Raw genomic sequence first — 57,671 nt, 5'->3', positions numbered from 1 at the left:
CTCAGGAACGATATGCAGCCAAGGCATATTCATTCGCGGGTAGCCTTTGGGGAAGTCAAGAAACTCGTAACCGTATTTATTGTCAGCCGCACGAACATAAGTGCCAGTGTAAATATTGATACCGAGTGCGTCGAGGGGCTGGTGAATGATTTCTAAATCGCCCGACTGAATATCTGGGGCATCGGCTCCCAACTTCTCAAGCATTGCTGGACTATAGGCACCCGTCAGCGCTGGAAAAATAATCCCACCATTGAGCCAAGAAGTATGGAAAGCTTGCTGAGCCGCTGTTATATCAGCCGCTGATTCGGTGAGGGGAACGGTGACAGAAATATTGTCTACAAGTGCTACGGAACAGGTAACGGGCGAGGCGGCACGGATAGCTTGACAGCCCATTCCATGAGCGAGGAGGGCATGGTGAGAAGTCTGCCACACTTCTTTGCGAGTTTTGACGCGAGTGCCAGGGGCAAAGGGCGGGTCTTTATCCACATCGTAGGCGAAATCAGTGAAGCAGGGAATTTCGTTGATAGTCATCCAGTTGGTGATGCGATCGCCTAACCGACTGACCACAGCAGTAACATAGTCAGCAAAATCTGAAGCCATCTCGCGGCTGCGCCAAGAACCGTACAAGTCCTCTAGTGCTTGAGGGCTATCCCAATGAAACAAGGTGGCGTGGGGCGTAATCCCGTAGTCGAGGAGGCAATCAACCAGGCGTTTGTAGAAATCAATTCCCTTCTCATTGACGTTTCCCCGACCATCAGGAATGATCCTAGGCCAAGCGATACTAAAGCGATAGTGCTTGATGCCCAGTTGTGCCATCAGTTCTACGTCTGTTTCGTAGCGGTGGTAATGGTCGCAAGCAACAGCACCCGTATCGCCATTCTCAACCCGTCCGGGGGTAGCACTGAAGGCATCCCAGACGCTGGGTTTGCGATCGCCTTCTGTTGCCGCACCCTCTATTTGATATGCGGAGGTAGCCGCGCCCCAGATGAAATTTTCTGGAAATTCGTCGTTGGCTTTCATCTGGTTTACGGTTGTTGGTTTTGTTTATTGAGAGAAGATAGCTTCATGCGACGATTTTCACGAGAAATTGGCACTAAGGCTGGGGCGTTGCTTTGAATAGTGGTCTGCTGACAACTAGCGATCGCTTTCGATAATTCTGCAATCGTCGGTGCCTCAAAGACGCTCCGCAAAGGTAACTCCACCCCGAATGCGTCGCGCACTCTAGAAACAAGCTGAGTTCCTAATAATGAATGTCCTCCTAATTCAAAAAAGTTATCGTGAATACCTACCCGTTTAACTCCCAAAACCTCACCAAAAATTTTCACTAGCACTTCTTCAACCGGAGTTTGAGGTGCAACATAACTTCCTGCCAAGTCTAGTTTGACTGGTTCGGGTGCAGGTAAGGCACGGCGATCGACTTTGCCATTAGGCGTAAGCGGTAGAGATTCCAGCACCACAAAAGCCGATGGCACCATGTACTCAGGCAACTTTTGGGTGAGATAAGCCTGCAATTGAGGAATTAACTTCCGAGCTGCTTTTGCTTGTAGGGGATTATTCGCATAAGATTGTAGCGATCGCAATTTAGTGCTGAGTGGCGAAGTAGTTTTCTTGTCTATTCCTTTGCTTACAAACACTACATCGTAGCGTCCTTCAGTGCCGGAATCTGACCAGCTAATATCAACGTTGTAAGGGACATCTAGACTATGAAAATCTTCTGGATCTACTCCTAGATTTTGGAGCTTTTGCAAAGCTTCGCGCATCTGTCCCGCCGTTTTAAATTCTGCTGCGCCTGACAGCAATTCTGCTGTTTTAACTGCTGCTGTTATCCGCGCATTAGGCACATTGGTAATGCTTAATATTTCTGGTTGGTTATCAATTAATAGCTGATGTACATCGGAGACGGTTAAGTTATTTTCGTGCCAGTCTAGCGAGGAACCCCTCCCCAGCCCTCCCCGCAACAGGGAGGGAGCCGGAGTATTCTTACTTCCCGCCGCTTCGGGGGGATTGATGTAGGTGCTTTCAGAATCTATTTCAGCGCTAATATGCAGAATCGCGTTATAACGAAACTGCGTTAATTCATTGTGAGAACGACCCCGTATTAGTTGAATTTGTACGTCGCTAATCTGGGGAAATCGCTGCTTTAAAACCGTGAAGAAAGCTGGATCAATTACTAACTCAGTTTCTTGGAACATTTGCATTTCTACTCGTTGCTGCAACTGTTCGCGGGTGAGAGAGGGTTCGGCTTGAGCCAGTTGCACTGAGGCGTGGAAAGCTTGCAGCAGGGGAAGGCTACGCACATCGCCGATGAAGATGAAGCCACCGGGAGCGATCGCATTTATTGCACCCTCCAGTACGCGCACCAGATAATCAATACTGGGAAAATATTGCACAACCGAGTTGAGAATCACCATATCAAAGGCTTCTGACTCCACTCCCTCAAAGTCAGTCGCTAACTTCTGAAGCAATGTTACTTGAGGTAATTGTGCCAATTGCTGCTGGATATAGTTCAGTGAAGCCGAGGAAAAGTCTGTCCCACAATATTTATTGCAGTGAGGCGCAATTCTAAACAACAATAAACCTGTTCCACACCCTATTTCTAACACTCGACTCGGTTGCAAATCCAGAATTTCCGCGACTTGGTTATCTACCCATTCACGCATTTGTTCTGCTAGAATCGGTTGATTAGTATAACTGCTATTCCAACCCACAATATTGAATGTTGGATCGATATCAGCAGCAGATTGATTGTAAGTTTCGTTATAGAGCATTTGCCATTGCAAAATCTGCTCATCTTGCATCAGTGCTGAGTTTGAATCTTCATTCAATTGGAACTCAGTATTCAAAGCCACATAAGCTACCAAACGGTTTTCGCCTGCTGCATCCTCACGAGTCATTACTACCGTTTGCAACACTGCTGGATGCTGACTCAGGATCGCTTCAATTTCTCCTAACTCAATGCGGTAGCCGCGAATTTTTACCTGTTCGTCGAGGCGACCTAAAAATTCGATATTGCCATCTGGTTGATAACGAACTAAATCGCCTGTTTTATAAAGACGTGCTTCTGGCTGATTGCTAAAGGGATTAGAAATGAATTTTTCAGCAGTTAAATCGGGACGGTTTAAATAACCTCGCGCCAGTCCAGCACCGCCAATGTACAATTCACCAGCAACGCCAATCGGTACAGGTTGTAAATGACTATCCAGCACATAAACTTGAGTGTTAGCAATGGGACGACCAATTGCAGGCGCGATCGCATTTCCTAATACTGCTACATCTGTAATCCCTTCTTGCTCCCCTTTTAAAGCCCTATTGAAGGAATTTTCTTGCTCTCTAACAGCAACAATACCGGATGTTGTAACAACAGTATTCTCAGTTGGACCATAATTATTCACTACCTGGAAAGGATATTCAGCCAAAGGATACTGATGTAATTTATCGCCTCCTGTTAATAAGACTCGCAATGCTATATCTTTAGACCAATCTAATAACAAAGCTTTCTCAGCTAAAGGGGTCGGCAAGAAGCTAATAGTTATCGATTTTGATACTAAAAAATCTCGCAGCTTTTCAGGCGATCGCCTGATTTCATCATCGATCAAATAAATGCTAGATCCTGCACTCAAATAAGGCAAAATTTCCCATGTGCAAGCATCAAATGCACATCCCGCAACCTGCGTTACTCGGTCAAGCGGTGAAACTGCAAATGCTTGTTGATGCCAAAATACTAGATTTAGTAGTCCACTATGTTTAATTTGAACTCCTTTAGGCTTTCCAGTGGTGCCAGAAGTGTAAATAACATAAGCAAGGTTTTCTGCGGTAACGCTGCTGCTAGGATTATCTTCGCTTTCTTGGGAAATATTTTCCCAATCTTTGTCTAAACAAATTATTTTTGAATTTTGATTATTAAGGCGTTTGATATACTGTTCGCGTGTTAATAAAACTGGCACTTGAGCATCTTTAAGCATAAAACTTAAACGCTCAGTAGGGTAGCTGGGGTCTAAAGGTAGGTAGGCTCCACCTGCTTTCAGGATGGCTAACATCCCGATTATCATCTCAAGCGATCGCTCTACGCAAAGTCCTACTAAAATTTCCGCACCAACACCCAATCTTTGTAAATAACGTGCAAGTTTGTTGCTGCGTATGTTTAACTCTTGATAGGTGAGTTCTTTATCTTCAAATACCAGCGCGATCGCCTTTTTATTCTGCTCTACCTGTGCTTCAAATAGCTGATGAACACACAAAGTTTTGGGATAATCTACTTTAGTATTATTCCATTCCACTAACAGTTGATGTAGTTCAACTTCACTTAATATTGGTAATTCGGCAACTCGTTGCTCTGGATTCGCAACAATGCCCTCTAGCAATATTTGGAAATGCCCCAGCATCCGGTTAATGGTGGCTGCATCAAATAAATCGGTGCTGTATACGACAAAGCCGCTAATTCCTTCTGAACTATCTACCCCTAACCCATTATTTTCTTTTTGCTCCCACAAGTGGAACTCTAAATCAAATCGGGTTGTTTCTGTATCAACAAATTGCAACGGGCTTAAGGTTAAATCTGGTAGTTCTAGCGCCGACATTGGCGCATTTTGTAATGCAAACACCACCTGGAATAGGGGATTTTGATTCAAGTTGCGCTCTGGATGCAGTTCTTCCACCAGCTTTTCAAAAGGCAAATCTTGGTGAGCATACGCTCCCAGGGATACCTCCCGTACTCGGCTCAAAAGTGAGCGAAATGTTGGGTTTCCATCAAAGTTGGTACGCAACACCAAACTATTGACAAAAAAACCAATTAACCCTTCAATTTCACTACGGTTGCGGTTGGCAATTGGCGAACCTACGGCAATATCTTCTTGCTGCGTGTAGCGGTACAGCAACGTTTGAAATGCTGCCAGTAAAGTCATAAACAACGTTACGCCTTCTTGCTGGCTTAAGGCTTCTAACGCCTTGCTTAGGCTTTTCGGTAGTTGCAAAAGTTGCGTTGCACCCCGGTAGCTTTGAACTGCTGGTCGAGGTCTGTCAGTAGGCAAATTTAGGATAGAAATGCCGTCCAACTGCTGCCGCCAGTAAGCAAGTTGTGTTTCCAATACTTCCCCTTGCAGCCACTCGCGTTGCCAGTGGGCAAAGTCTGCATACTGGATGGGTAGTTCTGGTAAAGGTGTAGAGACGGAAAATTTATCGTCTTTACAAGAAGCAAAGGCTGTGTAAAGTGCCGCTAACTCCTGAATTAGTACCCCCATAGACCAGCCATCAGAGACAATGTGGTGCAGAACCAGCAGTAGCACATATTCTGACTCATCCAACCGCAGTAGCGTTACTCGCAGAAAGGGGTCTTGGGACAAATCGAAAGGACGTTGCGCTTCTTGGGAGGTGATGCGTCGCGCTTCGGTTTCTCTTTCGGTTGCAGGTAGCGATTCTCCTAGCCCTTTCAGGGCGGCTTCGCCAACAGAGACGCTTCGCGATTCTCCTTCGGAGACGCTTCGCGATCGCAAATCTATTACTGGTAGCGGTACAGTTAACGTGGATGCGATCGCTTGCACGGGTTGCCCTTCCACCGTTACAAAAGTGGTGCGTAAAGCTTCGTGACGACGCACAATTTCGTTAAAAGTCTTCTCCAGGGCTGCTAAATTTAACGAACCTACCAGACGCACCGCTGCCGGAACATTATAGAAAGCATTGTTAGGGACTAATTGATCCAGAAACCACAGCCGCTGTTGTGCAAAGGATAGCGACAGATTTCTGTCCCGCAAAATGGGTGTAAGGCTTATCGGAGTAGCGTTTGTGGTAACGTTAGCTGTCCTTAGAAATGAGAGAATTTCAGCTTTGCGTTCAGCTATCTCTGCACGTAGTTCTGCGGTGAGGCTTCCTTCTGGGGCGTTACAGCGCAGGCGTTCTCCATCAACAAAAACCTGAATATCTAAGCTACGGAGGTAAGATAAAAACTCAACTGTTTTCAAAATTAAACCTCTTCTAGGACACTACCCGCTAGAGGAGTTTACTTGCTATTGACCCGACTGTGGTCTAACCTCGGTATGACGTTGGAAGACAACGCAGTCAACATCCCACCCTGAAGGTTCCTGCTTATGGTGTTCATGCCCCTCAATTTCCTACTCGTATGGCTGGTTGGATTGCTGTCCATCGGGATACTGGGCGGAGGGATTTACATTCTGTATGAGTGGTATGAAGGGGAACTGGTGGGGACATCCTACTTGATAGGCGGACTGGCGATGGTTTTGTGGTCTCTTGGCGGTCGTTTTATCAGCTTGCCGCTGCTGCGTCGCCAAGGTGCTGACGAACCTAAATTGATGCGTACTGGAACTGTACAGCGCTTGCCACGACCGGATGGTAGCGTCCTGCACGTAGAGTTCTATGGGCCTGAAGATGGTCAACCGATTATCTTTTCACACGGTTGGGGACCAAACAGTGCGGTATGGTACTATGCCAAGCGACAACTGAGCGATCGCTTCCGAGTAATAGTATGGGATTTGCCAGGACTCGGAAAATCCACTAGACCCAAAAATAACGACTACTCCGTAGAAAAATATGCCCGTGACCTCGAAGCCGTTGTTGCGATCGCGGGAGACAAGCCGGTTATCCTGCTTGGACACAGCATGGGTGGCATGATTAACCTAACATTCTGTCGGCTGTTTCCAGAACATCTGGGGCGTCGCGTAGCAGGCTTAATCCTCGCAGATACAACCTACACCAATCCGCTGAAAACTTCTATCTTGAGCAGTGTGTTACCCAAATTGCAGAAACCGCTGCTTGAACCATTGCTGTACCTCACCATGCTCCTGTCACCCCTCTTTTGGCTGATGACTTGGCTAAGCTATCTCAACGGTTCGCTACACATCAGCGTAGAGATTTCTGGATTTAAGGGGACTGAAACCCGCGGTCAACTGGATTTCGCCGCTTTCTTATCGGCTTTAGGTTCGCCTGGTGTTCTCGCTCGCGGTACATTGGCAATGTTCAATTTCGAGGAAACAACAACACTCCCAACGATTAACGTTCCGGTGTTGGTCGTTTGCGGTGCAACAGATATCGCAACTAAACCTGTTGCAAGCGATCGCATGAAAGCCGAACTACCTCAAGCTGAACTCGTCACGATCAAGCCGGGCGGACACATGGTATTGATGGAGAAGAATCAGCTCTTTTCCGAAGTTGTCAGTGCGTTTTGTGCTAAATGCGGGTAACGCTCAGAACATTTTAGATTACTTGCGCTTGCTGACTCTTGAGTATTTGCAAATGAGATTGTAGAAAGACTTAAAATTCTATTTCTTCTCGCTCATTTTTCGTAGAATTCGTGTTATTCAAACCTTTAGCTGCCCAACACATCGTTTCAATGTGCCTAGCTAAACTAGCTACCGTTGGAGATTCAAACAAGTTGCGTACAGACAACTCTATTTGGAAAGCATCGCGGATGCGGGAAGTTAGCTGAGTTGCGAGTAGAGAATGACCGCCCAATTCAAAGAAATTGTCGTGGACACTTACCTGCTCTTTTCCCAAAACTTTAGCCCAAATTTCGGCTAGCGCTTCCTCAACGCGATCGCGTGGTGCGACATAATCTTCTTTGATATCAAAACTGAGCGTATCAACCGCAGGTAAGGCACGGCGATCTACTTTTCCATTCGGTGTCAGCGGTAGGAATTCTAGCATGACATAAGCTGAAGGCACCATGTATTCAGGTAACTTTTCTTTTAGGAATTGCCGCAGATTGATGCTTGCTGGTGCCTGTTTTTGGTTAGGAACAATATAAGCAACCAAGTGCTTATCACCAGGGATTTCTTCCCTAACAATTACCGCTGTCTCGCTCACTACTGGATGCTGATTGAGCGCCGCTTCAATTTCGCCTAATTCGATGCGGAAGCCGCGAATTTTTACCTGATTATCAATGCGACCTAAAAACTCAATATTGCCGTCTGGTAGATAGCGGGCTAAGTCACCCGTTTTATAAAGTCGTGCTTCTGTTTTCTTACTAAAAGGATTAGAAATAAAGCGTTCAGCAGTTAATTCAGGGCGATTCAGATATTCTCGCGCCAATCCATCACCGCCAATGTACAATTCGCCGACAACACCAATCGGTACAGGTTGTAAATGAGCATCCAGCAAATAAATCTGCGTATTCGTAATCGGGCGACCAATTGGGATAGATGTTGCTGATTCTGCTAAGTTCTCTACACAGTAATAAGAAGAAAATGTTGTACTCTCTGTTGGCCCATAGACATGAATGAATTGCTTTGGCACTCCATGTTTAAGAACCTTTCTGACCCACCGAATATCAACAGCCTCACCTCCAAATAGCAAATAGCGCAAGTCTGCGAAAGCTTGCGGAACCTCTCTAGCAATCTGTTGAAATAAAGCGGTTGTCAAAAATAAAATGCTAATATCTTTTTGTTGGAGTTGTAAGGCAAACTCGTGGGGCGAAAGGGTGACATCTCTGCTAATTCCCACAAGTTGAGCGCCATTGAGTAACGCGCCCCAAATCTCGAATGTTGCTGCATCGAAGGAAGTGTTTGAGGCTTGGGCAACTTTATCATTAGGTGACAATTTTACATAATTGGTGTTGCATACCAGCCGATTGACAGCTTTGTGAGGAACAGCAACTCCCTTAGGCTTTCCTGTAGAACCAGAAGTGTAGATTACATAAGCTAAGTTCTCGCTGGTTACGCTGCTATTCGGGTTTTCTTCACTTTCTTGGGCAATAATGTCCCAATCCCGATCGAGGGAGACAACTGGATTTGAGAAGCCCTCAAAATGCCCAACAAATTTTTCCTGTGTCAGCAATAGTACGGGCGTATCCGTGCCAATAATTTCTGGATTGAAGCCAAAGTTTTTCTGTAGAAATGCTTCGCCCTTACAAGCATCATCAAGCATAAACTTCAAACGTTCTTGAGGATAACTAGGATCTAAAGGCACATAAGCTCCCCCTGCTTTCAGAATGCCTAGTAATCCCACAATTAGGTCTACAGAACGCTCCATACAGATGCCGACTAAAACTTCCGAAACTACCCCCATTTTTTGTAAATAATGTGCTAATTGGTTGCTGCGTATGTTCAACTCCCGGTAGGTTAGAGACTCGATAACCCTTGTCTCTAAATTTTCAAATATTACTGCTATAGAATTAGGATTCTGCTTTACCTGATTTTCAAATAACTGATGGATACACTGATTTTGAGGATAATCCGCCTGGGTGTCGTTTACTTGTATTAATAACTGCTGTCGTTCAGCTTCACCCAATAGCGGTAAATTTGCAACTCGTTCTTCGGGATGATTAACAATCCCTTCAAGCAATGTTTTAAAATGTCCCAGCATTCTAGTAATCGTGGCTTCATCGAATAAATCCGTGTTGTAAACCACTACGCCTCTAATCCCCTCCGAATTCTCCCATTTACCGCCCCATAAGCTCCGGAAATCTTCGGAACACTTCCACAAATGCAACTCCAAATCGAATCGGGTTGTTTTAAAGTCAACATCCATAAAGCTAGGCACTAATCCAGGCAGTTCTAACGCTGACATTGGCGCATTCTCAAAGCCAAATACTACTTGGAATAGCGGATGAATATTTAAGTTGCGCTCTGGATGTAGCTCCTCAACAAGTTTCTCAAAAGGCAAATCTTGATGGCTGTATGCGCCTAGTGTTACCTGCCGAACTCTGCTTAAGAGTTCGCGGAAAGTTGGGTTTCCAGATAAGTCGGTACGTAATACCAAACTATTGACAAAAAAGCCAATCAATCCTTCAATTTCACTGCGGTTACGGTTAGCAATTGGCGAACCCACCGCAATATCTTCTTGATGCGTGTATCGATAAAGTAAAATCTGAAATGCTGCCAGCAAAGTCATAAATAGGGTGACACCTTCTTGCTGCGAAAGCGTCTGAAGCGCATCACTTAGCTTTTCCGGTAACTCTAAAGATTGCGTTGCGCCTCGATAGCTTGCAACAGCTGGTTTCGGTCGGTCAACGGGCAAATTGAGTACGGAAATACCGTTTAATTGTTGCCGCCAGTAAGCTAACTGGGTTTCCAGCACTTCCCCTTGCAGCCACTCGCGCTGCCAATGGGCAAAATCAGCGTATTGTAGGGGCAGTTCCGGCAGCGTAGAGACGGGATGCGTCGCGTCTTTACAAGTAAAGGCTGTGTAGAGGGTTCCCAGTTCCCGAATCAGCACCCCAATCGACCAATCATCACAGATAATGTGGTGCATATTCAGCAATAGAATATGTTCTGTTTCGGAAAGCTGTAGCAGCTTTACTCGCAGCAATGGAATAGAGGACAAATCAAAAGGACGCTCGATTTCTGCTGCTACCAACTGCTGGGCTTGGAGTTCGCGATCGCATTCTGGAAACTGCCGCAGGTCTACTACGGACAGAGGGATGGTTAAGCCGGAAGCCTTAGCGCAACTTTCCGCAGGAATCACTTGTACGGGTTGCCCCTCTAGCACCTTAAATGTAGTCCGTAAGGCTTCGTGGCGACGCACAATTTCGTTAAATGTCTGCTCTAATGCCGCGAAATTGAGCGCACCTTTTAGGCGAATGACTGTCGGCACATTATAGATCGCATTGCCAGGTATCAACTGGTCAAGGAACCATAGCCGCTGTTGGGCAAATGATGCAGGAAAGACAAAAACCTCTTGTTCAGACATATCGATTCTTTCTTTTGCAGCTATCGGGGCGTTGTCGGCATCCGGCGTCATCTATCTTTGCTTTCACCACAAGGGATAATAGCCTGTCCAGGTTGATTTAATGGGAAGAAGCGATCGCGTAAAGTCAATGCGATTTTTGGTGTAGGTATCAAGGGACAAAAGCTAACACGGATACAGGTGTCCCAGAACCACCCCGTAGACGTAAAATCCCAATGACTAATGTGGTGCCAGTGGGCGATAACCGATCGAGATTTGTCAGATTTTCCAATACAATTCCAGCCTTTTTTAGTACCAGGCGGTTGCTGCTAAAGGTTTCATCTTGGCCTGGATCGACGCCATGAGTATCAATTCCCACGCCAGCGATCGCGCGTTCTTCGACTAAGAATCGGCTAGTTTCAGCCCCAAACCCCGGAAAGTGAAATTTGCCCTTTTCGTCCTGATTTAAAAAAGCTCTTCGATCGCTCCACTCTTCTTGCCAACCCGTGTATAGAAGTACAACAGTGTTAGGGGAGATAGGATGGTATTGCTGTTCCCAGTCGAGGACATCGGCTGTTGTTAAACCATAGTCAAAATTAGCAATGGTTTTGTCGCGGATATCGATAACAATTGCTGGTACAACGAGCGACTGAGCTGGATAACTCTCAATCCCAACCCCATCTTCATAAAAGCTATTCGGTGCGTTGATATGAGTGCCGCTGTGTTCTCCCATCGAGAATCTTCGTAGATAGTAACCATCTTTTTCTAGCTCAGCGACTGGCTCAAATTCAACGAGTGGATCGTTTTGCCAAATAGGTATATTTGGATCGATGACATGACTCAGGTCTACAATTTGGGTGTAATTAATGGTTTTAAGATTATTTGAGTTAGGGTTCATGGCATCTGTTTAATAAACATATCCGACGCCTCAAGGAGTGTCTATAACAATCCTAGTTTAGTTGGGAACTAGCGGTTCAGATACCCGACTTTTCTAAGCATTTGGGTATCTTGCCTTCACAAATCATTTGGACTGCTATATACAAACAAACTTGCCTATTTAGATAGCACCTAATTTTAGTTAGAGCTACTTTTGGCTATTCCAGCAATTCTTGATAATATTGTTCTGTCTCATCGGGAAGAAAAACGGTCGTTCGCATCGCCTTATTTTGGATTTTAAAGGCTTTGGTTATCTGAATGCGACTGAGAAAGTCTAGGTCATGAGAAATTACCAAAATAGCACCTTGATACTCCTCTAACGCTTCCACAATTTGAGTAACGGTTTCCCAATCCAAATTGTTCGTTGGTTCATCCAATACCAGCAATTCAATTTCCGATACACTAATCATCGCCAGGGCAAGTCTTGCTAGCTCCCCTCCACTCAAAACATCGGCTTTTTTATTCACTTCATCATTAAAAAATAAAAAGTGTCCAAGCTGCTGTCTGACAAGTTGATACTCTAGGTTGGGATTAGCTACTTGCAAATTTCCTAAAATTGTATTTTCCCTATCGACAAACTCGTAAGTTTGGTCAAGACATACAACTTTTAAACGGGGAGCAACTGAAACTTTTCCCGATTCAAGAATTGCTGGAGAATTTTCTCGATGAATGCCCAAGACTGCCCTAATTAAGCTTGATTTTCCCGATCCATTAGCCCCAGAAATAGCAACTCGCTCACCGGATGCTATGTGCATCTGTATATTCTTGATGAGAAACTGACTTCCAATCTTCAGATTTGCTCCTTGAATGTCAATTAAGCTTCTCCCCTTTTTACTCCTTTCTTCTTCAAGGCGAACAATGGCAACTGGATTTGTCCTAATTCTGGCAGATTCCAAATTTTGTGTAGCTTTAGCGATAGCCACCTCATGTTTTTTTGAGGCGCTTCCAGCACTTGCTGATGCTCGATTCTCGAAGAATCTTCTTGCAGATTTTCCCATACTTCTATCGTGAGCTTGTTTACGCCCTTCTCTTCGGGATTTTCCTGCCCGTTTCTCTTCTTGCAAAGACGCATCAGTTGCCTGCTTAAGTTCTTTTTTGGCTATTTCTCGCGTCCTCAAAGCTACCTGAAATTCAATTTCTTTTTGTTCCTTGTAGCTGGAAAAGTTACCGCCATAAACCTTCACTCCTAATGGTGTTAACTCCCAGATGGTGTTGACGACTTGATCTAGGAAAAAAGGTTTGTGAGAGACAAGGACAAAAGGTTGTTTCAATTCTTGGAGGAAATGTTTTAGATTCTCCAAAGCTAAGAAATCAAGATGATTCGTGGGTTCATCTAGGAGTAGCACGCTTGGGTTTCTGTATAAACCAATTGCCAGAAGCAGTTTAGTAAGCTCACCGCCACTCAAACTGCTAACGGGTAGCGAAATATCTACTGAAGTTTTTAACTTCGCTTCTAACAGGTTACTAATTTCCCACCAATCCTCTGAAAAATAACTTAAAAAATCAAAAACAGTCGCGCCTTGGGTTGACTGGATAAGGGTGCTAATTTGTGGAAGGTAATAAACCGTACCTTCACGATTCACAGAACCCGAACTAGGCTGAATTTCACCAGCCAAGATTTTGAGCAAGGTTGATTTTCCTACCCCATTAGCACCGACAAGCGCAATTCTATCTCCCTCATTCACTGTGGCTTGAACATTGGTAAATAAGGTTTGGTCGGAAGCGAGTTCGTAGCTAATTTGTTCGGCGGTTAGAAATGATTTTTTTTGCATATATGCTGAATCCTGGGTAATTAGAGTACAGATGATGATTTTTTGTTAGGTTCTTCATGGCTATTTCCAAAATACTGAGTGTTGATAAAAAACGCTGGCAAGTCAACTCACGGCTACACGAATTCAACTGCCTATGCAGAATTGAGGCCTTGAAACTTCCAAGTTTAACTTGGAAGTTTCGAGACTCCACTTCCCAATCCTTACTGGCTGCTCCTAGAAGTTAACGCTTTTTTGCTGGCTAAGATAATGACTTAGCTGCTTAGCGTTTTGGATTGTTTCTTAGAGCTTTATGGATTTTTTTCCATTTTTCCTTCTCGGCTAAAGACGCTTTTTGATCTTGTTTCCGGTGATTGTATTCAAGCTCTTGTTGAAGTTTTCGGTAGTTCCGGAAACGTTGCTTATCTAGAATGCCATCAAGCAAAGCTTGTTGCACTGCACAACCGGGTTCTGCTTCATGTTGGCAATCGCGAAAGCGACACTCTGTAGCAAGCGTATTGATATCAGTAAAGGTTTCCTGAAAGCCTTCACTTCCATTCCACATCTGAATTTCTCGCATTCCCGGAGTGTCCATCAGCAAACCCCCAGAAGGCAAAATAATTAACTCTCGATGTGTTGTGGTGTGGCGGCCTCGATTATCTCCTTTGCGTACTGATTGAACTGCTTGAATGTCCTTTTTAGCTAATTGATTGGTAATCGTCGATTTCCCGACTCCCGAAGAACCAATTAGTGCTACGGTTTGCCCCGTACCGAGATAGGGACTCAAGGCATCGAGTCCTTGGTTCTCAATTGCACTCAAGCTAATAATGGGTACGCTAGGAGCGATCGCTTCTACTTCCGTTTTTCGTTGCTCAACTTCATCGCACAAGTCGGCTTTATTCAGAATGATGACTGGATTCGCTCCACTTTCCCAAACCAAAATTAGATACCGTTCGATTCTTCTAAGATTGAAGTCTAGATCCAATCCCGAAACCAAAAACACCGTATCAATGTTGGTGGCAATTATTTGCTCATCTGTTTGTGCGCCTACAGCTTTTCGAGAAAATTTGCTTTTTCTGGGCAAAATTTCATGGATTTTTGCTCTTTCTTCATCGTCAATAATGCTAACGACTACCCAATCTCCGACCGCTGGAAAATCTGTTCGGGTGTCGGCTTGGTAACGCATTTTCCCCGTTACTTCTGCCGACAATTCTCCTAACTCGGTGTAGAGAAGGTAGGTATTTTTTTGCTCAAGAGCAACTCGACCAACAGTATACCCTTGTTGAAAATAGCTGTCAAAGTTTTTCTCAAAAAAACGATTCCAGCCCAACAACTCTAAATTCATTGAAGTTTCCTCTATGGGTGCGGTTATAGACCGCCAAACTCACAGAGGAATCGCGTAAATTATTCGCGTACATCAGAATAATTAAATGAAAAGCTCTGTGAGGATGGGGTGTTGCGTCTGAATGGTTGTGGCGGTCTTAACGGCTACACGCTCTAACATCACTCTTCCTCCTGAGATACTTTTCAATAATTTCCCGGTCAAGGGAACTGTAGTATGATACTACAACCAGTTGCAATTGGCTGAAGGTAGTTTACAAAACTTACCAACGCACGCCAAACTGTTGTATTCCATCGCGTTGTTCGCTGAGCTTATCTTATTCGCGCTTGTTGTCCTGGGAAATCACCCGATCGGGTGAGTCGGGAGGATGATGATCCTGTTGAGATTTTAGTTCTGCCCTGAAATAAATTACCCTACCCTACCCTTAGGAAAGGCTAACGCAAACGGGAACGCTTACGGCGAACGGGCTAATCGCTAAAGGCTTAAATTTTCTACATATTTTATACATGATGATGAGAGTAGAAATTCTTGAAACGCTGATTAATACCTTACAGCCAATTGATTTTGTTTTTGCTTTCTGGCAAGGAGGTTCGGCTGCACATGGCTATACAGATGAGTGGTCTGACCTCGACATTCAGGTAACTGTTGAAGATGAGCGCGTTGAAGAAACGTTTTCTATTGTAGAAACTGCTCTAGAAACTATTTCTAAAATTCGATTTAAGTTACGAGTTCCCGAACCGACTTGGCATGGTCACTCACAATGCTTTTACCAATTAGAATCAGCAAGTCCGTTCTTAATGATTGATTTTGTGCTAATGAAGCGGAGTAATCCCAATCATTTCCTAGCGTTGGAGCGGCATGGAAATCTAGTCGTTGCATTTGATAAAGCTAATCTTCTTGTTCAGACGAATTTGAATCAAAGCGAACATTTAGAGGAAATGAAAGCAAGATTAGAGATTCTAAGAAGTAAATTTGATTTTCTGCAAGTTTTTGTAAAGAAAGAGATTAATCGTGAGCGGTTTGTGGAAGCGATCGCTAATTATCACAACTACACAATGCAACCTTTAATAGAAGTTTTGGGAATGGTATATCGACCGAACCGATACGATTTTAAAACAAAATACTTTAGCCGAGACTTTCCGCCAGATGTAATCGCTAACGTGTCATCCCTTTATGGCATAGAAAATCTTGCTGACCTTGCTGAAAAACAACAACTTGCCGAGAAGCTTTTTGCTGAAGCTACGCAGCAGGCTGAAACAAAATTATTCGCTCCGCTTTAACAAATGCAAGCTTAGCTGCTAACCGGATAGATGGGACATTCACAGAATTACTCCGCCTCAACCCCCAAATGATTCGTGAAGGTAAGATCCTTGACTTCTCTACGTCGGGGATCTCAAGCGCTGGTTATAACTCAAATAGGATTGCTATATCAGAGTGATGGCTCTCCTTGTGATGAAATTCGTTCGTGTAGAGAAAGCATCATGGAGATGCACCCGAAGCGATCGCCATTTGCCAACGCCTAGACAAGGCGAAAAAGACTTCACTATTTCCGCAAGGGATCGGCCAATTCTGCAACTGACCCCTTCTCAAGGCGCAGCGGCTACGAGAAAACTAGGTTTACAGCCACCAAGCAGGCGTACTTTTCAAAAACTGGTAAGCGATCGCTCCCCGTAAATCTGGATTCCCATAAAACTAAGGGTAATCGAGAACTTCACCCCCCAGGCATCTACCAATGATGGAAATCCTAGCTTACCTCCACACTGCGCTCGCCTACGAAACTGCAACCCGCAGACCCCTCAACCGCTTGGAACGCTACGAACCACTTCCTTTGCCTTTAGGGACAAGCGCGAGATCCAGTGATGTAGCAGCGAATGAGCAGTACGAAATGCAAGCGATAACGGTGCTTCCTTTTTAGATATAGCCATTAATTTTTCGACTCCTACACATAAGCTTCTTCTTAGCCCTCCTTTTTTAAGGGGGTTGGGGGGATCTGATGTGTAGCTTCACAAAAGCGAAATGGAATTAGCGATCGCGTCTTTATCATCACACGCTTACTCATGCCCTCAATAACATGAACAACTTAAATACAATCGAACACTCCCAACGCGATCGCCAAAAATATTCATCCTTGATTCTGCAATCTCTTCCCATTTCACTGGTCATTATCCGCCTCTGCCTAAGCCCTTTGCTATTATGGGATGCCCTTGACGGTACAACCAGTCCCTGGTTCATTTTTAGTTTTGTACTTGCCTTTCTTTCAGATATTTTTGATGGCGCGATCGCCCGTCGAATCGGTGTCAGTACCGCTGCTTTGCGACAAGCCGATAGTTTAGCTGATGTTTGTCTTTATCTATGTATCGGAATTAGTGCATGGTTAGTGCATCCTGATGTAGTTACTAAATTCTCGATACCATTGAGCCTCATAATCTTGATGCAATTAATCTGGTTGGTAGTAAACTTAGCGAAATATGGAAAACCTGCCAGCTATCACACTTATTCAGCCAAAGCTTGGGGAATAACGCTATTCATCACCACAATTGCCCTATTCGTTTTTAATTATGCTGGAGTTACGCTATTGATGATGATTGCTGTAGGTTGCATTCACACGCTAGAAGAAATTGCCATGACACTAATTCTTCCGGATTGGACACACGATGTCTTGAGTATTGTTCATGCGCGAAAGATAGTTTCTTATAAAAAATAGTGCTTTCAACTTAAGAAGATAGGTAGTTGATAAGACTTTTAGAATCCCTGTAGGCGGGTTTCCTGAATATAGCTGCGACTTTAGCCGCCTAGATAATATCAGTGGTTTCAGTTTTTGAAACCACCACTTTAGATGCCCTGATCACAATGTTATAAAAATAGTAGCAAATCTCCCGACAGTATTAAAAGTTGCGGTTATGGCAATCTGATTTTAGTTTTATTTTTATAAAGTGCTTTGAGTGCGTTCAAAATCTAGAAATGCACTCAAAGCCTTGTGCTAACGTGCCTGTAAAACCTAGAAAAAATTTAGTTTGGAACATAGGTTTTTCAGCCACGTCTCAAATGATGGTATGAACTTCAAGCAAACATCAAACTTCTAAACTTTAATTCGAGTGGCTTTGGAGTAGCCTTAATTGTGGAAAGAATGACTCAAATTAAAAATCCTAAAAAATGGCTAGTTGCTACTTTAATTTTATTGACTAGCAGCTTATCTTTATCTTTATGTACTGCTTTAACCTTAAAAGAAGCTGCTGTTGCCGATCCCGTCAAACAAGTATCTAAGAAAGAAAAGTTACCGTCTTCCGTTGCCAATGCCATTTTGCGAATAGCATCTCAACGCACGGGATTACAAGCGTCGCAACTACGCATCATTAAGTATGAACAGATTTACACCAACGGTTGTTTAAATCTGCCGCGTCCGGCTGAAGGCTGCACCAAAATTAATATGCCTGCGTGGGAAGTCACTGTAAAAGCTAGGCAACAAAGCTTAGTTTATCGAAGCGATCGCAACGGCTCCCGGATCAGATTAAATGAAGCTGCTAGCAGCATCGTTGATGCCAAATTGCCTAAATCTGTTGTCAGTGCCGTTTTGCAAGATGCCACCCAAAACTGGGGACTTCCGGCGAACACCGGACGCATTGTGAATGCGAAGCAGACAGGGTGGGCGTATGGTTGCGAAGTTTCGACTTTTCCCCATCCCTGCGATCCAGTTGTCGTGGAGGGCTGGCAAGTCACCGTAGAAAGCGGGCAAAAACGCTGGATTTATAATACTGACAAAGTGGGTTCCCAGGTTCAGCTTTATCAAAGGGAGAGCCAGCCAAACGAGGCGAAAAAATTACCTCCTGCGGTTGCTGAGCAAGTTTTAAAGTTAGCATCCGAGCATTTAACCTTACCAATCTCCCAACTTTTGATTACACAAACTCAACAGCAAACTTGGTCTAATGGCTGTTTAGATCTTCCAAGTCCTGTAGAGCGGTGCATGAGCGCTCAGACACCAGGTTGGCAGGTAACGGTGGAAGGCAAACCGAAGCAATATCAGGTCTATCGTACTGATAAATCTGCTGAGCAAATTAGGACGGAAGCAATAGGCGATATGCCCCCACGCAAAGACTCTTTACCGAATTCCATTGCCAAGGTGGTATTGCAGGATGCTAGTAAGCAATTAAAAGTACCAACTTCTCAGTTATACATCCTCGAAGGTCGAAGTCAGATGTGGTCAAATACCTGTTTTGATTTGCCTGGTACGGAAAATAGCTGCGCTCAAGCAATGGTCGCAGGTTGGCGAGTCGCTGTGGATGGCAACGGGAAAACCTTAGTTTATCGCCTCGATCGATCGGGTTCTCGGTTCAAAGTCGAGTGATTTTGTCGTTGATTTGGGGATTAGGTGGATGCCTAAACCAGGTAGTTAGCTTGATAGTAGGTGCAGGAGCGGATTGTCCTTCAAGGATGGAGACTTGCTGGACACTGACCATATCATCCCTAAAAACAGAGGGAGTAACGATACCCCTGAGAATCTACAGCTACTTCACCGACATTGCCATGATGTAAAAACAGCCCTTCGACGATTGGGATCTTCGGCTAGTAGTGTGCATGACCAGCCGAAGCTCCCCTGAGGAGTCGGAGGAAGCGAAAGTTTAAAGTCCGGTTTTGAAGACAAGTCGGGTTGACGACAACCCGGCTTAGTTTAACTACTTAACTAACGACTCTCGACTACGTCCTGCTACGCTAACAAGCCTCACTTTCACGTCCTGGCTGCCTGACAAATCATTCCGGGTAGGTTGGGTTGAACAGAGTGAAACCCAACAGCAGCCTGTATTTCGTTTAGTTTTGCTCCCGCCTCAAGCCAACCGATGACTCTTCTAAGGGTTTCAAGAGCTTTGGAGAGCCTTGCAGGTTTCACACCATAGTTAGATATTTCAAAAAAAACTAAAGCGTTGTCCCTTCCGCACTAGACTTTTGATCCGTATCAGATTAAATTGAAACTACGGTAACTCTAGCGGGATAGTGGATTTTGCATGGACAACGCTAAAAGACCCAGTAGTGAGCTGACCCTCGCAGGGCAAGTAACTCCTGAGCATTTGCAACCAGCGGATCAACAAAGTTTCCAGGAAGGTTGGTTCAAAAAGCTCAGAGGCGGATTCCTTCTGGTCATTGGATATATGCTGTCACCACTATGTTGGTGGAATGACCTGTTTTTCAATCTGCCAATTGCTTATTTTTTTGGGTATATCTGTAGTTGGCTTTCCCCAGATTTACTTCTGCCTTGCTCAATCGTCGGGTACTGGCTCTCTAACATTGCGGGAATTCTCTTGATGCAAGTAGGGGCTGTGGATGTTTTTAGCAAGGAACCCACAGAGCGTAACTTGAAAAAAGAGTTATTGACAGGTGTAGTCTCCTCAACCGCTTACACTCTGGTCATTCTGGCATTGATACAGTTTAAGATTCTCGATGCTCCTGTCTTATTCCCCGGTGGCTAAGGGGGATTTATGGGCGGCGAATGTTGCTTAATCGCCGCTAGCACTAATGTCAAAGTTTACTTTTAGTTAGAGATTCAGCATTTTAATCGCCTGTATCAGGACAGCAGTATGGACTATCTATTACTACCGTTCCTCAGTTTTGTCGTGGGTATCATTGTGGGTTTAACGGGAATCGGTGGAGCATCTCTGATCACTCCGATGTTGATTTTTGTGTTCCACGTTCCACCTGCGATCGCAGTCAGTTCCGATGTAGTAGCTGCCACCTTGATGAAGGTGATCGGCGGCTTTAAACACTGGAAACAGCAAACGCTTGACCTGCAAGTTGTCAAATGGTTGGCTTGGGGAAGTGTTCCTGGCTCACTAATCGGAGTAGGTATTTTATACCTGATTAAGCTTGATGCAACCTTAGACCTAGATTACATTCTGCTACGTGCGATCGGGTTCATGATACTGCTTGTCACTTTGTTGGGACTCGCACAATTGTCGCTGAAAACTTTTTTCCCGAAGTTGCAGTTACCTGAACCGCCTAAGTTTGACTTAAACACTCAGAGGGGTCGAATTTCGACCCTCAGTGTAGGAGCATTTTTAGGCTGTCTGGTAGGATTAACTAGCGTGTCTTCTGGTGCGATGTTTGCAATTGTGTTGATTACCTTTTTCCGCCTCGACGCGCGTAAATTGGTAGGCACAGATATTTCACAGGCAGCGATTTTATTGGTGTTTACTTCCCTTGGACACCTCTGCCTTGGGACAGTGAATTGGAGTTTAGTATTGCCAATTTGGCTGGGAACAGTACCGGGAGTTTTGCTAGGTGCTAAACTCTGCAAGGTTACTCCTCAAGGCGCGCTCCGGCTGGTAATTTATGTGATTTTAGCAGGGGTAAGTTGGAAGTTAGTTTATCAAGCGTGATCTGAGTTTGATTTAATATCTGATAGTAAAAAGATTTCCCCATCAGGGTGCTACTATCTCAAAAAAAAATAATAAAGAATTTCGGTTTGTACACATTTTAAGCATTTTTTGGTGAATGTTTAGTTCTAATTTTTGGAAGCTGTCTTCATCTTTCCTAAGTTTTCTCGAAAAGCTGCTCGTTGCTTATTGGCGTTCTTTGCTACTCCTATTGATAGGGGTCTGTTTACCAATGCTGGTTTTTGAGGAACTTGCATTAGTAGTATTGCAGAATCAAGGCGGTCTCCCCTGGGATGAAACTCTCCTGCTAGCAGTTCACAAGATAGCACAGCCACAACTAGACGTTTTTGCGGCAACTTTAACCAAGTTCGGAGTATTTTGGGGAGTATTTCCAGTTGCTACTGTAATCTCGTTAGTGTTGCTACGCCTTAAAAAGTGGCGCTCGCTCGCCTATTTACTGACCACGCTACTAGGTAGCATTTTGATTAATCGCACTGCAAAGCTGTTGCTGCATCGAGTGCGCCCCAACCTCTGGGAGTCAATCTCTCCAGAGTTTGATTACGCATTTCCCAGCGGTCATGCAATGTCCAGTATGACCTTGATAGCTGCTTTAGTCATTTTGACCTGGAATAGTAATTGGTGCTGGTTAGTGCTGGCTGTGGGGAGCGTATTCGTATTAGCGATCGGTTGGACGCGAATATATTTAGGGGTTCATTTTCCCAGCGATATTTTAGCAGGATGGATGGTTTCAATTGCTTGGACAATTGGCGTTAGTCTGCTAATCCAACCACATTTAACTAAACCGAGTACTATTCCTGAGGATGAGCTAACTGTGGATGAAGAGGAATCAATAGCCCAAGGTTAACAAGCCCAAGGTTAACACCATCGCAAAGAAATTATGGCATTGCTGATTTGGGTGATATCGTTTTAAGCTGATCTGCTGCGCCATCTTGATTTTTTGTAGAACGGCGTTCTAGATAGCAAATGAAAGACACCAAAGCTGGAAGACACAGATTAATCGTCATTAGCCGAACTAGATGACCTGCGGTTACAATCTCAACATTGTGATGCAAAGCTAGAGAGATTAATATCATTTCTGGAGATCCGCCTGGAGATGTCACCAGCAAACACGTTAGCCAGTCCCAGGGCGAGATCAACGTAGCAATTCCTGCTGAGATGAATCCTGCCAAAAAGGTCATGGCTACAGGAACCGAGGCATACGCTACTGTAAGCTTTCCCAGCTTTGGGTTCATTCCCCAATATTCACCGATTGTAATTCCCAGTAGAATTTGACCAATTAAATTAAATAAAGGGGGTAGATTAAAATCGATATGAGATAAAAATGGCAGTGAATCTAGCAACGAATCAAAACCAACCCCGACTATTATTGAACACAAGAAACCAGCAACAGGGATTTTTAAATAACTGCCTATTTTAACTGTCAATAATGTTACAAATAGTAACAAAAATAGTAAAAATAAATAGTTGAAATTTATGACAAATAAATTTTCAGTAACGGAATGAATTATCGCGTTGATGTCATGTGCGTTAGAAACATTAGCAACAAGCGGTATAACAATAATAATTGCCGTAAAGCGTATTAACTGAACGAGAGAAACAAGTGAAATATTTCTACCATAGTCTGCTGCTATACTTGCCATGATTCCTATATTTCCGGGAACCGTAGCAAGCATGGCAGTTAGCAAATCTGTTTTTTCAATGCGTGAATATATATAACCAATAATTCCACCACAAAACATTAAAAATAATGCTAAGAATAGAAAGATATGTAATTGGGAATAAATAGTTATTAGATTACTTTGCTTAAGAGAAAATCCTACAGTAAGACCAACAATAATTTGTCCAAATTTCCTTGAGTTGCGATTAGGCTTAGCTTGATTGTTATATCGACGATAAAAATAAAAGACCAAGGCACCAGCAGCAATACCCCCAAGTATCCAAGACCCTCCACCTGCCCCAAGTGCAATAAAAGTTAGACCACTTAGTAAACCAATAATTATTTCTATACCAACAATTAAACAAGTGGTCGTCAATTTACTAAGTGTAGATTTATCCAAACTTATTTTGCTCACAAAATCTCCAATCTTTAATCATTACTTTCTTATGCGTTGAAGTGCAAAGATTATCCAAAAATGCTTATAAAAAGCGCATTACTTACACCTTGCAGCCTATCTTAAAAATAACTGACGGTGCAACATATATGCGTAGCCTGTAGCCAGGTCTAACGCATTACTTCTGAGTTTATATGCGTTATAAAAACTCTAAAAATGACTTTTAAAGGTAGGCTCTCTTCAGGGTTACTTAAATAAAATCTCAGTTAATCAAGGATGACACCATTTAATGATTCAACTGGAACTGTGAAGACGTAGTAGATAACCCCAGCTCCCAAGGTGAGTACGGCAAGGCTAAATAAAATCACCCAGCGATCCGCAGGTTCGTATGTATCCTCGTCAATGTCATGACGAACCGCGAAGTAGTGCTGGGTTGACAGCAATACCGTTACCAAACCAACTAAGGAGAACACTAATCCTAACTTCCACCCATTACCAGGAGGTTGAGGCGCAAGGGGTGGACGGAGGAGACGAAGGCGCACGATCAAAACACCAAATCCCATCAGCGCGATCGCACTCCGCATCCATGCTAAGTAGGTGCGTTCGTTTGCCAAATGATCCCGCACTCGCTCAGAAGTCCGTCGTTTCGGCGTCTCTAATTTTTCTGTACTCCCATTTATCGGCTTAAACATAAACAATAGCTGCACAAAATACTACCCTCAATTATCAGTTTAGATGTACAAACAAAACAAGCTTTCTCCCTTCAGAAGCACTTTGATCCGGAACCCGATATTCCGAAAAATTTTATGAAGTCTATTAGCCAGAGTATGATAGCTGTTCAACCGTTTACTTTTGGTAGCTTTTCATACCCTGGCTGTCATCCTGCTACTCTTTAGAGGAAAAACACCTAAAGTGCTTTCGCAGGCGTGAAAAATTTAATCCTCGATTGGTGCGTTAGGAGTTTGCGCTTCCACATCTGCTGACGACAAGTTAGGAACAGACCATGTACCCTCACCTGCTTTGAAAACTTTCGCAGCAGGAACGTTGAATTCAACTGCACCAGTTTCTGGATTGGTTTTAGCGACTAATTGGGTTCCAGCTACTATTTTGAGAGCTACAGGCTCCCCTAAATCTTGCCCTTGGGTGTCACCAGGAGTTAAGCCAGCTACTTTGACACCACTTGGCAAGTAAACGCCATCACAGTTCCAATCATCGTCCGTGACTTTGCCATTTCCCAAGTAGTAGAGAGTACTTGCTTCGGAAAAGTTAGATTTATTGGGTTTATGAGCATAGACCGCTAACGTTTTCCCAGTTTCATTGCGGCACTGCCCCCAGTCTGCCGCTGTCTCTAAGATATATTTTTGCAGTTGCAACTCACCGAGTTTCTGCTGAATTTCCTCAGGTGTATAGTCGGATTGATCCGGTGCGTCTTTTGCCTTTAAGAGGCTGTCAAGAGATTGAGTTACCTCTGTGTAGTCAGGACTCAGGGTAAGTTTCGGTCTGTCTGCCAAAGAAGGTTGAGCGATCGCCAAATTGACCAGAAATACTAATGCTACCAGAGCGATTTTGAACAGTTTCATGAACTTTCTCCTTGCGAGATTCCGAGTTTTTCCAACTCGATGTTTGGGTTTATGGTTGGAAAATTTTTAAGGGTAGACCTTTAGCAAAAAAGGTTTTTATTAAATTGCAGATACTGGTAAATGGTCTGCTAAGCTAAAACTGACACTTATTGGAACGACGGTAAGAGTTGATAGCTACCACTTTCAACCAGAATAAAAATTCCTAAGCCAATTAACACAAATGGGACGATTCTCTTACCGTAGCGAGTGAAAAGGTGAGCAACAACCGAATGGCGGGTTAATTGGTAGGCGACATAACACCAAACTCCAACCAACACAAAAAACACGCTTAAAATTACTCCCAAACTAGCCAGATTGCTACTAGCGAACAACGGTACATATATCCCGATATTGTCACCCCCATTAGCAAATGTAACAGCTGCGACGTGATAAGTCTGAGGAGTAAGAAAACTAGCGAGAGTTGACATCACTGAGGAACTAGCTTTTGAGCTATTGAATTCATCTGATACTGTCTGGACTTCGTTTTCATCTTTTTCCCAATTGACTAATTGATTCACTCCAATAACAATGGGAACCAGACCTAGTAAGCCAATCCAAGCTTTTGGCAGAATTAAGCCACCAAAGAAACCCGGAAGACTAGCGGCAATTAATACAGTGAATCCAAGATACTTACCTACAACAATATGTTTGGTGCGGAAGGTAGAATTTACCTGGGCGAAGAATAGCATCAAGATCACAATGTCATCAATGTTAGTTGCTACAAAGGATGTAACTCCGGCAATGATTGCTTGTGCAAACCAACTCATGACACTGCGATCGCAACCTCCTCAATTTTTCTCCACTTCAGGCGTTGAGCAGATTTCCGCCTCAGATACCTGCTCATTACTTCTGCCGAGAGTCAGCAAACAGAGACAACTGGTTACTAAAGTCAGGACGAGCAAGCCCCGATTTTCCAGCGTGTGACTGTCTACTAAAATTAAAACACCTAACCCAATTAAGACAAAGGGAACGAGTTGATTGCCGTACCGAGTTAGGGTCTGAGCGATCGCAGGTAAACGGGTTAATTGGTAAGCGGTGTAGCACCAAACTCCCACCAGCGAGAAGAATACCCCCAGAATCGCCAGAAGACCCTCCCAGGTACTACTCGCAAACAACGGCACATAGATACCGATGTTGTCACCCCCATTCGCAAATGTAACGGCTGCCACGCTATAAGTTTGTGGAGATAAAAAACTCGTAAACCAAGATTTCTCAGGTGGTTCTACTTTTTCCTCGCCTTCCGATTCATCCGTGTCTTGATTGAGTAAGCGACTGATTCCAATTGCAATCGGGAGAATGCCTAACAAACCAATCCAAGGGCGCGGCAATATTAGGGTACCAAAAAAACTGGGAAGGCTAGCGAGGACTAATGCACCAAAACCCAGATACTGACCAGCCACAATATGGCGACGTCGGAATACCGCATTCACTTGCGAGAAAAACAGCAACAAAATCACGATGTCATCAAGGTTGGTGGCTGTGAAGGCAGTGAATCCAAGGGGGATTGCCGTGATTATTTCGCTCATTTTTGCGTGTCCTTAAGGTTTGTAGATGCGTTGTCCAAACTAGCTTCAAAATTCATCATCTGCGATCGCCTCTGGTATCACCACCGAACTAGGGGTCGCAAACTTGGCATGAATCTCTTCAATCCCCCGCTCCATTGAACTGACAATTTCTGGAGAGCGGAATCTTTGAATGACAAACCATCCACACGTAACTATCAGGTACATCAAAAACAGGTAAGGAAACGCATCGTAAGGCGCTTCTGGAACTGGGAAAAGGCTGCTACCTGGAATCCCCACGCTTCCAAGAACGGGAATCATCATAAACCCAACTGCCAGAATAGAGAACACTACATGATGTAGACGGAGCTTTCTAATCTTGTGCAGGTAAACAGGTGCAGCGATGGAAATCAAGGTGTAAACCGTTAAAAACCCGTAGCTACAGATAGCTCCCAAGTAGCCCATACTGTCAAACAGCTTGACATGAAACAGGGACATCGAAGCAGGCACAAGAAATACAATCAGCGAACACAGCGTAACAGCAATGTGGGGTGTCCGGTTCGATGAGTGAGATAAACCCAACGAAGACGGAAATAAACCGTGACGTGCCATCGTAAAAAATACTCTGGCTGCTGGATTAATACTACCAAGGACACAGGCAAAGAAGCTAAACAGGGCGCTGAAGGCAACCAAGGTTCCTAAAAAACCTACTCCCGCTTGTTGCGCTAGAAAACCCAGCGGTTCTTCCGTAGTGGTAATGGAAACTCCAGTTCCGCTAAAACCCAGCACTTCAATGTAAGTCATCGAAATGAAGAATAAACCTGCCAGGGTAGTACTCCCCAAAACTGCTCTGGGGATCGTTTTTAAGGGGTCTTTTGCTTCATCACCCAGAGATGTAGCACTTTCAAAGCCAGAGAAACTAAACATCACTAGGACAAGCCCCATTGCGACGCTACCTGGAGTTACGCCTTGCAAGGTTAATTGGGACATATCTAATGCAAAGCCTTTGTGCGCCCAAATGATTATTCCTAAGACGCCAATCAGGGCAAGGGAAGCTCCCTCCATCCACAGCATCGCCATTGCTGATAGCTGGATATCTTTATATGCTGCATACCAGGCAACCCCTGCACCGAGTGCCAGCAGCGTAATCGTCGAGGGATGAATACCCAAGTGACCAATCAAGATACTGCTAAAGTTGGCAAAGCCACACAAAACTGACATTCCTGTAAACAAGTAAGCCAGAACCAAACTCCAACCGCAAATTACACCTGCTGTCGGGCCTAATCCTTTGACGATGTAAGAGTAGAGCGAACCGGGAGAAGCCGAGCGGCTGGCAAATTGATTGATGTTAATACTAACCAGCACTAAACCAATCATGCCGATGAGAAAACTTAGCCAGGTGCCATTGCCGGAAAGTACGACGATCAATCCTATATTTGAGGCGGGTATTGTTGTGGGTGCAATGACCGCAAAGGATTGAGCAAGAACTTCTCCAAAGGGAAGACAGTTTGGCTTTAAGCCGCGATCGCTTTGATTTAGTCGTCTTTCACTCGTCATTTAGAGACTCCCTTCATACAGATTTGCCAATTCGGTGCGGCTAGCCGAATCTAACCGCTAGGCTTTGTCTGGGTAAGGCTTGATTGCAATGAATATATGTTTTCAATCTACGCAGCCAAATTAATAAAAGCAAATACTTTTTTTTGTTGAAAGGATAACTTAAAGTGATTGATAGCTTGATATAGACAGCTAGAGGTGCTTAAGGAGCCTTAAAAAGTAGAGATGACATTTGAACAATTACGAATTTTTCTAGCGGTGGCAGAACATCTGCACTTTACCCGTGCGGCGGAAGAACTGTATATTACCCAACCTGCGGTTAGTGCCGCGATCCAAAGCTTGGAACAGCAATACAGCGTGAAACTGTTCCATCGCGTTGGTCGCCACATCGAGATCGCGGAGGCGGGAAAGCTGCTACAGGTGGAAGCAAAGAAGATTCTCGATCAGGTGGCTTTGACTGAGCGAGGTTTGCGCGAATTAAACAATTTACAACGGGGCGAGTTGAAATTGGGTGCGAGTCTCACGATTGGCAACTACTGGCTACCCAACAAAATTAGTCAATTTAAAACCCAATATCCTGGCATTTTTGTTAACTGTACTCTGGGCAATGCAGAAGAAATTTGCGAAGGGACAGCAACGGGACTATTTGATTTAGGTTTAATCACAGGAGAAGTAAAACCATCCCTACAGAGTTGCTTAGAGCAAGAGAGAGTAGGGAGCGATCGCTTACAAATCGTCGTGGGAAAGTCTCACCCCTGGTTTGAGCTTGCTGAGATTTCTCTAACAGAACTTTCTACAACCAGTTGGGTAATGCGAGAGCCAGGCTCCGGAGCGCAACAAATGTTTGAGCAAGCTTTGCAAAATTGGGGAATCGCTCCTACCCAGTTCAATGTAGTTTTAGTATTGAACAGTAGCGAGATGGTGAAGGCAGTGGTTGAAGGCGGTGTCGGTGCAGCTGCGATTCCAGAATTGATGGTGCAAAAAGAACTACAACTCTCTACACTGCACGCAGTTAAAGTTGTAGATGATAGGACAAGAGCGAAGACGAAACTGGAAATCGTCCAGCCTGTCTTGAAGCTGAAGCATCAACAACGGTTTCAGACTCGCGTTTCAATTGCTTTTGAACAGATGTTAACTGTATTTACAACACTATCTACAATATTTTAATCAATTTTAGTTAGGCTTTACAAATTTACTTAAATCCAACAATTTTGTAGAGTTTTCGACAATTAGCGGCAGCTTTCCATCCCATTTCTCTATTGCTTGCCTTTGCAATAATTCTGGAGTTAAATTTTCACGTAACACCCTATCCGCTTCTGCTTCTCCTCTGGCTAAATTAACCTGTGCTTCTGCCTGTTGTAATGTTTTTAAGGTTATAAAGCCTGCACGTTTTGCGTCCTGTTCGGCAATCTGTTTCGCCTCCACAGCATCGCTAAATCGCTTGGAAAAGTGGACATGGACTAGGGAGATATCATCAACTCCAATGTGATAGCTAGCCAGTCGTGTAGTTAATGAATCGTCTACGCCCGCTTTTACTTCTCCTCGCTTTGTAATAATTTCTTCAGCAGTGTACTGTGCCATTACTGCTTTTAATACTTCTTCTACTGCTGGATTTATAATTTTTTCTATAACTAGGTTCTCGTTCCCAATTTGTTGATAAATAGCATTCGCTTCCTCTGGAATAATGTGCCAGTTGAGAGCTACATCGGTGAAAACATCTTGAAGATCCTTCGAGGAAGCTTCAGCAGAACTTTCCTGTTTTTGTACTCGAACGCTCAATTTTTGGACGGTATTAACGATAGGAATAATGAAGTGTATTCCTTCGTCTAATACTCTCGGCTGCACTTTACCAAACTGCATTAATACACCCCGTTCTCCAGCATCTACAATCACAACAGGAGTAAGGGAAATCACGACTAATAATAAAAATAAAATTAGTTTACCGCCATTGGGAAGAGCTTTAAATTTTTTCATGGTCGAGGGGTAAATGGCAACTTTACTAAAGTATCAGCGAACTTTCGTAGATGTACTTAATCTCAAATAATCTCACCTTATATCGAGTCAGCAGGTCTAACGTTTGACAAATCTGCCATTAGAGAGATGTTGGTTTTGATAACTTGGCAAGTTGAACCCCTCGCCATTTGCTAGTTCCCCAATCTTTAATATTTTTGTACTCAGATGATTAAGCGGAGTGCCAAACTACGGTAATGGAATCGATAAACCGTAGTTTATATCGAAAGGGACACTTGCCGTGAGAATTGTTGTTGAAAACGTATCCAAGCAGTTCGGCAGTTTCAAAGCGGTTAACGAAGTTAGCTGACAAGTGTCCAACATGGCGGGTCGGGTTTGTGTTGCAGCACTATACTCGCTCTCACGCTCAAGTGCGTGAGAGCGAGAGCCTTTGGTCTACAAATTCGCAATGCACTGAAAGCGAGAACCCAAACGCGAGTAGAACAACTACTAGAGTTGGTGCAATTGAACGGAATGGGCGATCGCTATCCCTTTCAACTCTCTGGAGGTCAGCGCCAACGAGTAGCACTGGCACCCCAGCACAGATTACAGATTTGACTCAATACATTTCGGTTCAGGTTTTGACCGATTGCAACCCAAGCGACCAGAAATTCTTAGTAATCTAAGTATTGGAACGGAAGTCCTTACTTAGTTGATTCGACCAAATCTTTATAATCATTTTTAGTCTGTGCCTTTCGTAAAACAATCCGAGAGCAGATGATGAGATTGGATGAATTTATACAGTTGATGGAACAGGAAAGATGTCCTGAGTCTATACCTCAAGCATTGCAGGCACTGTGGTACGACAAAAAAGGAGATTGGGACAAAGCTCATCAAATTGTGCAAAATGCCAGTGATGCTGACAGCGCTTGGGTTCACGCCTACCTACATCGGAAAGAAGGCGACAACAGCAATGCCCGTTACTGGTATCGGCACACCGGACGACCAGAGTTTCAAGGCGACCTAAACCAAGAATGGCAGCAGATCGCTGAAGATGTGCTAGAGCGTTGCAAACCGCAATGATTTGATGGGATGGGCAACAGGAGCGCGATCGCCCCTAGAGGTTTCGGGATCTCATTACTTCACTCCGAAAGAAGCATTCGTTCAACCGGCAACGCCTGCTAGGGTAGTGATAATGAGCGATCTAGATCGATACTACAAAGTGCTGGGACTAGAGCCTGGAGCCTCACTTGATGAAGTGAACCAGGCTTATAGGGATTTGGCTTTTATTTGGCACCCCGATCGCATCCCGAAAGATAACCCTCGGTTACAGCAAAAGGCTCAAGAAAAACTGAAAGAGATTAATCAGGCACGCGATCGCTTGCGCTCAGTTCGACCCGGCGAAAAGAACCGAAATCCCGAACCTCCGGCACGCGATCGCGCTCATCCACCGAGTTCTTATTATCAATCTAGTTACTCCTATCAATCACCGCCTCAATCACCCCCTCAATCTCACCCTCAGGCTCCTAAGCAGCAGTCCGACTTGAGCGGAGCCAACTTGAGCGGAGCTAATCTCAAAGAAAAGGACTTGTCTGGAAGAAATTTGAGCAATGCCAACCTCAGCAACGCCAACTTAAGCGATGCCTTCCTGCATAAAGTGAATCTTCAGGGAGCCAACCTGGAAAAAGCGAATCTTTTTAGAGCCAACCTGTTGCAAGCGAAGCTAAACAACGCTAACTTGCGAGAAGCTAACTTGATTGGAGCCGACCTCAGTGGAGCCGATTTGAGGGGAGCCGATTTGAGGGGAGCTAAGGTTGGGTCGCAAGACCGAGTCCTGGTTAAACTGACTGGAGCGAACTTAGCAGGAGCCATCCTACCCGATGGCAGCATCCACGGTTAGGAAGCAGCGATACATCCTATTTGACCTTACCCCGTAAGCAGGGAGAGGAGAAGCTAGCCCCGTTTAGCTCAGCGTTTAGCTCAACAAAAAGGCAAAGAAATAGCCGCCTCTGCGTGAATGTCGAGGGGGTTGGGGGGTGAGGTTCCGGCTAACCCTACCTCCTTCCCGCTCTTCAGGGGATGCCAAAATCTTTACAATATGAAATAAGGTTAAAACGTTTATCAGAAAACAGAGTCAGAATCAATGGCGCTATTCGGATTTGGTAAAAAGCAAAGTCTGCCCACGATCGAGCAAGCATTGCCGGGACGGGCAGAACCCATGCAAGTCCCCGCTACTCACTACGTAAACGGTAATCCGCTGAAACCTCCTTTTCCCGATGGGATGGAGATGGCGATGTTTGGCTTGGGGTGTTTCTGGGGAGCAGAGCGCATATTCTGGAAGCAACCTGGAGTTTTCACCACCGCAGTTGGCTATGCAGCAGGAGTCACGCCAAACCCCACTTATCACGAGGTTTGTACGGGCATGACGGGACACAATGAAGTAGTTTTCGTTGTGTTTGACCCGAAAGTAATTAGTTACGAAACACTCCTGAAACTCTTCTGGGAAAGCCACAATCCTACCCAAGGAATGCGTCAAGGCAATGATGTCGGCACCCAATACCGTTCCGGAATTTATGCGTATTCAGAGAGCCAGAAGAAGCTGGCTGAAGCATCTAGAGACGCTTATCAGCAAGCCCTGAAAGCCTCCGGGTATGGAGAGATTTCCACTGAGATTCTGGATGCTCCTGAGTTCTATTACGCAGAAGCCTATCATCAGCAGTACCTCGCCAAAAACCCCAATGGGTATTGTGGGCTAGGGGGGACGAACGTTACTTGTCCTGCTATGACGAACGCTTGAAATAGAAATTTTGTCTGCTAGCGATCGCTAGCAGAAATCACTATCTTTACCCGGTATGCTCTTGAGCGGGTTGGTGCGTTCGTGGCACTGGTTCCTTAAAGCGTGATGAACTTGTCTAACCTAGATTTGGTAATGGTTTGACCAGTTCTCACTCTTTAGCAAACCAGTGCCACAATTTTTTATTTTGAATTGTCAAACAAAGCCTTGAAACAGAGGCGATAACAATATGAAATCTGCCAATCAGCGCTTCGACTCAGATTTCCTCCGGTCAGTTGCAAATTTCATCGCGATTCTTGCCGCATTTGCGATGAATGTCTATGCAAATGTTGCTCCTCCCAATGGATTGACAATTGGGGAAATATCTAATCGCTTCTTCCGTGAAGTCCCCATCATCCCCGCTAACTATGCTTTTGCGATTTGGGGCGTCATTTATTTAGGTTTGATTAGTTTTGCAGTCTATCAAGTTCTACCCGCCCAAAGACAAAATCCCTATCTGCGTCGAGAAGGGTATTTTTTGGTATTCGCAAGTATTGCACAAATTGCCTGGGTGTTTCTTTTCGGATACCAGCTATTTTCACTCTCAGTTGTGGCAATGCTGTTCATATTGCTGTCCCTGATTGGGATTTATCTGCGGTTGGGAATTGGTTTAGAACGAGTTTCAAGGGCACAAAAATGGTTCGTTCATATTCCCTTGAGCATCTATCTAGCCTGGATTAGTGTTGCGACAATTGTGAATGTGGCGAGTACGCTTGACTATTTAGGTTGGAATGGTTGGGGGATCAGTCCTCAGATATGGACGGTAATTCTGCTGGTTGTAGCGGCAGCGATCGCTGCCACAATTACCGTAAACCGCGCGGATATTGCCTACCCCTTCGTAATTATCTGGGCATTCGTAGCGATCGCAGTGCGTCAAGCCAGTCAACCTTTGATTGCTGCCACAGCGGTTGGATTTGCGATCGCGTTAGGGTTATTAATTTTATGGCGTCAACTGCGCCGTCCTAATGTGGCGATTTAATCGATAAAATCCGGTTGACTACAGCTAAAAAAGAACCTCACCCCCTACCCCCTCTCCGTTAACGGAGAGGGGAAAGTGCTAAAGGTTTTACGGCTTGCCGTTCCTTGGAAGGAGAGGAATTGGACGTGAGGTTTTTATGGTGAAATACAATGTATTGCATCAGATACTAAAACTGACGCGACCACGTTTTAGGCCAGCGTTCAACTACAACTTTTGTTTGGGTAAAGAACGCCACAGCATCTTTCCCTTGACCGTGTAAATCGCCGTAGAAGCTGTCTTTCCAACCACTAAACGGAAAGAACGCCATCGGTGCAGCGACTCCTATATTAATGCCAATATTGCCAGCTTCCGCTTCATACCGAAACTGCCGCGCCGCCGCACCACTGCTAGTAAATAAACAAGCCATATTTCCCCACTGACCGCTATTGACTAATGCGATCGCATCCTCAATCGTCTCCAGATGCATCACTCCTAACACCGGGCCAAAGATTTCTGTACGAGCTAATTCGCTTTTTGGGTTGACATTTTGCAAGATTGTCGGTCGGACAAAGTTTCCCTGTTCGTAACCGGGAATTTTGGCGCTGCGTCCGTCTACTAATACCGTCGCACCTTCGTCGGCTCCTTGTTGAATTAATTGCTCAATTCGTGCTTGACTTTGACGGGTAATTACCGGACCCATTTGCACTTTCTCATCCAAGCCATAGCCAACGACTCGTGTTTGTGCCGCATTTGCGATCGCTTCGGTAAAAGTGTGCCGTGCTTCTCCCACCGTCACAGCCACAGAAGCCGCTAAACAGCGCTGTCCAGCACAGCCAAAAGCACTATCGGCGGTAATTCGAGTCGTCATTTCCATATCCGCATCTGGCAGGACAATGATGGGATTTTTCGCGCCTCCCTGACATTGCACTCGTTTCCCAAAGGCGGCGGCTTTACTGTATACATACTGGGCGACGGGTGAAGAACCGACAAAGCTAATGGCGCGGATTGTGGGATGTTCTAAGATTGCATCGACTACTTCCTTCGCCCCATTCACCAAATTGACGACGCCTTTGGGCAATCCTGTCTTTTCTAGTAATTCAAAGACCTTCTGCATCGTCAAAGGGACTTTTTCAGAAGGCTTAAGAATGGTTGTATTGCCACAAGCGATCGCGTAGGGCAAAAACCAGAAGGGAATCATTCCAGGGAAATTAAACGGAGCGATGATTGCGGTCACTCCCACGGGTTGACGAATCATCATTTCGTCAATCCCACGGGCAACATCTTCCAGATTGTAACCCTGCATCAACATGGGAATCCCACAAGCAACTTCTACATTCTCAATTGCACGTTGTAATTCTGCTTTTGACTCAGCAAACGTCTTCCCACATTCCAGCGTCACGATGCGAGATAACTCATCTAAATGTTCTTCTAATAGAAATTTCAATTTAAATAGATATTGCACTCGTTCCGTTGCCGGGATGCGTCGCCAGTTCGGATAGGCAGCCGCAGCCGCAACAGCAGCAGCCTCGACATCGCTTGCCGGTGACAAGGGAACCTGAGTTAAGACTTCGGCAGTAGCGGGATTTACCACATCCAGGTATTCGGTGGCGCGGGAAGCACACCACTCGCCGTTAATGTAGTTGGGTAAAGGGTTTCTGAAGGACACAGAGATTTCTCCTTCCAAAGGTTTTTTCTGCATCCTACTCCCAAAAAGACCGGAACCGAAGCTTTACCGGGGAGGGTAATTTAACCTGAGTTCGGGTTAAGCAACTTGGAGCAAAGCAAAGTCCAGATCGAGCGACGGTTTCTTGGGCTGATGGCATTCTTGCAATCAACCCACACAGCAGGTTCACCATGAAGTTAACCGGGCTGCGATGCCTGGAGTGTTCAATCTGACAAATGTTCAATCTGACAAAGGCACCATTTACCGTAGAAGGGTCTTGTAATCGAGTGGTGTTCGAGACTTGGCTAGAGAGCTGCTTCATCCCCGTGCTGGAACTGGGACAGGTGGTAATTGTTGATAACGCGACGTTTCATCATGGCAGAGGCATTGCACAACTGCTTGTTTAGGCTAGCTTGAGGCTGTTGTATCTGCCCCCCTATTCTCCTGACCTCAATCGAATTGAGAAGTGTTGGGCTTGGCTCAAAACTCGCATTCGCCAATGCTTCTCTCACTCCAGTTCCCTCCGACACGCGAGCGAGTCTGTTCTTAGGGATGCTGTGTGCTAATACTCCTGCCGATAGGTATATATAGAAAGTTTCTGAATAATTAAGTAAGTTGTACTTTTAGCTTATTTGTTACATACGTAACATTTTAGGGAATCCTAGGAATAAAGTTAAAGCTCGCTTTTTAAACCTAATGACTCCTCTAGTACAGCAATTCCCAAAACTTTCTGGCTATACCTTGGTTGAGCAACTGTATCTAGGTTCTAGGACAGCTGTCTATCGAGGAGTGCAAAGGTTACAGCAATGTCCGGTGGTGATTAAGACACTGCGGCACGAATATCCCAGCTTTAGCGAGTTGGTGCAGTTTCGCAATCAGTATGCGATCGCAAAAAATCTCGACATTCCAGGCATTGTCCAACCGATGAGTCTAGAACCCTATGCTCATGGCTATGCCTTGGTGATGGAAGATATTGGTGGCATCTCTCTACGTCATTACATCCAGACTTCCCCGCTGACGGTTGAACAATTCTGGCCAATTGCTCTGCAAATTGTGGATGTCCTCCAGCAGCTCTATCAGCAACGAATTATTCACAAAGACATTAAACCCGCCAACATTCTGATTCAACCCGAAACTGGGCAGATTAAGCTAATTGACTTTAGCATTGCTTCCCTGTTACCCCGCGAAACCCAAGAGATTCAAAATCCCAACATTCTAGAAGGCACCCTAGCCTATATCTCACCAGAGCAAACCGGGCGGATGAACCGGGGGATTGACTATCGCAGCGATTTCTATTCTTTGGGAATTACCTTTTTTGAACTGCTCACGGGACAGTTACCATTCCCAGCTGACGAGCCAATGGAAATGGTTCATGCCCATATAGCGAAGCAACCCCTCTCTGTCTGCGATCTCAACCCAGATTTGCCCATCCTGCTTGGTGAAATCCTTCGCAAACTGATGGCTAAGAATGCGGAAGAGCGCTATCAAAGTGCCCTCGGTCTTAAGCACGATCTAATGAGATGCCAGCAAGAGTATGATGTTGCGAGCAAACACGCCTGGTTTAACTTAGGTGAACGGGATATCAGCGATCGCTTTTTGATTCCCGAAAAACTCTACGGACGAGAACAAGAAGTTCAAACCTTGCTTGAAGCGTTTGGTCGAGTTGCCAACGGAGCCTCCGAACTGATGCTAGTGGCAGGTTTTTCCGGCATTGGCAAAACCGCCGTCGTCAATGAAGTGCATAAGCCGATTGTGCGTTGGCATGGCTATTTCATCAAAGGTAAATACGACCAATTCAACCGCAATCTTCCCTTTAGCGCCTTTGTCCAAGCCTTCCGTGACCTGATGGGTCAACTGCTGAGTAGTGATGACGTGCAGTTGCAAGATTGGAAAGCGAAGATCCTGGCGGCAGTGGGTGACAATGGTCAGGTGCTGATTGAGGTAATTCCTGAACTCGAACAGGTTATCGGCCCACAACCCCCGGTACCAGAACTCTCCGGTAGCGCCGCTCAGAACCGTTTCAATCTGCTGTTCCAGAAGTTCATCACAGTGTTCACCACCCCAGAGCATCCCCTGGTGATTTTCCTGGATGACTTGCAGTGGGCTGATTCGGCCTCTCTGAACCTGCTCAAACTCCTGCTAACCGAGCGCGATCGCGGTTATCTGTTCATCATCGGAGCTTATCGGGATAACGAAGTGTTCCCGACTCACCCCTTGATGCTGATGCTCGACGAGGTCAAAAAAGCTGAAACCTCGATCCATACCCTCACCCTGGAACCCCTGAGCCAAGGGGATGTGAATCAGTTAACGGCAGATACGCTGAGTTGCTCGATTGAATTAGCTCAGCCATTGACAGAGTTGGTCTGTCAAAAAACCAAGGGGAATCCCTTCTTCCTCACCCAATTTCTCAAAGCCCTGCATGAGGACGGCTATATTTCGTTTGATTCCCAGGCAGGACATTGGCAGTGCGACTTAGCAACGGTGAAGTTACTCGCGCTCACGGATGATGTCGTTGAGTTCATGGCACTTCAGTTGCAAAAATTACCTGCTGCAACCCAGACTGCTTTGAAGCTGGCAGCTTGCATTGGCGCTCAGTTCGATTTGGCGACCCTGGCAATTGTCAATGAGCGATCGCCCGAAGATACCGCCATCGATCTCTGGAAAGCCTTGCAAGAAGGCGTGATTTTACCGATTGCCGAGGTCTATAAGTTTTATCAGCCGTCACCACTTCAGGTGGCAGAAGTCAACCAGGCAGCAACCTTTAACTGTTCCTATCGCTTTCTTCACGACCGCGTTCAGCAAGCCGCCTATTCTCTCATCCCTAACGAGCAAAAACAGACGACTCATTACCAAATCGGGCAACTGTTGCTGCAACAAGTTTCCCCTGCCGCCAGAGAAGAGCGCATTTTTGAAATCGTCAATCAGTTGAACTATGGCACAACGCTGGTTAAGGAACAACAGGAACGGGACGAACTCGCCCAACTCAACCTCATGGCCTGCCGCAAGGCCAGACTGGCAACCGCTTATCAAGCCGCCCGCGAATATGCCACCGTAGGGCTGCAACTGCTAGGAACAGATGCTTGGCACCGGCAGTATGAAATGACCCTATCCTTGCACGACTTAGCTGCCGAGGTCGCTTTCTTGGTGGGCGATTTTGAGCAGATGGATCGGTGGATTGAAGCGGTAATTCATCATGCGAAAACGCCTTTAGAACAGGTGCAAGTCTATCAAGTCAAAATCCAGGCATTAGTCGCCCGCAATCAATTTGTGGAAGCGATCGCGATCGGTCAATCGGTCTTCCGGATGTTAGGCGTGAACTTGCCAGACGAACCCACCCTAGAGGATATTCGCCTCCTAAAGCAGGAAATTGATGCCTTAATTGGCGATCGCGCCATTGAGTCATTTCTTCATCTGCCCCCCATGAGCGATCCTCAGCAGCTCGCGATTATGCAAAATGCAGCGCGACTGACCCCCGTCTGCTATATGTCCGGCACAAAGCTTTATTTTCTGGTCGTAGCCCTCCAGGTTAAATTATCAATTCAGTTTGGCAATAGTCCGGTTTCGCCTTACTGCTACGCGGGTTACGCCTTTCAACTGAGGATATTGTGGGGAGACATGACCAAGGTGCCTCAGTTTGGGCAATTAGGATACCAACTCGCCTCAGAGCCAGATGCCAAAAATATTCGAGCCGCAACAGCCTTGTTAATGGGGGGATATGTGGGTCACTGGACGATCCATCTGCGAGAAACGTTGGCTATTCTGCTGGAAGGCTATCAAGCTGGATTGGAAACTGGCAATCTAGAATTTATGGGCTACGATGCCCAGTTGTACTGCTTCAATGCTTATTGGTGCGGTCAACCGCTCGCTGAACTCGAACCCCAAATTCGCGCCTATTACCAACAGTTGTGCGACCTCCACCAAGTCACGGCAGCAAACTGTGTTTTGGCTTACTGGCAAGCGGCTCAAATTCTTTTGGGTGAGTCAGAGGAAGAGATTCTCCTACGCCAGGATGCCTATGAAGAACAAGTCCTGGATGAGGCAAAAGTTGATTTTTACCGACTATCTTTCTTTTACCTGTATCGATTCACATTGAATTACTGGCTGGAAGATTTTGCCAAAGCGGAACACGATGCCACTCAAACCCGACGGTATTTAGCCGGAGGGATGGGAAGTACCGTTGAACCGATCTTATATTTCTATGATTCTCTGACCGTGCTGGCAACTCCGCCAGAATCGATGTTGGAGTCAGAACCTAGATGGCAGCGAATGCAAGAAAATCAAGCCAAGCTAAAAGAGTGGGCAGATTATGGCCCCATGAATTACTTGCACAAATATCATCTAGTAGAAGCTGAAAAACATCGCGTTCTCGATCGCAAAACGGAAGCGATAGAACTGTATGACCTAGCGATCGCTGGTGCCAAAGCCAATGGCTACCCTCAGGAAGCAGCCCTTGCCAATGAACTGGCGGCAAAATTCTACCTGGCTTGGAACAAAGAGCGGATCGCCCAAGCTTATATAATTGAAGCCTATTATGGCTATGCTCGCTGGGGGGCGAAAGCCAAACTCGCCGACTTAGAAACTCGCTATCCTCAACTGCTGGCTCCCATCCTCCAACAAACGCAGACACTATTCTCTATCGACGAAACCGTATTTGCCACTGGAACTGTCACCGCTACGAATACTTCTTCCACCAGTATTTCTGATTCCCTGGATCTGCTTGCCATCCTCAAAGCTTCCCAAACTCTTTCTAGTGAAATTGAGCTTGAGCAGTTAATTGGTACTCTTTTACTTACGGTAATACAAACCTCAGGGGCGACGCAGTGCGCTTTGATGTTGAGTGAGGAACAAAATCTCACGGTTCAGGCTAAGGCAGAGCTTACGGAATCCGGTCAAATCGCAACGCAGATTCTGCATCCGGCGCAGTCGCTTGTCGATAGCGGTATAGTCCCTATCAGTCTGGTAACAAAAGTCAAACGCAACTTGCAGTCTGCCGTGATTACCAACGCCGTGCAAGAGCCGCTATTGATCGGTGATGTGTATATTCAAAACCAACAGCCCAAGAGTCTGCTGTGCAGCCCCATTCTGCAACAAGGCAAGTTGCTGGGTATGGTCTATCTGGAAAATAATCTGGCAACAGGAGCCTTTACCCGCGATCGCGTTAAGTTGCTGAATCTGCTCTGTGCCCAAGCTGCGATTTCCCTGGAGAATGCTCGCCTCTATCGGCAAGCCCAAGCCTATGCTCAACAGCTAGAAGAATCTCAGCTTCAGATTGTGCAAAACGAAAAAATGGCGACTTTGGGTAACTTGGTGGCAGGAGTTGCTCACGAAATTAATAACCCAGTCGGCTTCCTCAACGGCAGTATTAATAATGCCAAAGATTATGTAAAAGACCTGCGTGAGTATTTAGACACCTACCAGCAGCACCAGCCGCCTACTGGTTCAGTAGCCGAATTGGCCCAAGAAATTGACCTAGAGTTTCTATTGGAGGATTTACCCAAGTTAATTGACTCAATGCAAGGAGCGACCGATCGCATCAAAGGCATCAGCACCAGTCTGCGTACCTTCTCTCGTGCCGATACGGAACACAAAGTTAGCGCCAAGCTGCACGAAGGGTTAGATAGTACGCTGTTAATTCTCAAATATCGACTCAACGCGAATGAAAATCGGCCTGCCATTAAAGTTATCCGAAACTACGGTGAAATCCCTGAAATTGATTGCTTCCCCGGTCAGCTTAACCAAGTGTTTATGAACATTCTGGCTAATGCAATTGATATGTTCGATGAAATGGCACAGCAAACAACCTTCGAAAAATTAGAACATCATCCCCAAAAAATTACGATTCAAACTGCATTATTACTAGAAAAAAATACGGTTGAAATTCGCATTAATGATAATGGTAAAGGCATGAATGAGGAAGTTAGAACTAAGATTTTCGATCATTTGTTTACCACTAAAGAGGTTGGCAAGGGAACGGGGTTAGGCTTAGCGATTGCTCGTCAGATTGTGCTAGAGAAACATGATGGTCGGCTGGAAGTCCAGTCGGAGTTAGGGCAAGGCACTGAGTTTTCCATCTTCCTCCCAGTTCGAGGTCAAGTCATCCATCCTGCTTGAAAGGCTGTAGATCAACCACCGCTGTGACGCAGTACAACCACTCTGTTGCAGCGGAAAGTTTAGATATCTTGGTGTAGATGCAAAGGCGATCTGCTGCCGCTGAACACGACCGTTGTACAGCTTAAATTCTGGGTTTTGGCTGCTGAAGCAGGGACTTTCGCCACTAGGGTTCAAAGTGGCAGCACAAATCGTCGATGTGCTATAAAAGTTCTTCTGGCACTAGATATGGGAGGAACTGGCTGAATTATAGATTTAACTCATTTCAGCTTACACGTCTCCTTCTTTTCTTATCCCAAACTCAGATTAATTTAAACTCCAACATTCGCCAAATCAAAGCGATTAAAAACAAAAAACCCCAGTACCCATCTGGGGTGTACTGAGGAGCGAGTTCTTTCGAGTCCGATTATTTTTTATCTAGAGTCCCGTCCGCTTTGTTCTCTACATTACAGCCGAAATTTGCTCCACTAACGAAAGCCGTCCTTTACACGCGGCGCGAAGCAGACGGTCGATGACATCTCTCTCTTCTTCACCCAACGAATCATCGAGTAGCGCTGCCATAAGTCCGTAGCGGTCAGCAAGCGTCAGGGAACCAGAATAAGTAACTTGAGCGAATAACTCAGAGAGGGCGGTGGGGAGAAGTTGGATAGAAGGCATCGTTTGGGACTTGAACTCGATATCTATAATATCGGTGAATTTCCGGTTGTCATTGGTGATGCGATGGGATAGCAAAAAGTGATTCTTTTAGCCGCCTCTTGTGATTCAAATCACAAGAAATGGCGAACTCAATCGCAGCACGAGTACGATCTGGGTCACTTTATGGCTTCCTGGCGAAAGCTTTACGTTTGTGCTGAATCGAGACTCCCAGAGGCTTCCGTCCTAGGAGTGTCAATTTAAGTCAACAGCAAGGCAAAAAGACCGCATAAAGCAATGCCATCAAAGACTCCGGCTCCGCCGATACTTAGCACTCCTGGTGTCATTGCTTGAATTTCCTTCAGATGCAGCAAATCCGCACCAATCAACGTTCCCAATACGCCCCCAGCAAACGCGACAGGAGCAGCATGAACCCCTGCAATCACAATGGCAGACAGCGCAGCAGTTAGGGGAGCCAATAATGGACTCATTTGAATACCAATTCCCGGCACCACTTTCGCCCCGTAGTAGCTAACAAGCGAGACAATTGCAGTCACTAGGACAATGAAGAGCGGATCTGCACGGGTAAATTGGTACAGCGCCACAACTAGCGGAATTAATCCACCCCCCACATTTAAAGCTACGACAGTTGAACGCTGCACTTTCCTCAGAGGAATCCCCCAGAATTGCCTTAACCAGAAGGAGGTAAAGTCATCGATCAAGTCAGCTTGGGATTCCACTCGATAGAGGGGGATATTGATAGTGCTGCCCAGAATAACTGCTGTTAGTAATAAAACAGCCATACCGGGAGAAAATCCTAGCTTGGCTACCGCAATTTGCACCACATCCACCGCTAAAGCAAACCAAAGAAAAGGTAGTAGCAGCAGGAACAGGATAAATAGAAGTAGGGAGACTGGAAGATAAATCATAAACATCTGGGGGAAGGATTCCTCGTTAGAGTCCTTCACGCTGTCGCTATTGTATAAATTTAGAGAAAATCCAGTAAGACGGTGTTGACCACCTTAATCATTGGTTATTGCCGTACACGAGCAGGAAAGGCTCGTGGTTGTGCGGCCCTACAATATGGGTGGAAAGCATTACTTACTAGGTAGGGTTTTCCCAAATGACAAAAGTTTTTGGGTAGAACAATATTAGATTAAGGAAAGTAAATAAGTCTTGTAACTAAAAGCTGCTTTCTCAAAGTAATTAGCAGTGCAGCCAGTTACTGAAAAAGACTATTTTCTTGCCTCAGGTAAAGCAGCTTCTCCATATTAAGTAATCGCAATCAAAGAAGCTGTGCGCGAGCCTATCAAACGATAACGTTGAGTGAGTTAAGTCTATAACGGAGGTAACTGAACGTATGGCACTAATACGTTGGCAACCATTCCGCGAAATAGAAACCTTACGCCGTCAATTTGACGAACTGTTTGAGGAACTTGCAAGAGGCAACCGCGAGTCTGAGATGACTTGGACGCCTTTGGTTGAACTTCAAGATATGGATGACAACCTCATTCTCAGGGCACAACTTCCCGGATTAGAAGCTAAGGATCTCGATGTCCAAGTGACTCGTGATGCAGTTTCAATTTCGGGGGAACACCGCTCTGAAAACAAGGTTGAAGAGAAAGGATATTTCCGCTCGGAGTTTCGTTACGGTAAATTCCAACGGATGATTCCTTTCCCGGTTCATATCCAAAACGAGCGGGTACAAGCTGACTTCCAGAATGGCGTCTTAACGCTGACTCTACCTAAGGTGGAAGAAGCGCAACGCCGAGTTGTCAGACTCAACTTGGGTGAAAGCCAAGGCGTGGGCAGCGAGCGATGCGATGCCAAAGGAAATCGCTGGGGCAAATGCTTCCACAAATGCTTCCACGACGGTAGAAGCGAACAGCGAACAAGGTAACGGTCATAACGACCAGGCTCAAGCTGGATCAGCGATCGCTTCCTAATTCACTCGCTTCGTATCCTCCATTCCTCCTGAGAGACACGCAACAGACGGAATTGATTCCCTCTGTTGCGGAAACGACAACCAACCGCGATCGCAATCACTGCAAGTGCGATCGCGGTTAATTTTTTCACATAACAGCTTTGTGCATTCCCACAAGTTAAAGGATTATTCCAATTTGTCTGTTGAGTGCTGCTTCAATCGCCGCATCAGTGGCTTGAACTGAGATTTTAAAATACACACCCACAGCAGCCTTCAATCTCCAGCAGTGTTGCAGCTGGAGATTGAAGCGTGGTACGGTTGCATCTCCCTGGAATCCAGGTTAAGCCTGGTTCTTTACGAAGACGAAAATTCAGGGAATAATTAGAGAAATACAGATGAGGAAAATTTTTAGTTCGGTAGAAATACTATGCTGAGAATTGCGATCGTAGCTCTATTAACTTTGGAGATAGTGTTATTGTCTGCGTTAGCGCTATCTCCAGCTAACGCGACTAGCAGTGACTTTGAAAATTACATCTGGAGCTTTGCAGATGTAGGCAGCCATCAAGTTGTTTGTAAGAAGATTGTGATGCATCCGGAGAAACAGTTGCACTCCGGAGAATCTGGCAGACAAGTTGTAAAGATGTCTTCTACCTCTACAGTCGTGAGTGATAGTTATTGTGCTGCCTCAACGAAACCTGTTGTGGGAAGCTAATCGGTTACTTCAATACTGAGCTGAGTGGGAGGTAACTGGAACGCACCTCACATGTTAGTTATGTTTTGCCCGATTGCTCCCGGAAAGGTATAGCAGTCCTAAATGATGCGTGAGAGCGAGATGACCGACTTCTTTAAGGAAGTCGGTCATCTGTTCTGCTGATTCACAATTCCAATAGGGTTGTTATAGCGCCAGATAAAAAGAGATTATTACGCGCAAAATTCTCATAATACAAGTATTTTAATTCTCAAAATAATATCTCAAATTTTATATTTTTTGGGTTCGGATATCTCTACCTTCTTAATTCCAGGTTTCCGCCTAAAGTAGCATTTGCAAAACAAAATAGTCTTTATTAAAATTTTGTGAAGTAATTTCCTCTGTTTAGAAAATCCTTCACAAGGAACAAAACATCTATAGAACAGAGCCTCTTCTAATCTAAATTAGACCTTACTACAATTAAGAGGTTAGTGATGAGAATTGCACAGGTGGCTCCTTTATGGGAGCGTGTTCCACCTCCAGCCTATGGCGGCATTGAATTGGTTGTCGGGTTACTTTGCGATGAATTAGTCCGGCGCGGTCATGAGGTCACTTTGTTTGCATCTGGTGATTCCATCAGTCTCGCTAAATTAGAATCTGTTCATCCACAGGCACTCCGTTTAGACTCCTCAGTGAAGGAATATAGCATTTACGAAATGCTGCAATTGAGTCGAGTCTACGAGCAAGCAGATAAGTTTGATATCATTCACTCTCACATGGGCTGCGCTGTCTTGCCGTATGCGAATCTGGTAAAAACGCCTACTGTTCACACCCTGCATGGCATTTTTACCCCAGACAATGAAAAGCTGTTTATGCACGCCCGTCGTCAACCTTTCATTAGTATCTCCAATGACCAGCGGGAACCCAGACTAAATCTGAACTGCGTCGCTACAGTTTATAACGGCATCAATCCAACGATTTATGAGTTTTACCCCCAGCCGGATAACCCCCCTTACTTGGCTTTTCTAGGTCGAATCTCACCGGAAAAAGGGCCGCATTTGGCAATAGAAATTGCTAAGCGTTCTGGCTGGCACTTAAAGATGGCAGGGAAAGTGGATGTCGTTGATGTGGAATATTTTGAGCAGCAAATCAAGCCTCACATTGATGGTAAGCAGATTGAATATTTAGGTGAAGCAAACCATGTTCAAAAGAATGCATTGATGGGAGGGGCTGTTGCAACTTTATTCCCAATTACCTGGCGCGAACCGTTTGGGTTAGTCATGATTGAATCGATGGCATCGGGAACACCAGTGATTGCAATGAAGATGGGTTCTACGCCAGAAGTGATTGCTCACGGGAAGACAGGCTTTTTGACCCACAACGTTGAAGAAGCGATCGCTGCAATTGATAAAGCCGCCCAATTAAACCGCTACGCTTGTCGAGAACACGTGCAAACCCACTTCAGCGTCCAACAGATGACTGATGGTTACGAAGCAGTTTATCAACAAATCTTGGCAGAGCGCTTTTCGCAAAATGGTCACGTCCGCAGTCAATCTAAATTGCGTAGCACCCATTAATCGCTAATCGTTTTGAGGAATCTTACAGGGAGGAGGAAGCTTTTACCATCCAAACTGTAAGTCTTGATTTCTCAATTCAGTTCAGTTAAGAGCGAATCGCAGTTTAAGAATTTTAATTGCCCTAAAACTTGTTATCATTTCGCCTTGTTGCTGTTAAGTGAGCCGACTTAAGAAGAATTTCGCTGAATTAAGTTGTATGCAATTTCGCGTCTCTACAAATGCCCTTCGACTTAGCAATGGTGCAAGCTATGAGCTTTGCCACTAACCGGAGTGCTTGATAATTGAGCAAATTTTTACATAACTGTGGCTCAGATAAAGATATAGATAAGGGAGCAAGCCATCTACCAAGCGGCAAGAGGACTTCCCAATGCACTACCGTCTTAGATACCTCAGCTTTACTACTGCGACTCTACTACTTTCGGTAACATTTCCCCTTTTTCCGCTTACCTCAAACTTTGAGCCGCTGGTAGTTCAAGCACAAACGACCCAAGATAGAACAGCGGAGGCGAAGCGGCTGAACGCAGAGGGACTTCAGCAATTAGATAGGGGTCAATTTCGAGAAGGCTTAGAGAAATTCCAGCAGGCTTTAGCGATTAATCGAGAAATTGGCGATCGCAAAGGCGAGGGCGTCATTCTCAACAACATTGGGAGAGTTTACGACAGTCTGGGACAGTACCCGAAAGCATTAGAGTTCTATCAGCAAGCTTTAGCCATTCGCAAAGAAGTGGGCGACAAGGCGGGGGAAGGGACGACTCTCAACAATATTGGGGCAGTTTACAACTACCTGGGACAATACCCGAAAGCCTTGGAGTTTTATCAGCAAGCTTTAGCCATTCGCAAAGAAGTTGGCGACAGGGGAGGGGAAGGGACGACTCTCAGCAATATTGGGACAGTTTACAACTACCTAGGACAGTATCCCAAAGCCTTGGAGTTCTATCAGCAAGCTTTAGCCATTAGTAAAGACATTGGCGACAAACCGGGGGAAGGAACGATTCTCAACAATATTGGGTTAGTTTACAAAAACCTGGGACAGTACCCGAAAGCCTTGGAGTTCTATCAGCAAGCTTTAGCCATTCGCAAAGACACTGGCGGCAAGGCGGGGGAAGGGACGACTCTCAACAATATTGGGCAAGTTTACGACAGCCTGGGACAGTACCCGAAAGCCTTGGAGTTTTATCAGCAAGCTTTAGCCATTAGTAAAGATATTGGTGACAAGGCAGGGGAAGGAAATACCCTCAACAGCATTGGGACAGTTTACAACTACCTAGGACAGTATCCCAAAGCCCTGGAGTTCTATCAGCAAGCTTTAGCCATTAGTAAAGACATTGGCGACAAGGCAGGGGAAGGAGATACCTTCAACAATATTGGTGCAGTTTACAACTACCTGGGACAGTATCCCAAAGCCTTGGAGTTCTATCAGCAAGCTTTAGCCATTCGCTCTCGAATTGGCGACAAGGCGGGGGAAGGGACAACCCTCAACAACATTGGGGCAGTTTACGTCGAGCTAGGGCAGTATTTAAAAGCGTTGGAGTTCTATCAGCAAGCTTTAGCCATTCGCGGAGACGTTGGCGACAAACCGGGGGAAGGAACGACTCTCAACAATATTGGGTTAGTTTACAAAAACCTGGGACAGTACCCGAAAGCCCTAGAGTTCTATCAGCAAGCTTTAGCCATTAGTAAAGACATTGGCGACAAGGCGGGGGAAGGGACGACTCTCAACAATATTGGGCAAGTTTACAAAAACCTGGGACAGTACCCGAAAGCCTTAGAATTCTATCAGCAAGCTTTAGCCATTAGTAAAGATATTGGTGACAAGGCAGGGGATGGGACGACTCTCAACAATATTGGATCAGTTTACGACAGCCTGGGACAGTATCCCAAAGCCTTGGAGTTTTATCAGGAAGCTTTAGCCATTAGTAAAGACATTGGCGATAAGGCGGGGGAAGGGAGGACTCTAAATAATATTGGGGCAGTTTACCACTACCTGGGACAGTACCCGAAAGCTTTAGAGTTATATCAACAAGCTTTAGCCATTCGCTCTCGAATTGGCGACAAGGCAGGGGAAGGGACAACCCTCAACAACATTGGGGCAGTTTACAAGTACCTGGGACAATACCCAAAAGCCTTGGAATTTTATCAACAAGCTTTAGCGATTGTTAAAGAAATTGGCGATAAGCCAGGGGAAGGTGTAACCCTCAACAACATTGGTTTCCTGTTAGAGGAACAGAAGCAGCCGCAATTAGCGATCGCTTTCTTCAAACAATCTGTCAATGTCACCGAAGCCATTCGCAAAGATTTAAGAATCCTGCCAAAAGAGCAACAGCAGTCTTACACCGAAACCGTTGCAGCTACCTATCGCCGTCTTGCCGATCTCCTGCTGAAAGAAAACCGGGTACTCGAAGCACAACGAGTCCTCGACTTGCTCAAAGTTCAAGAACTCGACGATTACCTCCGCACCGTACAAGGGAACGAAAATACAAAACCGGGGGTGGAATATTTACCCTTAGAAGAGCGACTTTTGGGCGAGTACAATACTGAACTCGCTTCCGTTGTCCAAATTGGTAAAGAACTACAGAAACTCCAGAAGATTCCCGCAAGCGATCGCACTCCACAGCAGGAACAGCGCCGACGACAGATTGAAACCGCTCAGCGGGCAACAACTCGAAAATTTCTCGATTTCATCGGTTCTCCCCAAATTGTCGCCCTTGTCGGGCAACTGAACCAAACTACAGGCGGCGAAAACCTCAGCCCGCAAATGCTTGTAGGTTTACAGGACAACCTCAAGAAACTGGCACAAGATGCCGTTCTTCTCTATCCGCTGATTCTCGAAGATCGCCTGGAACTGGTACTCATTACCCCCTACGCGCCTCCGATTCATCAAACTGTCCCCGTCAAACGAGAAGAACTCAACCGCACCATTGCCGATTTTCGCTCAGCTTTGAAAAATCCGAACGCGAATGCGAAAGAACCTGCCCAAAAACTCTACAATTGGCTCATTCAACCGATAGAAGCTGCCCTTAAAGAAGCGAAAGCCCAGACCATTATCTATGCCCCAGACGGGCAACTGCGTTACATTCCCCTAGCGGCTTTGTATGACGGCAATCAGTGGTTGGTGCAGAAGTACCGCGTCAATAATATCACTGCCTTGAGTTTGATCGAGTGGGACAAGAAACCCCAAGCGCCTAAGATTTTAGCGGGTGCGTTCAGTCAGGGAAATTACAGCTTTCAAGTCGGCGATCGCAACTTCAACTTTGGAGGATTGCGCTTTGCAGGGAAGGAAGTCGAAAACTTGGTGGCGATGCTTCCCAGCACGACAGGTTTACTCAATCGGGACTTTAGCGAAAAGGAGATATTAGCCCGGATTAGCGATTATTCTATCCTTCACTTCGCGACTCATGCCGCTTTTGTCACGGGTAAACCAGAAGATTCGTTTATTTTATTTGGCAATGGCGATCGCGCAAATTTCCGCGATGTCGAAACTTGGCCTTTGAAAAACACCGATCTGGTCGTCCTTTCTGCCTGTGAAACCGGAGTCGGCGGTCAATTAGGTGATGGGAAAGAGATTTTAGGCTTTGGGTACCTGATGCAAAAGGCGGGTGCGAGGGCGGCGATCGCATCTTTGTGGACGGTCGATGATGGCGGTACCCAAGCACTGATGAATGCTTTCTATACCGCCCTAGAAAATGGCAATACCCCAAAAGCTGAATCCCTCCGCCAAGCACAAATCGCCTTGATTACCGGCGACTATACAGCTTTGGGTCAAGAACGGGGCATTTTTGTCGTCGAACGGATTCGCGATATACCCGGTAATGTTAGCGATCGCCTTAGCCACCCTTATTATTGGGCACCCTTCATCTTGATTGGCAATGGTCTATAAATGCCGATTACTGCTGTTCTTGCCCCGATCCGCCTTGATTCGGTCGTTGAGTCGCAGCGGCATTCTCCGGACTTTCTTCTTCGGCTCTTCTGGCATCAACACCTTCATCCAGAAGATCGGCTGGCTCTACTGAGAGGTCAGCCGCAGTATCAATCCGACCATTCGCATTCGTGTTGGGTTTTGGTGAAGTGCTTTTATGACTGGCATGACCACCTGGCATAATTTTTTCCTCAATTTAAATGAATTTATCTTTTTCAGCTTAGACTCATCGGTTTAGAGAAATACCCTATCTTGGGGCTTAAATTTGACTAAAAAAACTAACATTTCTGATTAGTTTCTGCTTATTCATTTTCTGTCTATTTATACTCAAAAAGTATAGATGGAGACGCGACAACCCTTGTCTATACTGGCTATCTAGAGGAAACCCGCTCTCAACGGCTTTCAACCCGGCTCTGCCAGAATTTGTCACCCGTGTCTTTTTAATTACCAGAATATTTTTTAGCATATTGAGATTTTAATTCAAGAGATCATACTTAGGATTGATGAGCTTACTAAGATAAATTTGCTTTTCTCTTGAAGAGTTGCTCGATTAAAAGATTTGTTAAATCGGTTAAAAAGATTAGCTCTGTTCTGGCATAAATACGATGAGTCTCTTCAAAGAAATATCGCTAAAGATACGTTTTGTTCTAGGATCGCTGCTCTATGTGAGTTATATGCCGCAGGCATGGGTCTATTCTCGCCAACGCGATCGCATTGAACAAGAGTTTCTCAATCCGCCAGCCGATGAGGCTTTTGACAACCCCGGAAAATTACTGCGGGGCGAGCCAAGCAATCGAGGTGCTAATTTTTACTTCGAGCAAGCAGAGTTAGAAATTTGTTTTCTGACTAGCGATTTAGTCCGAGTGGATTGGAAGCCGGGGATACCGCCGATTCCGTATGCGATCGCTCGTCAGGATTGGTCGGAAGTCGAGACGACGTTGGAAGAAACGGCGGAGGGTTGGACGGTTTCGAGCCACAATCTCACCGTTATCGTCGGAATCGATGGCAGCCTGAAATTCTGCGACGCCTCTGGACAAACCTTACGGGAAGAACTCCCGCCGCAACGAAAAGATGGGGGATGGATTCACAAAGCCCAACTGCGAGAAGAAGAACGCATTTATGGCTTAGGAGAACGCGCTTCTTCCCTCAACCTGCGTGCAGCGAGGGAGGTGACAAAGAAAGGAGAAGTTACCGAGCAACCTAAAACCTATCGGATGTGGAACTATGACGCTGCTGGGATGTATGCCCCCGGTTCAGATCCGATGTATATTTGCATTCCGGTTTATTGGGGTCTTCACTCCGCAGGCAGTTACTTGGTTTTCTATGAAAATTCTTTTAATGCCAATTTTACGTTTGCAGATGTCGCCACAGCCGACTTCGACGGAGGATCGCTGCGTTACTACTTCACCTCCGGCTCCCCTGCGGAACTACTAGAGCGTTACACGGAGCTGACGGGACGTTCTCCCCTGCCTCCACGCTGGGCTTTGGGCTATCATCAGTCGAAGTGGGGATATGGTACGGAAGAGGCAGTCCGCAAAGAAGCGAAGACATTTCAGGCTCATAACTTGCCGTTGAGTGCGATTCACCTAGATATTGACTGTCAGGTGGGATACCGAGCCTTCACGATTGACCCAGAGCGCTTTCCCAACTTAGGAAGTTTTACGCAAGAACTGGCTGAGCTGGGGGTGCAGTTTATTGCCATCCTTAACCCTGGAATCAAGTACAGCCGCCAGAGCAACTTGTTCTTAGAGGGTCAGATTCTTGATGCGTTTTGCAAACACCCTAACGGTAAGCTTGTTGTTGCCCCGGTCTGGCCCGGTTGGTCAGTTTTCCCCGATTACACAAATCCAACGGTACGCAAGTGGTGGAGTCGGCAGTATGCATACTTGCTCGATGTCGGCGTGGCAGGATTTTGGCACGACATGAACGAACCGGCTGCTTTTATTCTTTGGGGCGATCGCTCTCTTCCCAAACCGACGCGGCATTTCCTGGAGGGGAGAGGGGGCGACCACCGGGAGGCGCATAATATCTACGGATTGCTGCAAGCGGAGGCGGGATACAAAAGTCTGCGGGAACATCGACCCCATCAACGCCCGTTCATTGTTTCGCGTTCGGGTTGGGCGGGACTCCAGCGCTATGCTTGGACTTGGACGGGTGATATTGAGTGTACTTGGGCGGCGTTGCGGCAGACGGTGGCGACGGTTGTGGGGTTAGGACTATCGGGAGTTCCTTATAGTGGCCCGGATATCGGCGGTTTTCAGGGAAATCCGAGTGCTGAACTTTACCTGCGCTGGTTCCAGATGGCAAGTTTTCTGACTTTTTGCCGCACCCACTCTTCTAATAACGTTGAACACCGGACGCCGTGGACGTATGGCGAACCTTACTTAAGTATCATTCGGCAATTCTTGCAATTACGCTATAAACTGCTGCCCTACTTCTATACATTGGCTTGGGAAGCAAGCCAGAAGGGTTATTCTCCAGTTCGTCCGCTTTTCTGGGCTGACAGCGATGAATCTGCACTTTGGGATGTAGAAGATGCTTTCTTGTTGGGCGATGCACTGCTGGTTTGTCCGATTGTCGAGGATAAAGCGCGATCGCGTGAAGTCCTCTTACCGAAAGGTCGTTGGTATCGTTTCTGGGATGATGCAGTCCTGGAGGGTTCGCAGTCGGTAAGTCTGGATGCACCGCTAGAGCAAATTCCGGTGCTGGTAAGGGCGGGGAGTATTCTCCCAATGGAAGAAGATCGGCAACTGATTCTTCACCTCTATCCACCCGTGCAAGGAACCGGCGAAGCTCATCTTTACAGCGACGCCGGAGATGGATATGGAGAATCGCGGCTCGATCGATTCCGGATGGTGCGGGACGAGAACGGTTTAGAACTGACCTGGGAAGAACAACACGGGGATTATGCTTTCCCTTACGCCAGTGTCCAGGTGCAACTTCACGGGATGGAAGTGCAGCAAGCTTGGCTAGATGGGGCAGAAGTGACTTCTCAGGGGAATCGTGTGGAATGCGTTAGCGCAGCGGGAGGCGGTAGCATCCATCGCTTCCAGCAAATTCGCTTGAAAGGAGCGTTTTTTTAATCCCAATTGCCTCTTTTAAGCTTGATTGCAGAATGGCTACGTTAGTCCTGTCGATGATAGTTTCATGCGTACAAACAATGCCGGTGCCAAGAACACGATCCACAACGCCGCGATCGCAAATGTCACCACCTCAAGCGCCACCCCGTAAATACCGATGAGGCGAGGCACCAGTACGAGCATGGCAAGTCCTCCCAAACCGACCGCCAGCTTCAACATTTGCTTTTGCAGGGGAAGTATATCTGGGGAGTAATGAACGTACCAATATTCCAGGGGCATTCCAATTCCCATACCCAGTGCAGCACCAAAAATTTCCCAAGCTTGGGGCAAAAAGCCGGTGAAAGGAAACACTGCAACGGGTGCGGAAAGACCGAGGATTAAGAAAAATCGAAAGGGGCGTCCGGAGAACCAGTGCAAAAGCACGAACCACAAACGCTGATAAGTCAGCACCAGGATCAGCCCGATCGACACACCACCGAGTAAGTCTACCGGATAGTGTACGCCGAGATATAGGCGACTCAGCATCACCCCCGCAACAGTACCCACCGCAACCACGATCGGGATACGATCGAACGCAGCCAACGTTCCCCACAGGGTAGTTGCAGTAACGGTGTGTCCGCTGGGAAAGGACGGTACTGTTTGTTTTTCGCGGATCTCGATCTGCGGGTCGTGCGGACGCGGCACCGGGAAGAGTGTCCAAATCAGGACGTTTGTAAAGGTTGCCCAGAGGATAATACCCAGCAAGCCGTAGGCAAGCTCTCGCCCCCAGATCCACAACACCACAGCAAAGACCACTGCGATCGCCGGAACTGTCCCTAGTATGGTGAGGGTCTTAAAGAACCAACTCCAGCTAGCCCCAAAAAAGCGCTGAACTCCAATAATCGACTCAGCACTCCACAGTAGCTCAATCCCCATGCCGCAATTTTTTCCAAAAAACCTAACTAAATATATTACGTTTTAGCTAAGTCGCTGTGCTGGAGGAGAATTCCACGCTTAGAATGCGGTACCAAAGTCTCAGGGAGAAGCCGTCCCTGTTCGCGGGGAAGAAGCCGATTCATAAATCTAGGGTGGGGCCTAATAACTGGCTGTTTCCTCCATCTCCTCTTTCCTCGCCTTCTCTTCGAGACTCTACACGAACGGCATGGGTCACAGGAGTATCGTCAACAGCCGGGGTTTCATCCCGCTCCCCCTCGATCCGGTAGAGGACGGGACTTCCTGCGAGGCGAGTTAAAAACCAGAGGGAAAAGTCTCTGGCACTTCGTCTGTCTCCCATCCGGCACGCTCTAGTGGCTGCACTGCTTGGGTTTCGTCGAAGTGGATGATGGCGTCAAATTGGTCGGGTAGCCGTGCGTGGAAGTAATGGCTGCTCCGCTCGGTTTCGGGTCGATAGATGACACCGATCGCCCGTTCCAATCGAGGCTCCCGCAATCCTTTGATTGATGAGCCACTGTCGCGTAAGGCGAGCAGGAAGCGCGGCAAACCCGTATCGTGAAACAGCCCTTCATAACTGTCTGGGACTGCCGGACGGATGCGCTTGCGTTCGGCAGGTGCGTCCCAATTTGAGGCGGCGGTGACGGTTCCCGTGTAGGTGCTGAAGCCGACGAGTACCGCGTCGCGACCGTACTGTTCGCGCACCAGTTGACCGACATTCAGTTCGCCGTGTGCGCTCATGTCGGTTGCGCGGGCGTCGCCGAGATGGGAGTTGTGTGCCCAAAGGACGACCTTGGTGCGATCGCCTTGTTTGTCCAAATGAGCGACGAGGTGTTGCAGCGTTTCTGCCATGTGGCGATCGCGCAAATTCCACGACGATACCCGACCACGAAACATTGAGCGGTAGTATTCCTCGGCGTTCTTGACCAGTCGTGCGTTCTGTTCGGCAAAGAAAAATTCGTCCTCTGTCACGCGACCATCCCGATGGGCGTACTCGCTAGCACGATGTTGCAATTCTAGAAGTTGGTTAACAACTTGGCTCTCACAGGATTCCTCAACATCGAAGTTGGCGACATACCCGTAGGATTGAGCGTCTTCACCAAAGTCTTCAAAGCACGAGTAGCGGTGACGCGCCTGTTCTGCCGCCTCTGGGTCAATTTTGTCCAGGTAGTCGAGAACGGCGGCGATTGACTGGTGTAGGCTGTAGAGGTCAAGACCGTAGAAGCCAGTCTTCGTCGCATTTTCAGGGAGGGCGCTATTGTACTGGCGCAGCCAATCAATGAAGTTGACCACATCCGCGTTGCGCCACATCCAAGCGGGGAAGCGTCCAAAGCCAGAGAGTGCTTCGTTACTGGTGGTATCGTCGCTGACACCAGTGACGTAGCGGTTGACGCGGTAAGCATCGGGCCAATCGGCTTCGACAGCGATCGCTGTAAAGCCTTTTTCTTGAATCAGCCGCTTGGTAATTTCGGCTCGCGCTTGATAAAATTCATGGGTGCCGTGGGATGCCTCACCCAGCAAGACAAAGCGGGCATCGCCAACAAGTTCCATCAAGGGGTCGTAGTCCGAGGTGGCACCTGTGAGCGGGTGGGCAATCTGGCGCACGGTATCGGTTAGCTTAGTCTGAGTCGCATTAGTCTGAGTCGCGTCGGGCATCGCTTTAGCCCTCCTTTCAAAAATTTGCTTGGGACAGCGATCGCTACCGGGTGAATATTTATGCGATCGCATTGCTGATGAGAACTGGTTCTTGGCAGACTCTTATACTTGTGCAAAATACTTGTGCAAAGTCTCAGAACGTGGAGAGTCTACCTCCAAACTAACTGCCACGATTTCTGCTAACTTCTACCCCAGGAAAGGCTCTGAGTGAAGTTAGTCTGTTATGAGGAATAGAAAAAAGCCGAGAAACGTAGACGTTGCACGCTCAAAGTCTGATGCGTGTAGCAGCGAGCGCTTTCTTGGCATTCTTGGCAACGTTGACGATCGAGACTTCGGCTTGACTCGCACGTTGAAAAACTCTCAATTTATTACTAATAAAGCTTGCAATGACTGCATCGACTCCTGCCTACGTTCTCGCCCTAGACCTCGGTACTACCGGCAACCGAGCGATCTTATTTAATGCTGACGGGATGATTGTTAGCTCTGCTTACAAAGAACTCACTCAGTATTATCCCCAACCGGGTTGGTTAGAGCATGACCCCAGAGAAATTTGGCAAGATACTTGTTGGGCGATGCAGACTGTATTGCAGAAGGCGGACATCACTGCAAAAGATATTGCTGCGATTGGGTTAAGCGTGCAGCGAGAAACTTGTCTGCTGTGGGACAAAACCACGGGGCGACCGTTACATAATGCCATTGTCTGGCAAGACCGACGCACGGCACCCCTGTGCAATCAACTTGCAAGTCAAGGTCACGCAGCAAATATTTACGAGCGCACGGGGTTAGTATTAGATGCCTACTTTTCTGCAACTAAATTAACTTGGTTGTTGGAGGAAATTCAACGAGAACATCCCCCCATCGATTTAGAGAATGTTTTAGCAGGCACGATTGATACCTGGATTCTCTGGAACCTCACAGGCGGTAAGGTTCACGCCACGGATGATAGTAACGCCAGCCGCACGATGTTGATGAATTTGGCTTCGCGGGAGTGGGATGAAACGCTGCTGAAGTTATTTAAAATTCCGGTTCATTTGATGCCAAAAATCCAGCCAAGTTTAGGCTTATTTGGCTACACTCAGCCGGAATTATTAGGCGGTGAGGTGCCCATTACGGCAATTTTAGGCGATCAACAAGCTTCCTTATTTGCTCATGGTTGCGATCGGCCTGGGTTATTAAAATGCACCTATGGCACTGGCTGCTTCTTAGTTACACATACCGGAGAGAAAATACAGCGATCGCGCAATCAACTCCTTTCGACTGTCGCTTGGACGCAGACAGGCAATGACGGAAAAATCCAAGTCGGCTATGGCATGGAAGGCAGTATATTTACCACTGGAGCTTGCATCCAATGGTTGCGGGATGGCATTAAACTGATTACTGCGGCTACGGATACAGAACGAATGGCGCAGCAGGTGGCGGATAACGGAGGTGTTTACTTCGTTCCGGCTTTGAGTGGTTTGGGTGCGCCGCACTGGGATATGAGTGCGAGGGGGGCATTTTTCGGCATTACGGGCGGGGTGCAGCGAGAACACATGGTCAGGGCGGTGCTAGAAGCGATCGCCTTCCAAGTCAAAGAAGTTGTACAAGCCATCAACCAAGATAGCGGCACCGACATTTCCCTGCTAAAAGTAGATGGAGGAGCTTGTCAAAATGACTTTTTAATGCAACTCCAAGCGGATGTTTTAGGAATCCCAGTAGAACGTCCAGCCGTTCTCGATGCTTCTGCACAAGGTGCCGCTTTTGCTGCTGGTTTGGCAGTTAATTTTTGGCAAGATTACGCCACATTAACCGCAAGCCGTCAAATCGACCGAACTTTTCAACCCGGTGCGGGAGTCACCCAGGCACAGGCGAATTTTACAATATGGCAAAAAGCAGTTGAAAGAGCGAAACATTGGGGGTAGTGCCAAAGATGTAATGATAGAGAAGTAGAGTTTCTCGCTGTCCTTCTTCCATGCCTGCCTGCCCAACTTGTGCATCTACCCACACGGTCAAGAATGGTCGTATTCACA

General features: G+C 46.1%; 42 protein-coding genes and 3 pseudogenes (1 of these 45 running past the window's edge). 23 read left to right on the top strand and 22 right to left on the bottom strand.

The genetic code is table 11. The features are described from left to right. A protein-coding gene (locus NDI33_RS22865) for a GH1 family beta-glucosidase (RefSeq protein WP_190676200.1) crosses the window boundary here: on the bottom strand, positions 1–1,020 show its 5' portion. 357 nt of this gene lie to the left of the window's left edge; the window shows 1,020 of its 1,377 coding nt (coding positions 1–1,020); the start codon lies at positions 1,018–1,020; its stop codon lies beyond the left edge, outside the window. Between the two features lie 5 nt (positions 1,021–1,025). Then, positions 1,026–5,954 carry a non-ribosomal peptide synthetase gene (locus tag NDI33_RS22860; RefSeq protein WP_190676198.1) on the bottom strand — a complete coding sequence of 1,643 codons (4,929 nt, stop codon included), beginning with the start codon at positions 5,952–5,954 and terminating at the stop codon, positions 1,026–1,028. Between the two features lie 126 nt (positions 5,955–6,080). Between NDI33_RS22860 and NDI33_RS22855 the strand changes: the two genes are divergently transcribed. Continuing rightward, entirely contained in the window at positions 6,081–7,190 is a 1,110-nt protein-coding gene (locus tag NDI33_RS22855) for an alpha/beta hydrolase (RefSeq protein ID WP_190412273.1), read from the top strand. 70 nt (positions 7,191–7,260) lie between these two features. Here the strand turns inward: NDI33_RS22855 and NDI33_RS22850 are convergent, their stop codons facing one another. From NDI33_RS22850 to rsgA, 4 genes are all read right to left on the bottom strand, one after another. Further along, positions 7,261–10,635: a non-ribosomal peptide synthetase gene (locus tag NDI33_RS22850; RefSeq protein WP_190676196.1), complete on the bottom strand. Its 3,375-nt coding sequence runs from the start codon at positions 10,633–10,635 to the stop codon at positions 7,261–7,263. Between the two features lie 148 nt (positions 10,636–10,783). Then, positions 10,784–11,509: a cyclase family protein gene (locus NDI33_RS22845; protein WP_190676194.1), complete on the bottom strand. Its 726-nt coding sequence runs from the start codon at positions 11,507–11,509 to the stop codon at positions 10,784–10,786. Positions 11,510–11,705: 196 nt separating this feature from the next. Next, on the bottom strand, positions 11,706–13,319 hold the full coding sequence (gene abc-f / locus NDI33_RS22840; RefSeq protein WP_190676192.1) for a ribosomal protection-like ABC-F family protein: 1,614 nt from the start codon (positions 13,317–13,319) through the stop codon (positions 11,706–11,708). Between the two features lie 259 nt (positions 13,320–13,578). Next, positions 13,579–14,640, bottom strand: coding sequence for a ribosome small subunit-dependent GTPase A (gene rsgA / locus NDI33_RS22835; RefSeq protein WP_190412269.1), 1,062 nt, complete (start codon positions 14,638–14,640; stop codon positions 13,579–13,581). A gap of 503 nt (positions 14,641–15,143) precedes the next feature. Between rsgA and NDI33_RS22830 the strand changes: the two genes are divergently transcribed. From NDI33_RS22830 to NDI33_RS22795, 8 genes are all read left to right on the top strand, one after another. Next, positions 15,144–15,917 carry a nucleotidyltransferase domain-containing protein gene (locus NDI33_RS22830; protein ID WP_242033158.1) on the top strand — a complete coding sequence of 258 codons (774 nt, stop codon included), beginning with the start codon at positions 15,144–15,146 and terminating at the stop codon, positions 15,915–15,917. Between the two features lie 452 nt (positions 15,918–16,369). Next, on the top strand, positions 16,370–16,552 hold the full coding sequence (locus tag NDI33_RS22825) for a hypothetical protein (protein WP_190412268.1): 183 nt from the start codon (positions 16,370–16,372) through the stop codon (positions 16,550–16,552). Between the two features lie 156 nt (positions 16,553–16,708). Further along, entirely contained in the window at positions 16,709–17,341 is a 633-nt protein-coding gene (locus NDI33_RS22820) for a CDP-alcohol phosphatidyltransferase family protein (RefSeq protein WP_242033157.1), read from the top strand. 423 nt (positions 17,342–17,764) lie between these two features. Next, complete coding sequence (locus tag NDI33_RS22815; RefSeq protein ID WP_190676188.1) at positions 17,765–18,979, top strand: hypothetical protein; 1,215 nt, start codon at positions 17,765–17,767, stop codon at positions 18,977–18,979. A gap of 73 nt (positions 18,980–19,052) precedes the next feature. Next, positions 19,053–19,232, top strand: coding sequence for an HNH endonuclease (locus NDI33_RS22810; RefSeq protein ID WP_190676186.1), 180 nt, complete (start codon positions 19,053–19,055; stop codon positions 19,230–19,232). Positions 19,233–19,634: 402 nt separating this feature from the next. After that, positions 19,635–20,096, top strand: a complete 462-nt coding sequence (locus NDI33_RS22805) for a hypothetical protein (protein WP_190676184.1) — start codon at positions 19,635–19,637, stop codon at positions 20,094–20,096. Positions 20,097–20,204: 108 nt separating this feature from the next. After that, complete coding sequence (locus tag NDI33_RS22800) at positions 20,205–21,002, top strand: sulfite exporter TauE/SafE family protein (RefSeq protein WP_190676182.1); 798 nt, start codon at positions 20,205–20,207, stop codon at positions 21,000–21,002. 115 nt (positions 21,003–21,117) lie between these two features. Further along, positions 21,118–21,864, top strand: coding sequence for a phosphatase PAP2 family protein (locus tag NDI33_RS22795; protein ID WP_190412263.1), 747 nt, complete (start codon positions 21,118–21,120; stop codon positions 21,862–21,864). A gap of 31 nt (positions 21,865–21,895) precedes the next feature. Here NDI33_RS22795 and NDI33_RS22790 read toward each other — a convergent pair whose 3' ends face one another. From NDI33_RS22790 to NDI33_RS22765, 6 genes are all read right to left on the bottom strand, one after another. Further along, a complete protein-coding gene (locus tag NDI33_RS22790) occupies positions 21,896–23,077 on the bottom strand; it encodes an AbrB family transcriptional regulator (RefSeq protein ID WP_190676179.1) in 1,182 nt (393 codons plus the stop codon). Between the two features lie 260 nt (positions 23,078–23,337). Further along, a complete protein-coding gene (locus NDI33_RS22785) occupies positions 23,338–23,763 on the bottom strand; it encodes a DUF202 domain-containing protein (protein ID WP_190412261.1) in 426 nt (141 codons plus the stop codon). A 243-nt stretch (positions 23,764–24,006) separates the two neighbouring features. After that, positions 24,007–24,651 (bottom strand): hypothetical protein, encoded by a 645-nt coding sequence (locus NDI33_RS22780; RefSeq protein ID WP_190529685.1) that lies wholly within the window; start codon positions 24,649–24,651, stop codon positions 24,007–24,009. Between the two features lie 146 nt (positions 24,652–24,797). After that, the gene (locus NDI33_RS22775; protein WP_190430925.1) at positions 24,798–25,457 is read right to left on the bottom strand and encodes a cadmium resistance transporter; all 660 of its coding nucleotides are present in this window, start codon (positions 25,455–25,457) and stop codon (positions 24,798–24,800) included. A gap of 21 nt (positions 25,458–25,478) precedes the next feature. Then, on the bottom strand, positions 25,479–26,216 hold the full coding sequence (locus tag NDI33_RS22770; protein WP_190676177.1) for a cadmium resistance transporter: 738 nt from the start codon (positions 26,214–26,216) through the stop codon (positions 25,479–25,481). A gap of 45 nt (positions 26,217–26,261) precedes the next feature. Then, a complete protein-coding gene (locus tag NDI33_RS22765) occupies positions 26,262–27,749 on the bottom strand; it encodes an APC family permease (RefSeq protein WP_190676175.1) in 1,488 nt (495 codons plus the stop codon). Between the two features lie 222 nt (positions 27,750–27,971). Here NDI33_RS22765 and NDI33_RS22760 point away from each other — a divergent pair, with 222 nt between their 5' ends. Next, positions 27,972–28,913 (top strand): LysR substrate-binding domain-containing protein, encoded by a 942-nt coding sequence (locus NDI33_RS22760; RefSeq protein WP_190412256.1) that lies wholly within the window; start codon positions 27,972–27,974, stop codon positions 28,911–28,913. A 6-nt stretch (positions 28,914–28,919) separates the two neighbouring features. Here the strand turns inward: NDI33_RS22760 and NDI33_RS22755 are convergent, their stop codons facing one another. Beyond that, a complete protein-coding gene (locus NDI33_RS22755) occupies positions 28,920–29,720 on the bottom strand; it encodes a prohibitin family protein (protein WP_190676173.1) in 801 nt (266 codons plus the stop codon). Positions 29,721–30,085: 365 nt separating this feature from the next. Between NDI33_RS22755 and NDI33_RS22750 the strand changes: the two are divergent. The 5 genes and pseudogenes from NDI33_RS22750 to NDI33_RS22730 all read left to right on the top strand — a co-directional run. Beyond that, positions 30,086–30,290: pseudogene (locus NDI33_RS22750) on the top strand (ATP-binding cassette domain-containing protein); the annotation flags it as partial. A gap of 186 nt (positions 30,291–30,476) precedes the next feature. Next, complete coding sequence (locus tag NDI33_RS22745) at positions 30,477–30,779, top strand: hypothetical protein (protein ID WP_190676209.1); 303 nt, start codon at positions 30,477–30,479, stop codon at positions 30,777–30,779. Between the two features lie 112 nt (positions 30,780–30,891). Next, complete coding sequence (locus tag NDI33_RS22740; RefSeq protein ID WP_190676207.1) at positions 30,892–31,596, top strand: pentapeptide repeat-containing protein; 705 nt, start codon at positions 30,892–30,894, stop codon at positions 31,594–31,596. Positions 31,597–31,839: 243 nt separating this feature from the next. After that, complete coding sequence (gene msrA / locus NDI33_RS22735) at positions 31,840–32,493, top strand: peptide-methionine (S)-S-oxide reductase MsrA (RefSeq protein ID WP_190676169.1); 654 nt, start codon at positions 31,840–31,842, stop codon at positions 32,491–32,493. Between the two features lie 226 nt (positions 32,494–32,719). Then, positions 32,720–33,508 carry a tryptophan-rich sensory protein gene (locus NDI33_RS22730; RefSeq protein WP_190676167.1) on the top strand — a complete coding sequence of 263 codons (789 nt, stop codon included), beginning with the start codon at positions 32,720–32,722 and terminating at the stop codon, positions 33,506–33,508. A 166-nt stretch (positions 33,509–33,674) separates the two neighbouring features. Here the strand turns inward: NDI33_RS22730 and NDI33_RS22725 are convergent, their stop codons facing one another. Then, entirely contained in the window at positions 33,675–35,186 is a 1,512-nt protein-coding gene (locus NDI33_RS22725; RefSeq protein WP_190676165.1) for a CoA-acylating methylmalonate-semialdehyde dehydrogenase, read from the bottom strand. 63 nt (positions 35,187–35,249) lie between these two features. Continuing rightward, a pseudogene (locus tag NDI33_RS22720) lies at positions 35,250–35,397 on the bottom strand (IS982 family transposase); the annotation flags it as partial. Positions 35,398–35,404: 7 nt separating this feature from the next. Between NDI33_RS22720 and NDI33_RS22715 the strand changes: the two are divergent. Both NDI33_RS22715 and NDI33_RS22710 read left to right on the top strand, forming a co-directional pair. Beyond that, positions 35,405–35,716 (top strand): annotated as a pseudogene (locus NDI33_RS22715) (transposase); the annotation flags it as partial. Between the two features lie 130 nt (positions 35,717–35,846). Continuing rightward, positions 35,847–41,261 carry an ATP-binding sensor histidine kinase gene (locus NDI33_RS22710; protein ID WP_190676162.1) on the top strand — a complete coding sequence of 1,805 codons (5,415 nt, stop codon included), beginning with the start codon at positions 35,847–35,849 and terminating at the stop codon, positions 41,259–41,261. 438 nt (positions 41,262–41,699) lie between these two features. On the opposite strand, the gene NDI33_RS22705 is transcribed toward NDI33_RS22710, so the two are convergent. Continuing rightward, complete coding sequence (locus NDI33_RS22705) at positions 41,700–41,990, bottom strand: hypothetical protein (RefSeq protein WP_339380513.1); 291 nt, start codon at positions 41,988–41,990, stop codon at positions 41,700–41,702. A gap of 161 nt (positions 41,991–42,151) precedes the next feature. Continuing rightward, entirely contained in the window at positions 42,152–42,820 is a 669-nt protein-coding gene (locus tag NDI33_RS22700; protein ID WP_190676205.1) for a DUF1614 domain-containing protein, read from the bottom strand. 431 nt (positions 42,821–43,251) lie between these two features. Between NDI33_RS22700 and NDI33_RS22695 the strand changes: the two genes are divergently transcribed. Further along, the gene (locus tag NDI33_RS22695) at positions 43,252–43,791 is read left to right on the top strand and encodes an Hsp20/alpha crystallin family protein (RefSeq protein ID WP_190676160.1); all 540 of its coding nucleotides are present in this window, start codon (positions 43,252–43,254) and stop codon (positions 43,789–43,791) included. 47 nt (positions 43,792–43,838) lie between these two features. On the opposite strand, the gene NDI33_RS22690 is transcribed toward NDI33_RS22695, so the two are convergent. Continuing rightward, entirely contained in the window at positions 43,839–43,967 is a 129-nt protein-coding gene (locus NDI33_RS22690; RefSeq protein ID WP_277878884.1) for a hypothetical protein, read from the bottom strand. Between the two features lie 275 nt (positions 43,968–44,242). Between NDI33_RS22690 and NDI33_RS22685 the strand changes: the two genes are divergently transcribed. From NDI33_RS22685 to NDI33_RS22675, 3 genes are all read left to right on the top strand, one after another. Further along, entirely contained in the window at positions 44,243–44,527 is a 285-nt protein-coding gene (locus NDI33_RS22685) for a hypothetical protein (protein WP_190412245.1), read from the top strand. A 470-nt stretch (positions 44,528–44,997) separates the two neighbouring features. After that, positions 44,998–46,080, top strand: a complete 1,083-nt coding sequence (locus NDI33_RS22680; RefSeq protein WP_190676158.1) for a glycosyltransferase family 4 protein — start codon at positions 44,998–45,000, stop codon at positions 46,078–46,080. A gap of 367 nt (positions 46,081–46,447) precedes the next feature. Next, on the top strand, positions 46,448–49,957 hold the full coding sequence (locus tag NDI33_RS22675; protein ID WP_190676156.1) for a tetratricopeptide repeat protein: 3,510 nt from the start codon (positions 46,448–46,450) through the stop codon (positions 49,955–49,957). Positions 49,958–49,964: 7 nt separating this feature from the next. On the opposite strand, the gene NDI33_RS22670 is transcribed toward NDI33_RS22675, so the two are convergent. Further along, a complete protein-coding gene (locus NDI33_RS22670; protein ID WP_190412242.1) occupies positions 49,965–50,177 on the bottom strand; it encodes a hypothetical protein in 213 nt (70 codons plus the stop codon). Between the two features lie 424 nt (positions 50,178–50,601). On the opposite strand from NDI33_RS22670, the gene NDI33_RS22665 reads away from it, so the two are divergent. Then, the gene (locus NDI33_RS22665; protein WP_190676154.1) at positions 50,602–53,079 is read left to right on the top strand and encodes a glycoside hydrolase family 31 protein; all 2,478 of its coding nucleotides are present in this window, start codon (positions 50,602–50,604) and stop codon (positions 53,077–53,079) included. 36 nt (positions 53,080–53,115) lie between these two features. Here NDI33_RS22665 and NDI33_RS22660 read toward each other — a convergent pair whose 3' ends face one another. The 3 genes from NDI33_RS22660 to NDI33_RS22650 all read right to left on the bottom strand — a co-directional run bounded on the left by NDI33_RS22660 (position 53,116) and on the right by NDI33_RS22650 (position 55,662). Next, a complete protein-coding gene (locus tag NDI33_RS22660) occupies positions 53,116–53,991 on the bottom strand; it encodes a phosphatase PAP2 family protein (RefSeq protein WP_190676152.1) in 876 nt (291 codons plus the stop codon). A 139-nt stretch (positions 53,992–54,130) separates the two neighbouring features. Beyond that, positions 54,131–54,349 carry a hypothetical protein gene (locus tag NDI33_RS22655; protein WP_190676149.1) on the bottom strand — a complete coding sequence of 73 codons (219 nt, stop codon included), beginning with the start codon at positions 54,347–54,349 and terminating at the stop codon, positions 54,131–54,133. Then, positions 54,304–55,662: an erythromycin esterase family protein gene (locus NDI33_RS22650; RefSeq protein ID WP_190676204.1), complete on the bottom strand. Its 1,359-nt coding sequence runs from the start codon at positions 55,660–55,662 to the stop codon at positions 54,304–54,306. Before NDI33_RS22650 ends, NDI33_RS22655 begins: the two co-directional genes overlap by 46 nt. A 386-nt stretch (positions 55,663–56,048) precedes the next feature. On the opposite strand from NDI33_RS22650, the gene glpK reads away from it, so the two are divergent. Further along, entirely contained in the window at positions 56,049–57,563 is a 1,515-nt protein-coding gene (gene glpK, locus NDI33_RS22645; protein WP_190676147.1) for a glycerol kinase GlpK, read from the top strand. Positions 57,564–57,671 lie beyond the last annotated feature (108 nt).

Origin of the sequence: Trichocoleus sp. DQ-A1 (assembly GCF_039961955.1) — a bacterium.
Classification (GTDB): domain Bacteria; phylum Cyanobacteriota; class Cyanobacteriia; order Cyanobacteriales; family FACHB-T130; genus FACHB-T130.
The sequence above is the reverse complement of the archived record's forward strand: the minus strand, read 5'-3'. Positions and strand labels throughout refer to the sequence as shown.

Bases quoted from the DNA above. Each gene is read 5' to 3' on its own strand.
- NDI33_RS22805 (WP_190676184.1), top strand. From the start codon at position 19,635: ATGGACAACGCTAAAAGACCCAGTAGTGAGCTGACCCTCGCAGGGCAA.
- NDI33_RS22665 (WP_190676154.1), top strand. From the start codon at position 50,602: ATGAGTCTCTTCAAAGAAATATCGCTAAAGATACGTTTTGTTCTAGGA.
- NDI33_RS22695 (WP_190676160.1), top strand. From the start codon at position 43,252: ATGGCACTAATACGTTGGCAACCATTCCGCGAAATAGAAACCTTACGC.
- NDI33_RS22685 (WP_190412245.1), top strand. From the start codon at position 44,243: ATGCTGAGAATTGCGATCGTAGCTCTATTAACTTTGGAGATAGTGTTA.
- NDI33_RS22795 (WP_190412263.1), top strand. From the start codon at position 21,118: ATGTTTAGTTCTAATTTTTGGAAGCTGTCTTCATCTTTCCTAAGTTTT.
- NDI33_RS22670 (WP_190412242.1), bottom strand. From the start codon at position 50,177: ATGCCAGGTGGTCATGCCAGTCATAAAAGCACTTCACCAAAACCCAAC.
- NDI33_RS22745 (WP_190676209.1), top strand. From the start codon at position 30,477: ATGAGATTGGATGAATTTATACAGTTGATGGAACAGGAAAGATGTCCT.
- NDI33_RS22730 (WP_190676167.1), top strand. From the start codon at position 32,720: ATGAAATCTGCCAATCAGCGCTTCGACTCAGATTTCCTCCGGTCAGTT.
- NDI33_RS22775 (WP_190430925.1), bottom strand. From the start codon at position 25,457: ATGAGTTGGTTTGCACAAGCAATCATTGCCGGAGTTACATCCTTTGTA.
- NDI33_RS22850 (WP_190676196.1), bottom strand. From the start codon at position 10,635: ATGTCTGAACAAGAGGTTTTTGTCTTTCCTGCATCATTTGCCCAACAG.
- NDI33_RS22650 (WP_190676204.1), bottom strand. From the start codon at position 55,662: ATGCCCGACGCGACTCAGACTAATGCGACTCAGACTAAGCTAACCGAT.
- NDI33_RS22855 (WP_190412273.1), top strand. From the start codon at position 6,081: ATGGTGTTCATGCCCCTCAATTTCCTACTCGTATGGCTGGTTGGATTG.
- glpK (WP_190676147.1), top strand. From the start codon at position 56,049: ATGACTGCATCGACTCCTGCCTACGTTCTCGCCCTAGACCTCGGTACT.
- NDI33_RS22660 (WP_190676152.1), bottom strand. From the start codon at position 53,991: ATGGGGATTGAGCTACTGTGGAGTGCTGAGTCGATTATTGGAGTTCAG.
- NDI33_RS22765 (WP_190676175.1), bottom strand. From the start codon at position 27,749: ATGACGAGTGAAAGACGACTAAATCAAAGCGATCGCGGCTTAAAGCCA.
- NDI33_RS22770 (WP_190676177.1), bottom strand. From the start codon at position 26,216: ATGAGCGAAATAATCACGGCAATCCCCCTTGGATTCACTGCCTTCACA.
- NDI33_RS22760 (WP_190412256.1), top strand. From the start codon at position 27,972: ATGACATTTGAACAATTACGAATTTTTCTAGCGGTGGCAGAACATCTG.
- NDI33_RS22845 (WP_190676194.1), bottom strand. From the start codon at position 11,509: ATGAACCCTAACTCAAATAATCTTAAAACCATTAATTACACCCAAATT.
- NDI33_RS22740 (WP_190676207.1), top strand. From the start codon at position 30,892: ATGAGCGATCTAGATCGATACTACAAAGTGCTGGGACTAGAGCCTGGA.
- rsgA (WP_190412269.1), bottom strand. From the start codon at position 14,640: ATGAATTTAGAGTTGTTGGGCTGGAATCGTTTTTTTGAGAAAAACTTT.
- abc-f (WP_190676192.1), bottom strand. From the start codon at position 13,319: ATGCAAAAAAAATCATTTCTAACCGCCGAACAAATTAGCTACGAACTC.
- msrA (WP_190676169.1), top strand. From the start codon at position 31,840: ATGGCGCTATTCGGATTTGGTAAAAAGCAAAGTCTGCCCACGATCGAG.
- NDI33_RS22655 (WP_190676149.1), bottom strand. From the start codon at position 54,349: ATGGGAGACAGACGAAGTGCCAGAGACTTTTCCCTCTGGTTTTTAACT.
- NDI33_RS22680 (WP_190676158.1), top strand. From the start codon at position 44,998: ATGAGAATTGCACAGGTGGCTCCTTTATGGGAGCGTGTTCCACCTCCA.
- NDI33_RS22710 (WP_190676162.1), top strand. From the start codon at position 35,847: ATGACTCCTCTAGTACAGCAATTCCCAAAACTTTCTGGCTATACCTTG.
- NDI33_RS22675 (WP_190676156.1), top strand. From the start codon at position 46,448: ATGCACTACCGTCTTAGATACCTCAGCTTTACTACTGCGACTCTACTA.
- NDI33_RS22700 (WP_190676205.1), bottom strand. From the start codon at position 42,820: ATGATTTATCTTCCAGTCTCCCTACTTCTATTTATCCTGTTCCTGCTG.
- NDI33_RS22815 (WP_190676188.1), top strand. From the start codon at position 17,765: ATGACTCAAATTAAAAATCCTAAAAAATGGCTAGTTGCTACTTTAATT.
- NDI33_RS22725 (WP_190676165.1), bottom strand. From the start codon at position 35,186: ATGCAGAAAAAACCTTTGGAAGGAGAAATCTCTGTGTCCTTCAGAAAC.
- NDI33_RS22825 (WP_190412268.1), top strand. From the start codon at position 16,370: ATGATGGAAATCCTAGCTTACCTCCACACTGCGCTCGCCTACGAAACT.
- NDI33_RS22800 (WP_190676182.1), top strand. From the start codon at position 20,205: ATGGACTATCTATTACTACCGTTCCTCAGTTTTGTCGTGGGTATCATT.
- NDI33_RS22785 (WP_190412261.1), bottom strand. From the start codon at position 23,763: ATGTTTAAGCCGATAAATGGGAGTACAGAAAAATTAGAGACGCCGAAA.
- NDI33_RS22830 (WP_242033158.1), top strand. From the start codon at position 15,144: ATGATGATGAGAGTAGAAATTCTTGAAACGCTGATTAATACCTTACAG.
- NDI33_RS22820 (WP_242033157.1), top strand. From the start codon at position 16,709: ATGAACAACTTAAATACAATCGAACACTCCCAACGCGATCGCCAAAAA.
- NDI33_RS22755 (WP_190676173.1), bottom strand. From the start codon at position 29,720: ATGAAAAAATTTAAAGCTCTTCCCAATGGCGGTAAACTAATTTTATTT.
- NDI33_RS22780 (WP_190529685.1), bottom strand. From the start codon at position 24,651: ATGAAACTGTTCAAAATCGCTCTGGTAGCATTAGTATTTCTGGTCAAT.